Origin of the sequence: Altererythrobacter sp. TH136 (assembly GCF_007065885.1) — a bacterium.
Classification (GTDB): domain Bacteria; phylum Pseudomonadota; class Alphaproteobacteria; order Sphingomonadales; family Sphingomonadaceae; genus Tsuneonella.
Genome location: NZ_CP041409.1, coordinates 1 through 57671, shown reverse-complemented (window position 1 = coordinate 57671; position 57671 = coordinate 1). Strand labels below are relative to the sequence as shown.

The following is a 57671-nucleotide window of genomic DNA, read 5'->3' as shown; positions in this document are numbered from 1 at the left end:
GCGCACGTCAGTCAGCAGGGCGGCGAGCAGCCCTCCGGTACAGCTTTCAGCCGTTGCGAGCATTTTTTCGCGCTCATGCGCCTTGTCGAGCAGCTTGCAGGCATGGCGGTCCAGCGCTTCGGGTAAAGCGCCCTCCAGCGTTTCGGCGGTCTTTGGTCCTGTCATCGTCGCTAAACCGTCTGCGCGAACCGCCCGTTCCAAACTGAATGCAGATCAAGTTGCGGACAGCAGCTTGGCCGCCTTGGGACCACTCTCGAGCAACTTGATCAGACCGCGCTCTTCGCCGCTCAACCACTTGGTGGAGCGCGGCAGCTTGAGCCTGGCACGCCACTTGAGCTGCTTGTCCACCAACGCGATGACAGCGGGGTGGATGTAACTCTTGCGCGCCATGGCCGGAGTATTGCCGAGATGTTCGGCCACCTCGGTGGTCAACTGCTTGATCGTCAACGGGCGCTCCGCTTCTGCCAGCAGCCGGAAGGCCAGCACGCTGGCGTGCCAGGTGCGGAAGTTCTTGGCGGTGAAGTGTTCGCCCATCGCATCGCACAGATACGCGTTCACATCGGTCGACCCGACGTTGTGCGCCTCACCCTCATCATCGACCCACTGGAACAGGTGCTGGCCGGGCAAGTCCTGGACCGCGCGGACGAAGCGGGCGAGGCTTTTGTCCGACACGCTCGTCTCGCGCAGCACCCCGCTCTTGGCCTTGAAGCGAAGCTTCAGGTTCGCGCCCGACAGCTTTGCGTGGCGGCGCAGCAGCGTGGTCGCACCGAAGCTCTTGTTCGCCTTGGCGTAACTGGCGTTCCCGACACGGATAACACCCAAGTCAAGCAGACGGACCACGCTGGCGACCGCGCGGTCGCGGGTCAGCTTTCGCCGGGCGAGATCCTTGTCCACGCGCTTGCGCACCTTGGGCAGGAGACGTCCGAACTGCGCGGTGCCGTCGAACTTCTCGGCTTCCTGCTGCGCGCGGAATTCCGGGTTGTAGCGGTACTGCTTGCGCCCCCTGGCATCGATGCCGGTCGCCAGCAGGTGACCGCAGTCGTCAGGGCAGTACCAGGCATCGGTATATGCCGGTGGCAAAGCAATCTTGTTAAGTCGCTCGATCTCGTCGCGGTCAGTGATGCGGGCGCCATCCGGATCGTAGTACGCCCACCCATGCGCGACTTTCTTCCGGGTAATCCCCGCGCCGGAGTCTTCGACATATTGCAGGGAAGACGCCATTGTCCCGCCCAACGTGCACCGTGGCTGACCGGTTCCGGGTTCTTGCGCTTATGTGAACGAGTACGCATCTTCGGCGCGTTACCAACAGGAGCGCGCGATGGCCGACGATACCTACACCCCGCCTGCAGTGTGGACTTATGACAGTGAAAACGGCGGGGTGTTCGCGGGCATCAACCGACCCACCGCGGGGCCACGCCACGACCGGGAACTGCCGGTCGGCGAGCATCCGTTCCAGCTTTATTCGCTCGGCACGCCCAACGGGCAGAAGGTCACCGTCATGCTGGAGGAGCTGCTCGCCGCCGGCTTCAGCGATGCGGAATACGACGCGTGGATGGTCAACATCCGTGACGGCGACCAATTCGGCAGCGGCTTCACCGCGCTCAATCCCAACAGCAAGATTCCGGCCCTTGAGGATCGGAGCGGGCCGGAGCCGTTCCGCGTGTTCGAAAGCGGCGCGATCCTGGTGCATCTGGCGGAAAAGTTCGACTTCCTGCTTCCCCGCGCGAACCCTGCGCGCGCAGAAGTGCTGAGTTGGCTGATGTGGCAAATGGGCACGGCGCCATTCCTGGGCGGCGGCTTCGGTCATTTCTATGCCTACGCCCCGGCCAAGTTCGAATACGCGATCAACCGCTATGCGATGGAGGCCAAGCGCATTTTCTCGGTCGCCGACAACCGGTTGGGCGAGACAGAGTACCTGGGCGGCAAGGACTATTCGATCGCCGATGTGGCCGCCTGGGGCTGGATGGGCGCCATCATTCGCGGCGATGCCTACAATGACGCCGCGACCTTCCTGTCGATGCACGAATACGCCAACGTCGCGCGCTGGGTGCGCGCCATCGACGCCCGCCCCGCCGCCCGGCGGGGCCGTCTGGTGAACACCGCGGCGATGCCCGAACGGCACGCGGCGAGCGATTTTGATGTCCTCGAACCGTCGCTGCTGGACCGGATTATCTGGAAAACCGACCGCAAAGAGTAACGCCTGCGCGAGGTCGGGCCACGCGGCGCAAAACCCGCGCGTTGCCAGAGCGAGCGATCCGCAGGCGGGTAAGCCGGCGATTAGGTCTGACTGGCTGGGGCGGCAGGATTCGAACCTGCGAATGCCGGTACCAAAAACCGGTGCCTTACCACTTGGCGACGCCCCAGCAGACCGGCGCCCCTATAGCGTGCGAATTCCTTAAGGAAAGGCTCCTGGTGCCCGTCTTGCCCCTCGTGCGGGTGCGTCAGCCAGCGATCCGGTCGATCCGGCTGCGCACCGCTTCGGCCTCGGCCATGATGTTGGCGACCAGTTCCTTGCACGTCGGGACGTCGTGGATCAGCGCCTGGCTTTGTCCAGCGCTCCAGATACCGCCATCCATGTCGCCCTGCCCGTAGACGAGGTCGCGGCCCCGCGCGCCGGCCATCAGGTGCTTGACCTCATCGAAAGTGGTGTTGGGGTTGCGCTGGATAGTGGCCACTTCTTCCGAAACTGCGTTGCGCGCCACTCGCGCCGTGTTGCGGAAAGGTCGTCCGACCAGCACGGTATCAAGTTCCGTGTTCTCCACGATCTTGCGCTTTACGTGTGAATGGATCGCGGCTTCCTGCGTGGCGCAGAATCGGGTGCCCATGTTGACCGCGTCCGCCCCCAGCGCGAGCGCCGCGACCAGTCCCCGCCCGTCGGCCATGCCGCCGCTAGCGACAATGGGCGTTTCGGGAAGCGCATCCACCGTCGCGGGCAGCAGGACCACCAGGCCGACATCGTCTTCACCCGGATGGCCGGCGCATTCGAAACCGTCGATGCTGATCACGTCGACGCCCTTGCGCACCGCGCTTTCCGAATGGCGCACGCTGGTGCATTTGTGGATGACGCGCACGCCGGCCTCCTTGAAGGCAGGAAGGTGGTCGGTGGGCGCCCGGCCCGCGGTTTCGACGATCGTCAGGCCGCTTTCGATGATCGCTTCGCGATACTCATCGTAAGGGATTGGGTTGATCGACGGCAGCAGCGTGAGGTTCACCCCAAACGGCTTGCTGGTAAGCCCGCGGACCTTGTCGATCTCTTCCTTCAGCGCGGTCCCGGAGGGGAACATGTGCGCGGTGATGAAACCCAGCGCACCCGCCTCGGCAACCGCCGCGACCAGCTCTCCGTACCCGACGCCAGTCATGCCACCCATCAGGATCGGGGTTTCGATGCCGAACATTTCGGTGATCCGCGTCTTGAAGGCCATCGCCCGCTCTCCCGTGCAGCTTTACGTTTGCGTCAACCTGCCGTTCGGAGGCGGGCATGGCAAGCGATTTGCGCGGGAGAACGTAACGATCAGGCGGCGGTGGCGATCAACTCGCGCTGTTCGCCCGCTGCGTAGGCGGCTTGCCAGCGACGGAAGGATGCGAGCGCCTGCCCGACGATCTGGTCCATATTGTAATACCGGTACGTCGCCAGCCGTCCCACAAAGGTCACATCGGTTCGCGCGCGGGCCAACGCTTCGTAACGCTTGAACAGTTCCTGGTTCTCCGGGCGAGGGATCGGGTAATACGGATCACCCTCTGCCGCAGGATATTCGCGAGTCACGCTGGTGCAGGGATGATCCTGGCCGGTCAGGTATTTGTATTCCGAAATGCGGGTAAAAGGCACCGCTTCGTCGGGATAGTTGACCGTGCCGGTCTCCTGGTACCACTCCTGCTCCAGCGTCTCGTGTTCGAAGCGCAGCGAACGATACGGCAGTTTCCCGAAGCGGTGGTCGAAGAATTCGTCGATCGGCCCGGTGTAGACGAGGTGCGCGTGCGGATAGATATCGCGAATTTCCCGGTAATCCGTCCCCAGCAGCACATCGATATTGGGATGATCGAGCATCCGTTCAAACATCGCGGTGTAACCGTTCGCGGGCATGAACTGATAGCGATCGGTGAAATAGCGATCATCGGTATTGGTGCGGGTCGGGACCCGCGCGGTCACGCTGCGGTCCAACTCTGACGGATCGAGGCCCCACTGCTTGCGTGTGTACCCGCGAAAAAACGTCTCATACAATTCGCGCCCGACCGCAGCGACCACGACGTCTTCCGAGGTCTCGATGGTCTCGAGCGGCTCCGCGCGGGCAGCGAGGAACTGCTCGACATCGGCATCGCTTTTCAGGTCGAGCCCGTAGAGCATGTTGAGCGTCGTGCGGTTGATCGGCATGGGCACCAGCTGATCATCGACCTGCGCCAGAACGCGATGCTCATACGGCCGCCAGCTGGTGAACTGCGACAGGTAGTCGAAGATTTCAGCGCTGTTGGTGTGGAAGATGTGCGGCCCGTACTGATGGATCAGCACCCCGGCATCATCGAGCTTGTCGTATGCATTGCCCGCGATGTGAGGTCGCCGGTCGACCACCAGCACTCGCTTGCCTTCCTGGCTTGCGAACCGTTCAGCCATCACCGCTCCAGCGAATCCAGCGCCGACGATCAGCACGTCGTAACCGTCCTCGCCCGGGCCGAGTCCCCTGGGCGAAACGATCGAGCTCTGCTTTGCATTCTCGGCGACCCGCTCGTCCACGAGGCGCCACATTGCAGTCACCGTGCGATCCCAGTCCATCGTCGCCAGCGCACGGTCGGCTTTGTCGAGCCAGGTCCCCTGCTTGCCGAGTGCGAGGGCCTTCTCGCAACCATCGATGAAGGCATCTGCCTCGCCGGCGATGAACACGCCTTCCAACTCGCCATAGTGGCGCACGACATCGGTGATCGGGGTGCACACCACCGGACGGCCCGCAGCGAGGTATTCGGGGGTCTTGGTGGGACTGATGAACTTGGTGGCGTCGTTGATGGCAAACGGCATCAATGCGGCATCCCAGCCGCTGAGATACGCAGGCAGATCGGTGTAGTCCTTGCCGCCCAGGTAATGGATGTTGGGGCGGCGCGGCAGGTCGTCTTCGCTAATCTTTACCACCGGCCCGACCATCACCAGCGACCAGTCCGGACGTGCATCGGCCACGGTCGCGAGCAGCTCCAGATCGAGCCGTTCGTCGATGACGCCGTAGAAGCCGAGGCGCGGCCGCGGGAAGCCGGCCTGATCCGCGGGATCGTTCGCGCCCGCACGCGCAGCCGCGAAATGCGGGCCATCGACACTCGAGGGGAACGGATGCACCCGTGCATGGCGGTCCCGCTTGGCCTCGTACAGGCTGTATCCGCCGGTGAAGACCAGATCGGCACGCCCGATCAGTTCGCTTTCCAGCGGCAGCAACTCTGGCGGAGCGAACCGGAAGTTGGCCAGCTCGTCCATGCAATCGTATACGACGCAATCCGCGTTGAGCTGCCGCGAGATCGGCAGCATCATGGGAGTATAATACCACAGGACCATGCGGCCGGTCAGACCGGTGGCGAGATTGTCCAGCAGCTCAGCGAGGATCCGGTTGGCGTCTTCGCCGCTCAACCCTGCCGGCAATTGCGGCGTGATCACGGTAACGCCGCTCGCAGCATCAAGCTGGACCGACAGTTCGGGCGCACCGCCATCGTGGCGTTCGATCGGCTCTTCCCAGAAAAACACCCGGTTGAATTGAGCGAGACGGGTCATGAGGTGCTGCGGGCGTTGGAAAACGAAATTCCAGCGAAGATGGCTGAAGCAGATCAGCGTCCCGCCCATTACGTCCCGCTCACCCGGAACCATGGCCTTGTCCGTCATGTCGAATCCTTGCTGTTGAGTGAAGGGAACCGTTATCTCCCTGCAAGGTTCCGTGGTTATGCCAGTGAAATCAGATACTTGATATTTGTTATTCAGGAACGCGATCGGAGCGAGAACCTGACGGAAATTATCGAAGCCTGGGGCGGCGCCGAGTGCACGGTTAACCGGGTCAACGATGCCTTCGGCGACCAGTTGTGCGCGACCAAGCATGGTTCGCGCGATGGTGACTTCGGTTTAATGGCCACGCTGGGCTTGTCCGCCGTCCGCTTCCCGATCCTGTGGGAGCGAGTGTCTCCTGCGCCGGATCGACCTCCTGACTGGACCTGGACCGACCGGGGTGTAAGCACGCTCCGCGCCTCCGGCATCGGCATTATCGCCGGGCTTATCCATCATGGCAGCGGCCCACGGCATACGTCACTGCTCGACCCCGCCTTTGCGGCCGGCCTTGCGGATCATGCTGCCCGGACGGTGGAGCGATACCCCTGGATCGACGACTGGACGCCGGTGAATGAGCCGCTCACCACCGCGCGCTTTTCAGCCCTATACGGCTTCTGGTACCCCCACCTGACCGACGAACGATCGTTCTGGAAGGCTTTGCTCAATCAAATCGATGCCACCCGCCTGGCTATGCGCGCCATCCGAAGGGTCAATCCGGCGGCCCGTCTGATCCAGACCGAAGATCTTGGCCGAACGTACGCGACCCTCGCTGTGCGAAACCAGGCGGCGTTCGACAACCAGCGGCGCTGGATGAGCTGGGACCTGCTGTGCGGGATGGTCGATGCGCACCACCCGCTGTGGCCGCGCCTGTGCGGGTACGGCCTGCAGGCCCGGCTCGAAGCCATCCACGCCGATCCTTCTCCGCCCGACGTGATCGGCATCAACCACTATTTGACCAGTGACCGCCTGCTTGATCATCGGACCGATAATTATCCTCCGGAAACCGTTGGCGGGAGCGACCGGACCCGGTTCGCCGACGTCGAAGCAGTTCGCGCGCTCGACCCCGGCCCGCAGGGGTTGCGGGGTGCGATCGACGAGGCGTGGAGCCGCTATGGCCGCCCTCTTGCACTTACCGAGGTGCATAACGGTTGCACGCGGGAGGAACAGATCAGGTGGCTGGCCGAAGCATGGGCGGCTGCGCGCGCGGCCCGCGCCCGCGGCGTCGATGTGCGTGCGGTGACCGCCTGGGCGCTGTTCGGCAGCCAGGGCTGGGACACGCTCCTTACGAAGCAAGGCCGGTACGAGCCGGGCGCCTTCGACGTCAGTTCCGGCCATCCGCGCGAGACCGCTTTGGCGAATGTCGTTCGCGCGCGCGGGGCTTTGCCAGCGAATTGCGCCGGTAACGGATGGTGGCGGCGTGACATCCGGCTCGCCTTCCCCCGCGCGGCCGCTCCTGCCCCGATGGCGGTTCACCGTAGGACAAGCGAAGCCGCCAACCGGCCGATCTTGATCGCCGGGGCCACCGGCACGCTCGGTCGGGCATTCACGAGCGAGTGTCATCACCGCGACCTGCCTGCGGTGATTACCGCGCGCGCTGAGCTCGATCTGCTCGACGCCGGCTCCATCGCCTCCGCGATCGAGCGCCATCAGCCGTGGGCGGTCATCAACGCGGCGGGGTGGGTGCGGGTCGATGACGCGGAAGCCGAGAGCGAGGCGTGCCATGCCGCCAACGCCACCGGAGCGATCGCGCTGGCGGAAGCCTGTGCGAAGGAAGGCATCGCAAGCGTCAGCTTCTCCAGCGACCTGGTGTTCGACGGGACTGCAAGTGCCCCCTACTCAGAAGACGCCGCAACGGCGCCGCGCAACGTGTACGGAGCCAGCAAGGCGGCGCTGGAAAGCGCCTTGGCCAAGGTCGATGGCGCCTTGATTGTACGCACGGCGGCGTTCTTCTCGCCGCACGACCGCCACAACTTCGCCGTGCATTGCATCGACACGCTTCGCCGGGGGGAGCGCTTCATGGCGGTCGACGATTGCGTGATATCCCCGACCTACGTTCCCGACTTGTGCCGCGAGACGATCGACCTGCTGATAGATGGTAAAGATGGGATCTGGCACCTCACCAACGACGAACGCATCAGCTGGTATCAGTTCGCGCGGCGCCTGGCTGCGGCGACGGGCTCCGCCGAGGATCTGATCACCGCCATTCCGGCTGCGCAAGCCGCGTGGATTGCAGAACGGCCCGGCTTTTGTCCTCTTACCAGCCACCGCGGACGCACGATGCCGTCGCTCCAGTCGGCCATCGATCGGTTCGCCGGGGTCTATCAAAGCGCGCGGCCCATCGCCGGCTGACTCCCTGAGCCGCTCGAGCGCCAGCCGAAATTCACGGCGATGGTATCTAGAGCGCCCCGTTGAGGCTAGCCGCGTGCCAGCTCACATGCTCGGCCATGAAGGTCGAAATGAAGTAGTACGAGTGATCGTAACCCTCTTGCGAGCGAATGGTCGCGGGTAGCCCGGTCGCATCGCACGCCTTTCCCAGCAGATCGATCCTGAGCTGCTCTGCCAGAAAGGGATCGGCCGTGCCTTGGTCCACGAGCAGCCTGGGCAAGCGCCCTCCGTCCTCGATCAAGGCACAGGCATCGTATTCCCGCCACCTGTCCCTGTCAGGGCTGAGGTAGCCGGACAGCGCCTTTTCGCCCCAAGGACAGTGAAGCGGGCTGGCGATCGGCGAAAACGCACTGACCGAGCGAAATCGTCCCGGATTGCGCAACGCGATTGTCAGCGCTCCGTGCCCGCCCATCGAATGTCCGGTGATTCCCTGGCGCGCCATGTCGGCGGTAGGAAACTCTCGCGCAATCAGGTCTGTCAGCTCGTCTTCGATATAGCTGCGCATCCGGAAATTGGCCGACCACGGCGCCTGTGTCGCGTCGACATAAAATCCCGCCCCCTGCCCGAAGTCGTACTCATCAACATCCGGCACGTCCGCGCCACGCGGCGAAGTGTCGGGCGCGATGAAGATGACTTTGTGTTCCGCACATGCCGCGCGGTATTCGCCTTTCTCCATCACATTGGCATGGGTGCAGGTAAGCCCCGACAGGTACCACAGCACCGGCAGGCGCTCACCCGGCGCGTGATCCGGCACGAATACAGCGAATGTCATGGGTGTGCCGGTAACCCGTGAATGGTGGGTGTAAACGCCCTGGGTGCCGCCGTGGCTGCGAACGGCGCTCACCTGCTCCATCAGTACACCACCACGCTGCGGATGCTTTCCCCGGCATGCATCAGGTCGAAGCCCTTGTTGATCTCATCCAGGGTCAGCACGTGGGTGATCATCGGGTCGATGGCGATCTGGCCGTCCATGTACATGTCGACGATCTTAGGCACGTCGGTGCGGCCCTTGGCACCGCCGAAAGCCGTGCCGCGCCAGTTGCGCCCGGTGACCAACTGGAACGGCCGGGTGGCAATTTCCTTCCCCGCTTCCGCCACGCCGATGATGATGCTGGTGCCCCAGCCGCGGTGGCAGCATTCGAGCGCGGTGCGCATGACCTCGGTGTTGCCGGTGCAGTCGAAGCTGTAGTCTGCCCCGCCGTCGGTCAGTGCGGCAACCTGCGCGATGGTCTCATCCCGGCTCATGCCGGCAGTGTTCAGGAAGTCGGTCATTCCGAACCGGCGGCCCCATTCCTCGCGATCCGGGTTGATGTCGATGCCGACGATCCTGCCTGCCCCGGCCAGCTTCGCGCCCTGGATCACGTTGAGTCCGATGCCGCCCAGCCCAAACACGGCAACGTTGTCACCCGGTTCAACCTTTGCCGTATTGAGCACCGCGCCCACGCCGGTCGTCACTCCGCAGCCGATGTAGCAACTGGACTGAAACGGCGCGTCCTGACGGATTTTAGCGACCGCGATCTCCGGCAGCACGGTGAAGTTCGAAAAGGTCGAACAGCCCATGTAGTGGTAGATCGTCTTGCCCTTGTAGCTGAACCGGCTGGTCCCGTCGGGCATCACCCCCTTGCCCTGGGTGGCGCGGATCGCCGTGCACAGGTTGGTCTTGCCACTGAGGCAGCTTTTGCACTGGCCGCATTCTGGCGTGTAGAGCGGAATCACGTGATCGCCGGGCTTCACGCTGGTCACGCCCGCGCCCACTTCTCGCACGATCCCGGAGCCTTCATGCCCCAGCACGCTCGGGAACAGCCCTTCGCTGTCGAGGCCGTCGAGGGTGTAGGCGTCGGTGTGGCAGATGCCGGTCGCCATAATCTCTACCAGCACCTCACCCGCCTTCGGCCCTTCGAGGTCGAGTTCAACTATCTCGAGCGGCTGCTTGGCCTCGAAAGCGACGGCGGCGCGGGTTTTCATGTAGCGTATCCTTGATCGGGCGGGTCCGCCGATGGCCTTGGCAACAACGCGCCCGCCCCGTCAACGCCGCAGCCCGCGCGGGCAAACTCGCGCGGGCTACTCCGTTCCGCCTTGCGAGGACCCGCGCCCCCGGCTGGAAGCGGTTATGTGGGCGTGTAGCCGATGATCGCCTTGGTCTCGAGGAACTCCGCAAACGCGTGATCACCCCATTCGCGTCCGTTACCGCTCATCTTGTAGCCGCCAAAGGGGTCCATCATGCCTGGTGATGCACCGTTCAGGCTCACCTGACCCGCCCGCAACTTGGACGCCACCCGCCGCACTTCGTCCGGGTCGTTGCCGGACACGTACGCAGCCAGCCCGTACTCGGTATCGTTGCCGACCTGAATGGCTTCCTCCACGGTCTCGTAGCCCACGATCGATACGACTGGCCCGAAGATTTCCTCGCGCGCGATGGTCATATCGTTGGTCACGTTGGCGAATACCGTCGGCTTGACGTAATACCCCTTGTCCAGGCTCTCCGGACGGCCGGGCCCACCAGCAACCAGAGTCGCTCCCTCTTCGATCCCTTTTTGGATCAGGCTCTGGATCTTGTTGAACTGCACCTCGGAGACGACCGGCCCCATCTTCGCATTGCCATTGGGATCGCCGACATCATGCGCCTCGACGGTAGCTTTCGCGATCGCGATCGCCTCGTCCATCCTGCCGTGCGGGACGAGCATACGGGTGGGTGCGTTGCACGACTGGCCGGAGTTGACCATCACCGATGCGATGCCGCCGCCCACCGCCTTCTGATAGTCTGCATTCTCAAGAATGATGTTCGGGCTCTTGCCGCCCAATTCCTGATGAACCCGCTTGACGGTCGCCGCAGCGTTCTTTGCGACTTCGATGCCGGCGCGGGTGGAACCGGTGAACGACACCATGTCGACCCCGGGATGCGAACTGATCGCCGCGCCGACCGTGGGCCCATCGCCGTTGACCATGTTGAACACCCCTGCGGGAACGCCTGCCGCATCGAGGATCTCGGTCCAGATGTAGCCGCTGTAAGGCGCCACTTCGGATGGTTTCAGTACCATCGTGCAGCCCGTCGCCAGCGCCGGCGCGACCTTGGTTGCGATCTGGTTGACCGGCCAGTTCCACGGCGTGATGAAGCCGCACACGCCGATCGGCTCCTTGGCCAGCCGGGTAGCGCCGCGATCTTCTTCGAACTTGTAGGTCTTCAGGATTTCGATAGCGGTCTGCAGATGGCCGACGCCCATCGCCGCCTGCGCGCGCTGGGCCAGCCAGGATGGCGCACCCATTTCTTCGGTGATCGCCTTTGCCATATCGTCGTATCGCTTCTTATATTCGGCGACGATCCGCTCCATCACCTCGATGCGTTCTTCGCGCGAGGTGCACGACCATGTCTCGAACGCCGTGCGGGCGGCCTTTACCGCGCGATCGACATCTTCCGCAGAACCCATCGAGATATGGCCGCATACCTCCTCGGTCGCCGGGTTGATCACGTCGAGTGTCTTGGGGGTGACCGGATCGACCCACTGTCCGCCGATGTAGAACTGCAGATATTCGCGCATGATCAATCCTTGCCGTTGGCGACTGCGGGGCAGCCGAGAGGTCTTGCATACCATCTATGCGCTTGGGGACGCATCGCAAGATGCGATGAGAGCGGTCGCTCCCGACCTGAGGCAAACGCCCTCGCGGGCCCGGATTCTGCGGCTTGGCACAACCGCGGAACCTCCCCGCACATCCGGAATTGCGTTGCAGAGATTTGATCACAGGAGGTCACCATGCCGACAGCAAGCTTTGAAACACCCGATGCCGATGACGTCGATATCGATTCCGACGAAGTCGTCCAGCTGACACCCGGGGAGGAAGAAGGCACCACCGTGATCGAGCTGGAGGACGGCAGCGAAGTGATCGTCGTCGCTACCCAGCTGGAGGTCGCCGCCGAACTCGGCCTCAACCCCCTCGAGTATGTGAGCCCGGAGGACGACGACGAGTCGCTGGAGGACCTGGTGGAAGATGCGGATGAGGATGCGGAGGAATAGCAACAATGCTCAACGTCAATCACGCCAGTTGCGAGGAACTGGACAGTCTCGACGGCTTGAAGGGGCACGGCTTTGAGATCGTCCGCTATCGCGATGAACGCGGGCACTTCGATAGCCTGCGACAGCTGAATGAGGTGCCAGGGCTGTCCGGCAAGATCGACCGCCAGACACTCGCGAAGCTGACGGTGTAGCGGCTTGGCGAGCCACCGACAACGACCCCAGGCGCGGAACAACCATGTCGGGTCTGCGTCTTTCTGAAAAAGGAGATTACTTGATGTTGGGCAAGATCATTGGCGGCGTCCTTGGCGCGAAGGCCGCTAAACACACGCGCGGTGCCAACGAATCCGGCGGGGCGCTGGTCGGGATCGCATCCGTCGCGCTTGCCCGCCGTTTTGGCATCCCGGGAATGATCGCGGCAGCAGCCGGCGGATACGCGCTCAAGAAATATTCGGAGCGCAAGAAGGCGGTTGACGATAGCGGGACGAAGACCGGTCCGGCCAGGGTCTAATTCATCCCTGCCATCGAGGATTGGATCGCGCCAGATCATCCGTCCCTAATCTTCTCCCACGGGCCGGCCTCCAGTGTTTGAGAACAAAACTGATGTTTGTGCATTAGTCATACAAGCTCGCGCGCGTTGAAGACTTTCGCCAGTCGTTCTTCGCTATCAGGCCAATGCGCGCAATCTCAGGCTTACGCGAACATTTAGTCCGGGCCAACAACAGGGGATCTGCCATGACGACGCGATTGAGCCACGGGGTGCCCCGGCGGGGACCTGCGGTCCTGTTTGCGACGAGCCTGCCCCTGTTTCTGGGGACATTGCTGAGCGACTGGGCCTATTCGAACACCTTCAACATCCAATGGAGCAACTTCGCCTCCTGGCTGAATGCAGGCGCGCTGGTGATCGTCGGTCTTGCGATCGCCTGGTCGCTCGTTTCGGCTCTCCTGCCTGCCTCGTCCGGACGCCGGTCGTGGATCTTTGTCGCGGTGGTAGTTGGTGTGTTCGTCCTTGGGTTCATCAACGCACTTGTCCACGCGAAGGATGCCTGGGCTACGATGCCAGCCGGGTTGATCCTGTCCGTTCTGGTATTCCTGCTGGCCTGCGCGGCAGTTTGGCTTGGCTTCAGCGCGCGGAACAGGGAGGTTGCACGATGACCGGTAAGATCCTTCTGGCGGCAGCCGCGCTCGCCCTGATGTCCGGATGCGGACGCGAGGAGGAGGTCGACCAGTACGGCGCGACCCCTACCCTGCCCGAAGCAAACCGTGGCCTGCTCCCCAGCATGACCATCGCCGATCCCGCCGGGTGGGGCGATCGAAGGCCGGTGGTGCCTTCAGGATATCAGATCGCTGCAATCGCCACCGACCTCAAGATCCCGCGCCAGTCGCTGGTCCTTCCGAATGGCGACATCCTGGTGGCCGAAGGGAAAGGCGGCGGCGACGCACCCGTCATGCGGCCGAAGGATATGATCGCCGGCTTCATCAAGAAGAAGGGCACCAGTTCGGTCAAAGGCGGCGACCGGCTCACGTTGTTGCGCGATGCAGACGGCGACGGCGTGTATGAGGGGCGGACTGTCTTTGCCGAAAAGCTCAATGCCCCATATGGCCTCGCGCTGATCGGCAACCGGTTGTTCGTCGCCAACCAAGACGCCCTGGTCTATTTCGATTACCAACCCGGCCAGACACGCGCGGACCGGGCGCCGGTCCTGCTCACCAAGCTGCCGGCCGAAATCAACCACCACTGGACCAAGGCGCTGGCCGCCAGCGCCGATGGCCGCTTCCTGTATGTCGGCATCGGATCGAACAGCAACATCGGCGAGCGAGGCATGGCGGTTGAAGAAGAACGCGCCATGGTGTGGGAAGTGGACGTCGAGACCGGCGCCTCGCGCCGGTTTGCGACCGGCCTCAGGAACCCCACCGCGCTGGCGGTGCAGCCAGGGATCGGCGAATTGTGGGCCGTCGTGAACGAGCGTGACGAGCTGGGCGCAAATCTGGTGCCCGACTATCTTACGTCGGTGCGGCAAGGCGCATTTTACGGCTGGCCTTACGCTTACTGGGGCAACAACCCAGACCGGCGCGTGCAGCCTTTCAAGGAAGAGATGGTCAGCAAGACGGTGCGGCCCGACTACAGTCTGGGGTCACACACCGCGCCCTTGGGCCTTGCATTCTCGACCGCAGCAATGGGCGGGCCATTTGCCGAAGGTGCTTTCGTCGGGATGCACGGTAGCTGGAACCGCGAGGTCCAGGTTGGATACAAGGTCGTATTCGTTCCCTTTCGCGGAGGACGGCCAGCCGGAAAGCCAGTCGACGTAGTGACAGGTTTCCAGGCGGATGGGAAAACCTTCGGGCGTCCGGTCGGGGTGACCGTCGATCCGCGCGGGGCATTGATCGTGGCCGACGACCTGTCCAACACGTTGTGGCGGGTCACCCCTTCCAGTCCATCGGCAGCGCGTCCGGCGCCAGCGAACCTGTGAACGCCTCAGCGGCGCCGGCGTGGGCGCCTTACTGCGGCGCCGCGCCGGTGCCGGCCGAGTTGCTGGCGCGCTGGAATTTCGATCCGATCCTGCTTGCAGGCTTGTCACTTGCGGCATTCGTCACCTGGCGATGGAGCGACCGGCGTGCCCACGCTGGAACCGCTATTGCGCTCTCCGTGATACTGTTTGTCTCGCCGTTCTGCGCGCTGAGTTCCGCGCTATTCTCTGCTCGCGTGACGCACCATGTGGTCCTGACCGCAGTCATTGCGCCTCTACTCGTGTACGCTTTGCCAGTGCGCATCCAGCGCTGGCGCGGCAGCCTGTCGTTCTGGACTGGCGTTCACGCCCTCACCTTCTGGGCGTGGCACGCGCCCCCGATGTATGAAGCGGCGTTGTCGAGTGACGCGACATACTGGGCGATGCAGTTGACCCTGCTGGGTACGGCTGTCGGGTTCTGGAGTGCGGTGCGCCGCGCGGGCGGGCTGTCGGCGGTCGCGGCGTTGCTGGTCAGCACGGTGCAGATGGGCCTGCTCGGCGCGCTCATCACCTTTGCACGCGCACCACTTTTCGCGCCGCACTATTTCACCACCGCGTCTTGGGGGTACACGCCGTTGCAGGATCAGCAATTGGCCGGGCTGATCATGTGGGCCCCCTCGGCCGCTCTGTATCTTGCGGCCGCGCTGTGGGTGGCGGGACGCTGGATGGCGCGCGAAGATCGCGAGATCGCCGCGTGATCGATCGCTTGCGCGCCTGGGGTAACAGCTACACCCGGCGCGGGCGATACTCACCCGTCGGTATCGCGTTTCACTGGATCATGGCTGCACTGGTGCTGTTCCAGATCGGTTGGGGCTTCTGGACAGACTGGATGATGCCCGGCGGCGACAAGATCGCGGCATATCAGGTGCACAGCGCTGCAGGCTTAGCGGTCTTGTTGCTTGCTATCGGCAGGATCGGATGGCGCACACTGATCACTGATCCCTACAACGATGCCGACACGCAAGGCGTACAGACCCGGATCGCGCATGTGACGGCGATGCTGTTCTATCTGACGTTTTTCACCTTGCCGCTGTCTGGCTGGATGATGTGGTCCGCGATCGCCCCGCCCGGTCCGCTGTATCTCGCCGGCGTCGTGCCGTGGCCGCAACTCCCGTTCGCGGCGCTTGAGCCGCGGATCGCATTCGTGATCCTCGACCTTGCGGAAGACGTTCACACCGCCTCGGTCATTCTGCTGCTCTTGCTGATTCCGGCACATGTAGGGGCGGCCCTGAAGCATCACTTCTGGGATCGGCACGATGTGCTGCGCGGGATGCTGCCGGAGATTCCGGATTGGCAGGACGACCGTCAAGGCGCGCGGCATACGCCGTCACCGCCCGGGCCTCGGCCGGAGTCAGAAGCTGGCTGATCCGCAGCATCACCCCGCCGGGATCAGTGCGTCGCCGGCCTGTGCGCCACTGGTCCATCTGCTCGCCCAGGTAAGCCTCGCTTTGGCCGGCAAGTGGCGGGTTGGCAGGACCGATCCCCGCTCCGCCGGATCCATGGCAGCTGGCGCACGATGGCAGCCCGCGCGCTGGATCGCCGCGGTGGTAAAGCGCAGCGCCTTCGGCGCGTTCAGCGCCAGCGGCGCCAGTCGCGGGCACATCGAACGGAAGGTTCGCGTAATGGAAGGAGACCGAGACGCGTTCGCGCTCGCTCAACCGCCCGGCGATCCAGGCCATCTGCGGATGGTACCGCTGCCCTTCCGCGTACGCGCCCAGTTGTCGTTCAAGATATCCGGCATCGAGCCCGGCCAGTCGGGGAGCGCCCGCCCCGTCGCCCTGCCCCTGGAGGCCGTGACAGGTGACGCACGCATTGGCAGCGCCCGCGCCGGCCCCGCTCAACGCCACCAACTCGCCAGTCGCGGCAAATCGATCGAGCGAAGTAGTATCCGCAGCTGTGCAGCCAGTCAGCGACGCGGTCGTCAGGCAAAGGGTCAGCGAGCGTCGCAGCATTTCAACCGCTCAACCAGCCGGCCCAACAGGGGGTTCCGGCTGGCACTGCTGTCGTTAACGATTGTGAGTTGCAAACCCCCGCCAGATGATCGCCAGGCCATGCCAGGCGCCGATGCGCAAGCAGGCTTGCAGGTCATAGAGCGCGTGGGCTGCGGCAGTTGCCACGTGATCCCCGGCGTCGACTGGCCCAAGGGAACGGTCGGACCCGCATTGGGCGGCCTTGCCAACCGGGCGTTGATCGCGGGAAAGCTCCCCAATCGGCCCGATCTCCTGGCAGCATATATCCAGAACGCGCCTGCGCTTGTACCAGGATCAGGCATGCCGGCGATGCCCGTCAGCGCCGACGAAGCGCGCGACGTGGCCGCGTATCTTTACGAAAAGGGGCAACGCTGAATGTTCGAAGGCTGGCCTCCTCCGGTTCTCGACCCTGCCGGTCCGTATGCAGGATCGGTCACGCTGCTCAGCTGGATCCTGTTCGCCATGGGCGCTGTCGTCCTGCTCGTGGTGCTGGCCGCGCTCTACGTGGCGTTGTTCGGTCGCCGCTCCCTCCAGGAAAAGCTGGGAGGCAAGCCGGTCATCTGGGTCGGCGGGATTGCCTTCCCACTGGTCGTCCTGACGGCATTGCTGGTCTATGGGCTGTCGCTGACGAGCCATCTGTCGGACGACATCAGGGGGGATGAGATGCGCGTACGCATCACCGGCGAGATGTGGTGGTGGCGGGTCGCCTATCTCGACGAAGGCGGCAACGCCGTCATTCACGATGCCAACGAGCTTCACATCCCCGCCGGGGAACCGGTGGTGCTGGAACTGGAATCCGGCGACGTGATCCACAGCTTCTGGGTGCCGCGACTGTCGGGCAAGCTCGACATGATCCCCGGCCGGCGCAACCTGATGCGCATTCAAGCGGACGCTCCCGGCACGTTCGGCGGACAATGTGCTGAATTCTGCGGAGGTCCACACGCCCTCATGGGCTTCACCGTGATCGCGCACCCGCCCGAACGGTTCGCGCAGATGATGCAGGCGCGCAGGATGCGCGAGACCGCGCCACAAACCGCGACAATACCGGGGGCCAGGCTGTTTCAGGACGCAGGTTGTGCCGCGTGCCACCGGATCGCCGGAACCGCGGCGAACGGTCTGGCGGGACCGGACCTCACCTACATGGGCGCGCGCGGATCGGTGGGGGCTGGTATCCTGCAAAACCACCGCGGCACCTTGATGGGCTGGATCGGCAACAGCCAGGCGATCAAGCCTAACAATCGCATGCCTCCCTACACGATGCTGTCGAGCGATCAGCTGACCGAGCTGGCCCAGTACCTGGAAGCGCAGAAGTGAAGTCCGAGACCGGCTTCGACCCGGCGCTGTACGATCGCTTCCCAACCACGGAGCCGCGTCCCGCAGGCGAGCTGGAGGAGCTGGAAAAGGTCTGGGCCGCGCCCACCGGTTGGGCACGGCTGACGATCGTCAACAACAACTACGTCGGCGTGTGGTATGTGGCCGCCGCGTTCCTGTTTTTTCTGCTGGCGGGCGTTCTTGCGCTGGTCATGCGCGCACAGCTCGCGCTGCCGATGCTGGGGATCCTGCCACAGGAAACCTACAACCAGTTCTTTACCATGCACGGCACGGTGATGATGTTCCTGTTCGCCGTTCCCATCATGGAAGCGATCGGAGTCATGCTGCTGCCGCAAATGCTGGCCGCACGGGACCTGCCGTTTCCGCGCCTCTCGGCATACGCTTTCTGGGCATACCTGATTGGCGGGCTGTGCTTCTTTGCCTCAATCTTCGTCGGACTGGCGCCGAATGGCGGCTGGTTCATGTACCCCCCGCTCACCAGCATGACGTACTCGCCCGGCATCAATGCCGATTTCTGGTTGCTGGGCATCGGCTTCATCGAAATCTCGGCGATCGCGGGTGCGATCGAGATTCTTGTGGGGGTGCTCAAGACCCGGGCGCCGGGGATGACATTGGCGCGCATGCCGCTGTTCGCCTGGGCGATGCTGGTGTTCGCGGGCATGATCCTGATCGCCTTCCCAGCGGTGATCCTGGCCACCTTGCTGCTGGAAATGGAACGGGCGCTCAACTGGCCCTTCTTCGACGCCGCGCGCGGCGGTGATCCGATGCTGTGGCAGCACCTGTTCTGGTTCTTCGGGCATCCGGAAGTGTACATCATCTTCCTGCCCGCGGCGGGGCTGGTTTCGATGATGGTCGCCAATCTCGCGAAGACCGAACTGGTGGGATACCAGCTCATCGTGCTCGCCTTGCTGGCCACGGGCTTCATCAGCTTTGGCGTCTGGGCGCACCATATGTTCGCGACCGGCATGCCGAGCCTGTCCGTGGGCTTCTTTTCGGCGGCTAGCATGGCCGTCAGCCTGCCGGCCGGTATTCAGGTATTCAGCTGGATCGCGACGCTCGCGATCGGCCGGGCCGTCCACAACACGCCGACCCTGTTCCTGGTGGGCGGGATCGTGACGTTCGTCATGGGCGGGCTGACCGGCGTGATGGTGGCGATGGTGCCCTTCGACTGGCAGGCGCACGACACGCACTTCATCGTCGCGCACCTGCATTACGTGCTGATCGGCGGGGCGGTGTTCCCGGTCTTCGCGGCATTCTATTACTGGTTCGGGATGACCAGCCGGCGCGCGTTGTCGGAGCGGCTGGGCAAGTGGGTGTTCTGGCTGATGTTCGCCGGAATGCAGATCACTTTCCTGCCGATGCACCTGACCGGACTTATGGGGATGCCGCGCCGCGTCTACACCTATCTGCCGGGCATGGAGTGGGAATGGACCAACCTCATCTCCACGGCAGGGGCATTCGTCCTGGGTGCGGGCGTGGCTGTCTTCCTGGTGGATCTGGCGCGCAACTTTCGCTTCACGGTCGAGGATGACGTGGGCAACGTGTACGGCGGGGGCACGTTGGAATGGTTGCCGACGGGTCTTTACTCCAGCCGCAGCATCCCGGTGGTGAAAAGCCGCACGCCGTTGTGGGACGATCCCGACCTCGCCGCCGATGTCGAACAGGGGCGATACTTCCTACCCAATTCCGTTACGGGCTTGCGGGAAACGCTGATCACGAGCCCCGTGCGGGCCGAGCCGCAGTACCTCCAGATCATGATGGGCCCATCGGTCTGGCCGCTCGCCGCGGCCGCGTTCACGGCCGGCTTCTTCCTGCTGCTCACCGTCCAAGCCTACGTGCCGTCGATCATCTGCCTTCCGTTGGCGACGTTCTCGATCCTGCGCTGGCTTTGGGACACCGATCGGCCGGTCGAAACCAAGGAAGTCGATGTCGGTGCCGGTATCATGCTGCCGACGTATCGCACCGGACCCAGCAGCCACGGCTGGTGGGCCATCATCTGCGTATTGGTGGTCGCAGCAATGGTCTTCCTCATGGCGGTGTTCGGCTACCTGTTCGTGTACGGCGTACATCCCAGCTTCTGGGCCCCGCCGACCGAACGCTGGTGGGCAGTCCCGATCGCGGCGTTGTACGCTGCGGGCGGATTGCTGCTGATCCTTGCGCGCTGGTTGCTGCCGCGCGAAAAATCGACCTTGTGGAGCCCCACCGCCGCCGTCCTGTTCGCTGCCGTGTTCCTGACGGGCGCGTTCGCGGTCGACTGGTTCACCTGGCAGGCGCAGGGGTTTGACCCCGAACTCACCTCGCAAGGTGCGTTCTCACATGCGTTCCTGGCCCTCCAGGGGTTCCTGATCGCGGTCGGTCTGCTCATGGCCGGTTACCTCGCGGCACGCACGAGCCGCAACCTGGTGAGCCGGCCCGCAAATACGACTTTCGACGTCGTGTGTCTCTTTCTCGGATACACCGCGGCACAGGGCGCCGCGACTGCCATCCTGATGCGCATCGTCCCGCTTGGTGCGGCGTGAGAGCGTGGGTGAGAATGCTGAGTGGTCCGCTCTTGTGGGCGGCGCAGTTCTTCGGCGCGTATATCATCGCCAGCATTTTTCCCGGGACCGAAATAGCGCGATGGCTGGTCGGTTTGCTGACGATTGCCTGTGGCGGAGCGACTGGGTTCCTCCTGATCAACCTGCTCAGACAACCGCGAACGGGCGCCGACGCGTTCGACACCTGGGTGTCTGGTATCGCCGGGATGGGGCAGGCGGTCGCAATCGTGGCCATCGCTTATCAGGGTTTGCCCGCCCTGCTATCGTGACCAACTGGCCTGGGACCACGCGCGACGTGTTTTGGACATGTCGCCTTGTGTAAGAGACGCCACCTTAGAAGCAGACTTTCGGGCCGCAGGCACATAAGGGACCCGCACTGCTCCGAACTCGGTTCGTGTTGAACCCCCAGAAGAAGACCGGTGAACGACCCATATGGCCCGCAAGCATCCCAAACATGGCCCTTATGAGGACCACGCACAGGAGGATGACCAGGTACCCTCGGTCGCACCGTGCTGGCTGTGCGGGCGCCCGCTGGGCAAGGCGATCGTCTGGCACCATCCCGTGCCCAAGAGCCGGGGCGGTCGCGACGTCGTGCCCATGCATCCCATTTGCCAGCAGACGCTGACCGCCAACTTCACCAATTCGGAGCTGCAGCGCCACGCCCTTGATGTCGACGCGATCCTCGCCGCCCCCAACATGCGCAAATTTGTGGACTGGGTGGCCAAGAAGGATCCGGATTTCAACGCCAGCCCATCCAAGAAGCAGCGTTGAGCGGGCCGACTGCCGTGCATACGAAACAGCCCTTCCCCACGATCCGCGTTGCCGCCCTCTACTGCTTTGCCCGGCTCGACGCGTCCAGCGCGCTGCGGAATGAGCTGGAAACGCTGTGCCGCGCGAAAGGGGTCAAGGGTACGCTGCTCCTGGCTTCCGAGGGAATCAACGGCACGATCGCCGGACCCGTGGAAGGCATCGACCGCGTGCTGGACCGCATCCGCAGCTGGCCCGGCTTCGCGGAAATGGAGGTCAAATTTTCCGCCGCCGCGATCATGCCGTTCCACCGCCTGAAGGTCCGCCTAAAGGCAGAAATCGTCACGATGGGACAGCCCGGAATCGATCCGGTGCGGGGCGCCGGAACCTATGTGGCGCCTGGCGACTGGAACGCCCTGATTGACGATCCCGATACGATCGTCATCGATACGCGCAATGCTTACGAAGTTGCGGTTGGCTCCTTTGCCGGCGCTGTCGATCCTGGCACTTCTTCCTTCCGCGAATTCCCCGAGTGGTTCCGCAATGAACGGGATCGCCTGCTCGGTTCCGGGAAGCAGCCCCGGGTGGCCATGTTCTGCACCGGGGGAATCCGCTGCGAAAAGGCGTCAGCATTCCTCAAGCGAGAGGGGGTCGACGAGGTCTTCCATCTCAAGGGCGGCGTCCTCGCCTACCTGGAGCATGTCCCGGCAACGGAAAGTCGCTGGCACGGCGAATGTTTCGTGTTCGATCAGCGGGTGGCGGTGGGACACGGACTTGCGCCGGGCACGCACAGCTTGTGCTTCGCCTGTCGCCGGCCGGTCGCTCCTGAAGACCTGGCTTCCCCCTTGTACGAGGCGGGGGCGAGTTGCCCGGCGTGCCATGAGGAACGGGACGAGCAGCAGAGGGCGTCCTATCGGGAGCGGCATCGGCAGGAACAGCAGGCGGCCCGTCAGGGTCGGGCTCACGTCGGCGCTGTCTTGCGGAAACCGGAAGAAGGCCGCGATGGCTGAGCCGATCCTCTACAGCTTTCGCCGGTGTCCCTACGCCATCCGGGCACGGCTCGCTCTCGCTATCAGCGAGATGCCCTACACACTGCGCGAAGTGAAGCTTGCTCACAAGCCGGACGCCATGTTGGCTGCATCACCCAAGGGGACAGTTCCGGTGCTCGTGCTCGAAGACGGCACCGTCATCGACGAGAGCCTGTCGATCATGCACTGGGCGCTGGCGCGACATGATCCCGCCGGTTGGCTTGCACGCGACGATGCCGCGCTGATTGCGCGCATCGACGGCCCATTCAAGCATGCGCTGGATCGCTACAAATATCCCGACCGCTACGATTCCGATCCGCTCCCCCATCGTGATTGCGCGATGGATATTCTGTTTGAACTGGACGCTCGGCTCGCCCCCGCAGGGCAGCTGTGCGGACCGGAGCCCGGCCTTGCGGATGCAGCCATCATGCCCTTCGTCCGGCAGTTCGCGGCGGTCGACCGCGAGTGGTTCTTGGGCCAGCCGCTTCACCATCTGCACGCTTGGTTGGAGGAGCACATCGCCTCGCCCCTCTTTCAGACGGTCATGGTCCGCTCAGCGCCCTGGATACCCGAGGAAAGCGGTGTCCCATGAGCGTCGCATTCCGCCGGGATAGCGACGAAGAGCGCCTGGAGCCCAAGTTTGAGCTGCCCGTCCCGGCCGGTCCAAACTGGGTTACGGCGCGCGGCCTTGAGCTGATCGGGGAGACCGTCAGGCGTCTTCAGCAAGAGCTCGCGCTCGCCACCGAGGACGCAAAGATTGCCGCGATCAAGCGCGACCTGCGCTATTGGCAGGCGCGGCAAATCACCGCTGAAGTGCAGCCTCCAGCCAGCGGTGATAAAGTCGAATTCGGCGTCACCGCGCACCTGCTGATCCACGGAAGGTCAAAACACTTCGGGATCGTGGGCGACGATGAAGCCGACCCGGCGTCGGGGACGATTTCGTTCAAGGCACCGTTGGCGCAAGCGATCCTGGGGGCCGAGGTGGGGGACCTTCTGCCACTCGGGGACACCGATGACGCGATCGAGATCATCGCGATCGAAGTTGCACCAATAACGAGCGGCTAGCCACGAACTGAATTAGCCCCGTCACGAGGACCAGCGGACAGCCTCGGCCACGCTCGCCCAACCTCAAGCTCCTGGGCGAGAACTCGCGCCCGAAAGCCGTGCCGCTAGAGGACGTCAGCTCGCGGAATAGGCAACCATGTCGCGCTGCAATGTGCGACCCGCGAGGAGATAATGCAGCGCAGCCCAGCCATAACCGGCACAGAAGATGACGATCGACCACTGCAAACCGCGCGCCTCGGCGCTCGCGCAGGCATTGGCCGCTTGCAACTCCGCCCCGCCGAGCAGTGCCTTGGCGTCAGCCGACATCGAAAGTAGCGGCTTGCACGCCTCCAGGGTCAGGCCAAGGCCCGCGCCATCGAGAAACACCGTCTTCAGGAAAGTGGACAACACGCCGATCAACGGTGGTCCCAGACCATAGCCGAGCAAATTCACCACGAACAACGTGATCGCGACCGAGGTAGCGCGCATTCGGCTGTCAACCACCCCGCCCGATACCGCATACATCGGCCCGAGGTAGAAATAGTGAATCATGGCGGCGATCATCAACGCCGGGACCGCCAGCCACAGGTTCTCCATCAGGAAGCCGAAAGCATAGAGCGGGACCGAGGCAGCCATGCCGACTGCCGGTAGCCACGACAGCGAATTGGGATGCCGTTTGGCCATTTTGTCAGCCAGCCAGCCTGACGCGAACACGCCAATCGCAGCCATGATGCCCAGAACGATGCCGTAGAGCAGAGATGCTTCCTGGATCGACAAGCCGTGCGTGCGGAGCAGGAACGACGTGGTGAACTGCCCGACGCCATACCCCACGAACGATGCGAGCGTCGCGCCGAACACCACATGTCGGTAAGCCGGCTTCTTGCTGAGAACGGCCAGGGCGTCCTTGAAGCTGCTTTTTTCCAGCCCCTGCAGCGCGGCCGGATCAGTATAGCCGCGGGGCGGCTCCTTGATGGTGCGCCACACGATCAGCGATATCAGCAGCCCCGGCAGGCCGACCACCACGAATGCGATGCGCCAGCCTTCCACCTGCGACCAGTCGAGGTCGCCGAACAGAAATCCCAGGCCAACCGAATTGATCCAGGCGCCAAACTGCGCGCCTTCCAGGCCTGCCAACTGACCGCCGAAGATGGATGCCAACATGCCCCCCAGCGGCACACCCAGGGCATAGACCGACACGGCGGTCGCGCGGCTGGACGGCTTGAAGTAATCCGCGATCAGCGATTGAGCGGGCGGCGTGCATCCTGCTTCGCCGATGCTGACCCCGACCCTGAAGAGGAACAGCATCATGAACGAAATGGCAAAGCCGCACAGCGCGGTGAACAGGCTCCAGACGGCGGTCGCGAGCGCGATGATGATCACGCGGTTATACCGCTCCGCGCCGCGCGCGATCGGAATACCGATGAAGGTGTATAACACCGCGAAAGCCGGACCGCCGAGCAACCCCATCTGCCAGTCTTCCAGACCGAAGGTGAGCTTGATCGGTTCAGTCAGGATGTTGACGATCGTGCGATCGATGAAGTTGAAGATATAGACGATCAGCAATGCACTGAGCACGTACGCGCGATAGCTTGCCGAGCCGAAGCCCTCAGACGCGGGAACCGCATTCGCCGGCGCGTTCATGGTCGTTTCGGCCATCTATCTTCCCAAGCAGTTCCGTCGATGCCGATCGTGAATTGGACCCTGTCCCGGCATCGCAGATTTATGTCGTTGGCGGCATCCTCTGAGAATTCGCATCAGAGGTAAAGCCCATCTGTCGCAATACGTGCTTTGCCAACAGAGGACGGGGCTACGCATTCCACTCACTGGTGGCCGGCCTTACCGAACCGGACCCGCCCATCAAGTTTCCATGGTGCCCCAAAAGCAGAGGGCCCCGCCACCGGCAGAGCCCTCCGTATGCTTGGATTTTACCACCTGGCCCCTTTGGCCAATCGGCCGAGCCCAGGCAGACTGGATATGACCTAGAACCCTTGAGACACCGAGATCTTGGCAGTGAAGCCGAGCGGGCTCGCGGTGAACGGATCGTAGTTCTGGTCGAGGCGAGCGAACGGCGGTTCCTCGTCCAGGATGTTCTGCAGGGCCACGGCAATGGTCGTGCGCGTGGGCAGGACGACCCTGTAAGTGGCATCGACCGTCGTGAACGCCCCGATCTCCTTGCCGGTGGTCACCGAAGCTCCTGCCAGTGCGCCGGTGTTCGGTCCGAAAATCGAAGCGCCGCGCTGGTCGGTATAACCGTCGATGTAGTTCACCTGCAGCCGCAGCGAATGATCGCCGAAGTCGCCCTGGAGGTACGCATTGCCCTTCCACTCCGGCAGGGGATAGGCGGTCGTCTGGTAATTCAGCAGGCCCACCGCATCGAAGGCGGGCTGCACCAGGATGCCCTCCACAAACACGTCGTTGGTCTTGTACTCGATGACGTAGGTACCCGCGACGCCAGCGCTGATGGCCCCGTCACCGCCGAACGGAAGATTGTAGGACGCCTGGAAATCAATTCCCGAAGTCCGCAGGCCGGCACTGTTGACGATCTGCGTCCGCAACCGCTGCACGTTGGCAATGGCGCAACCCTGTCCGGTGAAGGTGAAGCGATCGCGCAACGCGGCGTAGGCCGCGTTGTTGCAGTTGTCCGCTCCCGTCGTTCCGAACAGGGCGTTGAGGATACCCTGCACCGGTTCGCCTTCGATCTGGTCATTCACGTCGTAACGGAAGTAATCGACGCTGGCGTTGAACCGATCAGTGTCGATCAGCACGCCCGCGTTGTAGGTCGTCGCCGATTCCGGAGTCAGGTTGGGATTGCCGCCCACGTCGACCGCACGGAAGGAAGAACCGATGATCTGCAGCGAGGTTAGGTTGCCGCCCAGCTGCTGCGCCGGCGGTCCACGAAACGTGGTACCAATGCCGCCGCGAATGGCCAGCCAATCGGTCAGCTCGAACTTGGCGCGCGCCTGCGGATCGAAGGTCGATCCAACATTGCCGCCGTAATCCTCAAACCGGGCGGCCAACTGCACCTGCAGCCGGTCGAAGATCGGCAACTGAAGTTCGGCAAAAGCCGCCTTTACGTCGCCGGTCGAACGGCCGGGCCGGTTGGTGCCAAGGAAGCCCAAGGCACCGGTCTGCTGCGCGCACACCGCGTTAGGATCGAGCGGCGAGCCCGGGCAAGGGAAGAAGTCGAGATTGCTGACCGCGTTGTAGTCGCTGCTGTACCAGTTTTTCCGGTACTGCGCGCCGATAGCGAACCCGATCTCTCCGCCCGGCAGGGAGATGCCGCTCTGCCCCGACAGAACCGCATCGGCCACGAATAGACGAGTCACCGCGCGCGTGCCGGTGCTCTGGAAGAAGTTGTCGAACGTGGCGACGTCATTGATCAGGCCCGCGCCCGGGGTCGTAGACAGCCCGTTGGTCGGGCGAGCGCCGGCGTAGTTGGGATTGACGTCCCCGGTGACCGGGTTCCCCTGCACCGCGGTCGAAAACGGATTGAAGAACGTACACCCGTTTGTGCCGGCGAGCGCCGCCTGCTGCGCCGCGGTCAGACCGACCCGCGACTGAGCGGACGCATAGGCGCAATTGGGCCCGCCGAAGCCTGCCAGCGCGTTCTGCAAGAGGTCGCCGAAGGTGTCGGTACCGCCGAAGAAGCGGTCATATTCACTGTAGGTGGCAGTGGTGGTCAGGTCGAAGCGATCGCTCAGCCGGGTGCGGAATTCCGCGCTGACCATCACCTGATCCGACCTGCGGGGCGAGATCGCGGAGCCGCGATCATTCTGGCCCAGAGGATTTCCGCCGAGCAGCGCAGGGCGGAACAGCACCGGAAACGCGATCGCCGGTGCGAGCGGCGCGCCCGTGGCACTGGTCAAGCAGCCGGCCGCCGCTCCGTAAGTGGCGCAGTAATCGCGCAAGGCGGGGGCATAGGTCGGAATCACGAACACGCCGAGACCAGCGGCCTGGGCAGGCGTCAGGGTGCCAGCCGGCACGGCAGTCAGGCCGTTGGCTGCGTAAGCCGATGGCGGCAGCGTGGGGAGATACGTCGGCGAAGTGGTGATCTGGGTTTCGGAGTGACCCCACAGCGCGTTGAAGCGCAGCGTGCTGCTTTCGCCGACATCGAATTCCAGATCGGCGAAGATCTGGAAACGCTCCTCCGGCTCGACCAGATTGCCGAACAGTCCGTACTGGTTAAAGCAGCGGTCTGTCGGCACGTTGCCAGTGGCCGAGGGCGTGAATGAGCCGGGCAGGCTGCGGAAGCCGCCCAGATCCTCGCAACCCAGGTCGCGGATGAAGTTGGCATTGCCGAAGTTTCGACCGCTGACCGGATCGATGAACGGCACCCCGGTGCTATTGAAGTCAAAGTTGCCGGGATTGCCACCGCCAGTGTAACCGCCTTGCGGATTCACCGGGTACGGCTGGATCACGAAATCGCGGTCGTTGGTCTCCAGCTCCGAACGGCGCTGGTAGCCGGCCGACAGGAACAGGCGCAGGCCATCGACTTCCGTGCCGTAGCTGATGGCGCCGCCATAGTCGCCCTTCGACCCCTTGATATATCGATAATCGCCCGACACCAGGAACCCGTCCTGATTGGTCTTGGTGATGAAGTTGACCACGCCGCCGATCGCATCGGATCCGTAGGTAGCGGCAGCGCCGTCCTTCAGCACCTCGATCCGGCCAATCGCCGCGGCCGGGATCAGGTTGACGTCGACGATGGGGATACCGCTGCCGCCCGACTGGACGATGCGCTTGCCGTTCAACAGGACCAGGGTGCGCTGCGGACCGAGGCCGCGCAGGTTGACCGAAGCCACGCCCTCGTTGCCCTGCGCGCGCGCGTCGAACTGATTGGCGTCGCCGATGATGCCGTTTGATGTGGGCAGGTTCTTGAGCAGATCGATCACGCTCGGCGAACCTTGCTTGGCAAGCTCTTCGCTGCTGATGACATCGATCGGCACCGGCGCCTGTTCACTGGACCCACGGATCAGCGTGCCGGTGACAACGATCTCGCGACCCGTCTGCTCTTCGGTGATCGGATCGTTCGCCGGAGTGGACTGCGAAATCTCGGGAGTGGCAGCCGGGCGGGTTTCACCGCTGTCCTGAGTGCCGACCTGGGCCAGTACCGGCTGCGCCAATGTAGCGATGCAAAGCCCCGCACAGGCGCACGAGTGACGTAGAGTCCATTTGGTCATCGATCTCTCCCATTTACCGGCATTCTCACGTAACCGCGGACACCGTTGTCCCGAATTCATGCTATTGTGAGAACGAAGTCAAGCGGCATCCCTCCTGTCGCACTGGACCGGGGATTGATCGGGACTTTGTGTGTCACGAATGCACGCGTTAGAACGAGCACCGGGACTATCATTAAGGTACCGGCCAGAAGGCCACCGTCTCATGCGGGCGCTGCCAAGGTGGTCGTATTCACCGGAACGAGCCGAGGAGCAGCACATTGACCGACTCCGCTGAGTGGCCTTCCATTCCCTTCGAACCCTGGAAGGACACCTGTGCAGCTTTGCACCTTTATGCGCAGATCGTTGGCAAGTATCGGCTCGCTCACACGCCGTGGGTCAATCATTCCTGGCACGCGACCCTCTACGTCAATGCTGACGGACTGACGACCGGACTGATCCCCGATGGTCCGGGCGTTACCGTCCAGTTCGATCTTCAGCGCCAGCGGCTCATCGCCTCCTGTGCAACCGGAAAAAGCAGCGCATTTGCGTTGGAGCCGATGACGGTCGCCGAGTTCGATGCAAGGTTCAAGACGGCCATCAGCACGGTTGGCGGCTCGCCCAGCTATCACGGCTGCCCGAATGAACTGCCGGAGGTCATTCCGTTCGCCGATGACACCGCCGCGAGGCTGTGGGATGCCGAAGCGGTCTCCAGGTTCCACCGTGCGCTGGTGCGGATAGATGCGGTCTTCAACGAATTCCGCACCGGTTTCCTCGGCAAAGTCAGCCCGGTCCACTTGTTCTGGGGAAGCTTTGATCTGGCCGTGACACGCTTTTCCGGCCGGGCCGCGCCGTTGCACCCGGGCGGCATCCCCAACCTGCCCGATACGGTGACGCAGGAAGCCTACAGCCACGAGGTCAGTTCCGCCGGCTTCTGGCCCGGCGGGGGCGGTATCGACGAACCATGCTTCTATTCCTACGCCTATCCCTCGCCCGCCGACTTTTCGGGCCAGCCGGTGAGACCTGGAGGCGCACGGTTCGACAACGATCTGGGCGAGTTCATTCTGCCGTACGAAGCAGTCCGCTCCGCGCCGGACCCCCGAGCCGCATTGCTGGAGTTCCTGCACGCGACGTATGATGCGGCGGCGATGCTGGCCGGGTGGGACAAGAACCTGACCTGCGCACTTGGCCAGAAAGGCGTCCCTCGTATTGTCAGATGATCGTACGCCCTCGGGCGCTAAACGCGATTCACGACACGTCGCGTCTTCGATCGGGAACGAGTGAGCGGCTACGCGTGGGACGTGAGAGCTCCCGTGTTGGCTATGCCTGATTGAGCTGAGAGAAATCGCTCTCGCCGGCGCTTTCCAGAACCGCGCGTCGCAGAGTGTCGACGCGATCCCTGGAGACGCCCGCGATAGACATGGTCCCCCCGGCTACACCCAGGTGAACGGTGCCATACCCGTGCAGGCGCCCCAGCGGTCCCTGGCGAAATTCAAACGATTGCAGCTTTGCACGTGGTGCGATCGTTAGTCGGGGCGCGAGCCAGCCTCGTCGCGCCATGATCTGGCTCCGGTCCATGGCATAACCGCTGTGCCGCCAGCTTAACCAGCGTTCTCCTAAGAGAGCTGTGCTAAGGGCGACCGCTGCCACACTCAGAAGCGGGATGCCCACCGCGAGCGCCCACGCCATGCCGGCGGGGGCTAGCGCCGCTGCCAGCACCATGCCGTCGCGCCGATAGAGCGGCGACTGACGCTCCCAGCGCGTCGCTTCATCAGGTTCATTAAAGCCGGCAATCCGGGCGATGCGCCAAAGCTCCTCAAGCCGTCCGAATGGGGCCACGACGTGGCTCTCGGAGCCAGCATCTTGCGCCAAGCTGAGGAATGTCAGCGCATGCCACCCGAACCGGCGGCGCAGGACGCCGGTGCTGAGCCGCATGGCCTGCACCCGGTGTGTTGGCATGACCACATCGGTCCGCGTCAGCAGCCCGCGCCGCCGCCGGAGGCCGCGCTCGGTGTGTTCGAGTAGAAAACCCCACTCCCGCAGCGACGTGCGCGTGAGGCCAGTCATGAAACCGACGATGATGAGCGACAGGAGGGCGAGCATCGCGGCGACCACCTGAAGCGTTCGGCCCAATCCCGATAACCAAGCGCCTTCCTCGGCCACCCGCTCTTGCCAACCGCGCCAGTCCCACATGTCGAACGGCAGCAGGAAATCGAACTGTTGCGTGACGCCGAAGAGCACCGCGATGGCCGCCAGCGAGAATTCAAACAGGCCGAAGATCAGTATCCGGCGCGGGCCCATCGTGAAAAGGACCGTGGATTGCTCGGCCGGCGCTGCGGGTGCCGTCCCGCCAACGGGACCAGGCGGCATGCGCGGATCCTTGCGCGCACGGACAACCTTGCGAAGAGCCTCTCCGTCACTGGCCTTGAGGTAGGCAAGCGACACATCCTCATGGCCGCCGGTGCCTGTGTCGAACGTGACCTTCACCAGGCCCAACACCCGCGCCAGTGGTCCTTGTTCGAGATTGATGTCGTGAATGCGGGCGTAAGGAACTGCCCGGGATGCGCGTGACAGCAGCCCGCTATCCACCCGCAGGTCATCGTCCCCGACCGTGAAGGTCAGGCGCCGCCATTTGAGAGCGGCTGTCCCGATGGTCAGAGCCAGCAACGCGAGAATGGCGGCGATGCCGATCCACAGGATCGTCGTCTCGTCCCGCGTGACGAACAGGAGCGCCGCGAGGCCGGCGAGCGAATTCCGCAATCCGGAAATCGCCGACAGTACGATCCCGATCGGAGCGGTTCTTCGGGGCGCCGCGGATGCGGCGGCTGTGCCGGTCACCGCGTCTCGCGCTCGATATGCGAGCGGATCGCCTGGCGCATGGCAGTCGCGTCGTGGTAACCAAGGCCCGGCAGGTGGACCGATGCGTTGTGGGTCCCCGCGGTGTGGACCGTCAGCGTGGCAAGACCAAAGAGGCGCTCCAGCGGGCCTTGCCTGACATCGATGTGCTGCACCCGGCCGAACGGGACGGTGGTGTCGCTCCGCACCCAGAGCCCGCGCACGATCCGCAGGCGATTGCCCTCGACCGAGTAGCCGGTCGCACGGAACCGTCGGAGTGGCACCCGCGCAATCAGCACCGCCGCCACCACGAGCACTCCAATCAGACCTACCCCGCGCGGCAATAAACCCGTTGTCTCCAGCACGATTGCTCCGACGATGGCCGGCGCAACCGCAAGCGCAGTCTGGAGACGCAGGACCTTCAGGTGATGGGCGTGCAGCGCGGTAAGCGAGCTATCGACTTCGACGTCTTGATCGTTTTCGTCGCGAACGTCGGGAAGAACCTGCTCCATGTGTTATATATCGACAACACAGTCGGTCCGATCAAGGCCATTCTGGCACCGGGAGCAAACCGCTTGCGTGAAGCGGCACCCGGAATTTCAGCTCCCAGCCGGAGAAATGCTCGGACTATCCCGACCGCTAACGCAGCCCCTTCGTCCCCGTTGTTTAGAAAACTGTGCCCGACAGCAACATTCCGCCCAGCGCCGCCGCGAGCAGGGTTTAAGGAATACTCCAGTTAAATCTGAAGACGACCACAAGCGCTCCGATGGCGAGCAGGGCGGCGCGCCAGTCGAACGTCGCGAGGTCCGGGACGTTGATCCGAAGCGGCCCCTCGGTAACCCTGAACACACGGGCGAACAGAACGTGCAGGGCGAACCACACTCCGAGATTCGCGATGACGCCCACCACGGCGGCCGTCACCGCGGCAAGCCCCCCTTTCAGCGCCGGCGCCCGCTGCATCCGGTCCATCCATGGCGCCATGGCGAAAATCCACAGGAAGCACGGTGCGAAAGTGACCCACGTTGTCAGACCTGCTGCGAGTGTGCCCGCGACGATCGGGCCGAAGGGTTCGGGTGCGCGAAACGCGGCCAGGAACCCCACGAACTGCGTGACCATGATCAGGGGACCGGGCGTCGTCTCGGCAAGCCCCAGCCCGTCGGCCATCTCGCCCCCGCTCAGCCAGCCGAGACCGGTCACCGCCTCCTGCGCCATGTATGCCAACACCGCGTAAGCGCCGCCGAACGTGACCACCGCCAGTTTGGAGAAGAACACCCCGATGTCCCACATCACGTGATCCGGACCGAGGTATGCCAACACGGCGGCCATGGGCGCCGCCCAGATCGCAAGCCATACCAGCACCGCCTTGATCGTCGCCCCCCAGGGAGCGGCCTCAGGCGTTTCGGAACACGGTGCGGGCTTTATCGCCAGAAGGTCCGGACGGGAGCGGCCAATCAGCGCTCCGATCGCCAGCGCGCCCAGCACCACTGCGGGGAACGGTGCATCGAACAGGAACAGGGCGGTGAACGCAGACACCGCAAGGACACGCTGCGCTCTCGTCTTTAGAGCCCGCCCGGCAATACGCAGAAGGGCCTGGGCGATGATCGCCAGGACCGCCGCCTTGATGCCAAGGAAGATCGCAGCGAACCAATCGAGGTCGGCAGCAAGCGCATAGAGGATCGACAGCGCAAGCATGACCAGCGCGCCTGGGATCACGAACAGGATGCCCGCGATCGCCCCGCCCTTCCACCCGTGGAACTTCCAGCCGATCCAGGTGGCGAGTTGTTGCGCTTCCGGGCCGGGGAGCAGGTGACACAGGTTGAGGGCCTGCAGATATTCTTCCTCGTCGACCCACTGCCGCTCCTCCACGATCTCGCGGTGCATCAGGGCGATTTGTCCCGCTGGTCCGCCAAAGGACAGGCAACCGATGCGCGCGGACACGCGGGTAAGCTCTCTCAGGGTGGGATGGTTCGGCGCTATCGTGTCCATGCTCGTCATACCTTCTGACCCCGCATGTGCAGGGACGTGAAGGCAACGCTTGGGCTCAGGGCCTGTCCGGGAGGTTGCTTGGTCCCGGTACGATGCAGATACGAACTTGCGCCTCCGCCGTCAAAAGACATTCGTGGCCGCCCCATCAGAAAATGGGCCATGCCTTTGCGATGCTGTAGACACTGGTGGCGATAAGTACGATCGACACCGCGAACAGCAGTAACTGCGGCCTGATCCGCTTGGCGAAGATTGCTCCGAAGGGGGCCGCTGCGACCCCGCCCAGGATCAGTCCCACCGCCGCGATGGTGAACGCTTCCAATCCGATCGTCAGCAGGAAGGTGATCGATACCGTCAGCGCGAGCAGGAACTCGGCAGAGTTGACCGTGCCGATGATCCGGCGCGGCTCGCCTCCCTGGATCAGCAGGTTGGATGTCACCACGGGTCCCCAGCCGCCACCTCCGGCCGCGTCAAGGAACCCGCCGACCAGGGCGAGCGGGCGCGTCGTCTTGGGATCCGCGAACACGGGCTCAAGGTTCATCCTGAAAGCGCGATACAGCAGGTAAAACCCGATCGCGGCGAGGTACGCCATCACGAACGGCCGGGCCGCAGACGCGTCGACGTTCGACAACAGATATGCCCCCAAAGTTCCGCCGGCGACGCCAAAAGGCACCAGCCGCTTGAACAGTCCCCAATCCACATTGCGATGCCAGATATGGCTCGCGCCGGACGCGCCGGTGGTGAACACCTCGACCAGATGGACGCTGGCCGAAGCAGCGGCCGGCGGCACTCCGATCGTCACCAGCAAGGTTTGGGAAATGACCCCGAACGCCATGCCGAGAGCGCCGTCGATGAGCTGGGCGACAAAGCCGATCGCGATGAACGGCAAGAGCCCCGCAAGCGTCCAGGTGGATAACTCAAGCAAGTGCGTATCTCCTCTCGAGAGGTCAAAACTGCGTTTGTATCGTAAGGCCGTAGGTGCGCGGATCGCCCAGGTTGCCGACGATCAGCCCGGTGTTCCCGCTCGGTACCTGGAGCTGCTCGAAATAGCGTTCACCAAAAGCGTTGCGGACCCACCCAAACAGATTGAACCCTTCCTCGCTGCGAAAGCCCAAGCGGAAGTTATGCAGCGAATAGCCATCGACCCAGGTGTAGGCGGAGGGCGTCGGGTTGGACGAAAAGTCGCTTCGATAGCTCCCGTCATAGCCGAGGTAAGCCTGGCCCGGCAGACCCAGCACCGTGGCGGGCAGATTGGCCTCGCCTCCAAACGAGAAGGACCATTTCGAAACGCCCGGTAAGCGCTGACCGGAGATATCGCAGTTGGCCGGACTGGTGCCCCCTGGCGTGCCGGGTTGACTGGGTGTCTGTCCGGGTCCTGCGACCGTGCCGCCGGACAGCTCCGGTGGGCAAGGCGCATCGACGAAATTACGATACTTTGCGTCGGTGTAAGCGCCGTTGACGTACAGGTTGAACCGCTCGCTGGGCCGCAGCGACAGGTCGATTTCAGCGCCCTGAGTGCGCACCGCCTCCGCGCTGGCAAGATAGCCGCGCAGCACGCCGAGTTGGCCGTTAGTGACGAGCGCCTGGTAATTGGCGATGTCGGTGCGGAACGCGGCGAGGTTGGCGGTAATCCGCCGGTCCCAGAACTGGCTTTTCAGCCCCGCCTCATAATGACGGACCGCCTCGGGATCGACGGTCCCGGCGGCCAGGATGGGGTTCCCCTGTGCGTCCGCTGGAACGCCGTTCAGGTTAACGCCGCCCGACTTGAAGGTTTTCGCATAGGTCGCATACGCCAGCACATCCGGGTTGAGTTCGTAGGCAACTGACAGATCGTAACCAATGTTCCAGTCACGATAAGCAACCTCGAACCGCTGCGGGGCGAGCACGCCGCGCTGCGCCACGATCCGTGGATCATTGCTGGCAAAAGTGACGAGTTGGCCAGCCCCGTTGGTCACGACCGAATCGTAAAGTCCGTCCTTCTTGTCGTAATTCAGCCGAACGCCGGGCGTGATCGTCAGTGCATCGGTGACATGCCAACTGGCCCGCCCGAACAGAGCCGCACTGACGTTGTCGAGCCGGATGTCGTTTTCCGCCCGCAGGCCATCAAGGACGGTCGGGTCATTGGCCAGCGCTCCCGATAATAGCCACCGGCTGGCCACCGGGCCCTGTTCCTGCAATCCCTGGGTGCGCACCTTCTGCTTGAAGCCAAACGCACCGAGCACGAAGTCGAGATCGCCCACCGTCCCGGCAAAGCGGAATTCCTGCGTCCACTGGTCCTGCTGCGAAGGATTGTTCGATTCGGTGGTCACCGGCAACCCGGTGAAGTCCCGATCATTCTCAGGTTTCCAGTCCCAGAACCGCCAGGCGGTCACCGAGGTGATCGTACCCGGGCCCACGTCCCAGTTTGCGCGGAGCGACACACCGCCAAGCTTGTTGCCCGCATTCAGACTGGCGTCGAGGTCGGTCAGCCGGTCGAACGGATCGGTGCTGACGGGGGCATAGTTCTGCGCCGCGGCCAATGCGGCAAACTGCCGCGCGAGTGGCCGTTGGGTGGCGCCGGTCCGCACGAACACCGTGCCGCAGCATTCGGGATCCTGCTTGCTGTAATCGCCGGCCAGCGTCAGGTCGATCGAGCTCGAAGGCTGCCAGAGGATTTGCCCGCGCAGGCCCAGATTGTCCTGTTCGTTGATCGGTCGCTGCGACGTCACGTTATAGATTGTTCCGTCGCGCCCGGTGCTCGAAATCGCCAGCCGCGCGGCAACCGTGTCGCTCAACGGACCGGAGACCGCTGCCTTCGCCTGTCGGAACCCGCGATTGCCGATCGACACCTCGGCGCGTCCTTCGAATTCAAAGGTGGGCTGGCGCGTGGTGATGTTGATAGCGCCCGCGGTGGTGTTCTTCCCGTAGAGCGTACCCTGCGGGCCGCGCAGCACCTCGATCTGCGCGACATCGAGAAAGTCGAACGTCGCCGAGGCGACCCGCGAGTTGTAAACGTCGTCGATATAGATGCCGACGCCCTGCTCGATCCCGTCGTTGGTCAGGCCGAAGGGCACGCCAATGCCGCGGATGTTGACAGCCGTGTTGCGCGGATTGGAACTGTAGAACTGCAAGGTCGGCGTAAGTTGTTGCAAACGGCCGACGTTGAAGCTGCCGGTGCTGTCGATGTGCTCCCCGCCCACGACGGAAACGGCAATCGGCACGTCCTGCGCCTGCTGCGAACGGCGGGTCGCGGTCACTACGATCGCGTCTTCGTCACGCGCGCCGGTGCCAGCCGACGATGGCGACTCTCCGACGTCGCTTGAGGGGGCAGCAAGGTCGTCCTGCGGATCGGTCGCTGCATCGGCATCTGTTTGTTGCCCCAATGCCGGAGTGGAAAGCATGCTCACGGCAACGCCGGCGAGCAACAGGCTGCGAATGGTCAAGATCGTGTTCCTCGTGATGGCCCGAACGATGCCTCACCGACAGCGGCGAGGTGTTCTTGTCTGGGGCACATCCGGAGGTCCGGTCTGGCCTGTGCGATTGTCTATCGCCGCCCGTCGGCGGCACAGGACTTAGGAGAAGCGGCGACGCTCGGTGACGTCCACTTGCATGAGCTTGCCGTCGTGCACGGTGAGTTGAACCACGCCATAGCTGAGCCGCTCGAGCGCCTCGGCCACGACGCGCAGATGCTCTGGAAGAAGGGCGGGATCGAAGCGCTCGGGAACTGCAGCCATGCTGTCTCTCCGTGGATTGCGGCACGCCGCGTGAGCAGCTCCCGTATTCTCAACTGAATTAGTTGACAATGATCTTGCGACGATGCGTGCAGAAATTCGGCATGAGCCGGAGCAAGCTAATCTTCGTCCACCAAGGTCGCGGGTACCGGATCGATCCTGTCGGACAGCCTGATGGCATCGAGAATTTCAGCGGTCTGGTCGCGGACCTTGAGCATCAGTGCCCGGGTGCGGCAGTCGCCCTCCTCGACGCAGTTGCGGCACTTCTCGTGCGCAAACCGGCTGGCGCAAGGGACCAGCGCGAGCGAACCGCGCATGACCCGGATCAAGTCGCCGTACGTAATGTCGATTGGCGACACGGCGAGCCAATAGCCCCCGTCTTTGCCGCGCTGCGAAGCGACGATGCCCAGACGGGAGAGTTCTGACAGGATCGTGGTCAGGAAGTTAGCGGGGATATTCTGCACTTCCGCAATCTCGCTCAACCGGATTGGACCCTGGCCGTGCCGATCGGTCAGATGCTGCATCGCCCGGATGGCGTAACGGGTTTTCTGGGAAAGCACCGCGGATAACTGCTCCTGCCAGAGGGCAACTTCAAGCCACACCAAGGTCCGCACGACCGCGCGATTGAGACAGGCAGCCGGAGGGATTGTAGAACTACGTCTTGGGGAAGCGCGCGAGTTCCGCAAATGCGTGGCGGTTGGCACACCCCACGACCGGCTGATCCCCCGAAAGCACCCAGACATGGGCAACGACCTTTTCGTCCATTCTGGCCACACCATAATGCAGCGTGGCTGAGTACCCCCCACGCCGCAGCAGCCACACCGCGACAAGCCCCTGCTCAAAGCATTTGGCGCGCAGCGGGGAGCGCGCGGCACAGCTTTCGATCACCCGCGCGATCCCGTTGGCCTGGTCCGGTTCAGCCGCGATGCAACCCGCCCCCGGCCGTGCCGCGAACCACGCGAGCCAGCGAAACGGCAACAGGGCCACGCCGATCGCGGCGATCAATAGAGCCAGCATTGTCTCGACAATCAGCAGCTGCTCGCCGGGCGACCGCCGGACGATCAACCAGTTCCCGCTGCGCCCGCTGACGAGCAGGATCCGGAGGCCGCATCGTGTAGATCATGATCGGCATGGTGAAGCCGCGTGCTCTCGCGTCCCGGGCAAGCTTGATCCCGGCCAGCCGATCCTCTCCTCGCCCGAGATCGGAAATGACCAGGTCATAGTGGTTGATCGCCAGGAGATGATCCGCCTCGGCTGAGGATGGCGCAAGGTGGACCGCCACCCGACGCGACCGGAGATACTGCACGTCCAGCGCATTGTTCTGCGGGTTGTCATCCACCCACAAGACCGTCCCGATCGCGTTGCGCGGGTCGTTGGTCAGCGGGGGAGCGCTGCGCACGGGAACGTGGAATAGCCCGCCACGGCTCCACTCGAGCGCCGCCCAGCCGAACAAACCGACCACCACGGCCAAAGCGGCCGCGAGCAGCATGTTGCGCCGGGATGTTCGCCGGGAAGATGGCGCTGTGTCATCCGCAAGCGCGTCGGAAGCCGCAGGCGTGGGCGCCGGGGTCGGCTCATGCGCGGGTGCCGGCTGCATCTCCGCGCATTCCAGGCGGTAGCCGATGCCATGCACCGTCACGATCACGAGACCGGACCCTGCAAGCAGAACGCGCAGCTTGCTGATGGCCTTGGCGATCGAGTTCTCGTGCACCACCCGCCCCGACCAGGCGCGGGCCATCAGCTCGTCCTTGCTGACGACGCGGCCACCTGCCTCGACCAACCCCCGCAACAGCGCGGCGGAGCGGTGATCGAGCACTGTCTGCTGATCCCCGATGGAAAGCCACTCTCCGTCCGGCGAGAACGCGACGTGGCCGCACTCCCACACGCCCGTCTGTTCGTCGCGGCGCAGGCGGGTGCAGGATCCGTGGCTCGCTATCGGCATCACCGATTGGGCCGAAGAGCGCGCGAAACGCGGGAAACGTTATGATGGGCCGTCATTTTGTGGGGAAGGAGGTACGCCCCTGCCGTCGCAGTATTACACCGCCGGCGGCGAGAAGTAGGAACTGCGCGGCGAGACCAGTTTTGCGATTCCAGTCCGCACCGCGTCTGCAACTTGTCGCTCCCTACAACAGCAGTTGATCCCCGCTCCCCAGCGGGCTTCTCGAGAACAATGCAAAAGCGGCGCTGATTTGTATAGTAATTTTCCGTCAGGCACGGCTGCATCGTTCCCGCCGATGACTTGCACTTCTGCCTTCTCCGCTCGCCCGTGTGTCTTACGCTATGATCCCCTGCGCTTAAAGGATCGAGCCTTGCTACGACTAAGCTCGCCTGATCTCTGATCTCGAATGCTCAGGAAAAATTCTTCCCGACAGCGTCAAGCATGAACAAAGCCGCTGCACCGGCTGGCTTCCATTCTCATTTTGTGGTCAGTTCCACTTCTGAGCGCGTTCGATCATGCGTTGTAGGGGGAATACTGGTGGGGGAAACTGGTAGGCAGCCGCTCGGTCATATCTTCGGCACCGACGGTCGCGTAGCGACCTGCAGGTTCGGGTTGGGAGCCTGGGGCGATCAAGGCGATGGTGACGACCAGACCGCGAAGAACCGGTCGGTAGGCGCGATTGTCCGCATCGACGTGCGCGGAACGCCGGTCTTCGGAACCATAGTGAGCCTGCACACCGATCCCGCCGATGGCACCAAGCTGATCGCCGAATGCGAATACATCGGCGAAGGCACCCTCGGCACGATCGACTCCCTGACCGGCTTCCGCCGCGGCGTCGTCAATTTTCCGCAACCGGGCGACCCGGTCCGCATGGCCACCGAAAGCGAGTTGGCGACCATTTTCGCCCCTCCCGCTGCGGCGCATATCAGCATTGGCACGGTGTTCCCGACAAAGGGCGTGCGCGCGCCGGTGCTGTTCGACCAGTTGCTCGGCCGGCACTTCGCGATCGTGGGATCGAGTGGCTCGGGGAAGTCTACCTCGGTGGCGCTCATGCTCCACCGGATCGTCGATGAAATCGGCGGGGGGCATGTCGTGGTCCTGGACCCGCACGGCGAGTATGCGCGAGCCTTCGGCGACCGCGCGCAGGTGTGGGACGTCGACAACCTCGTGGTGCCATACTGGGCGCTCAATCTGGAGGAGCACTGCGACGTGTTCGTCGCGGCCGAGGGCGACGAGCGGACGATCGATACCAACATCATGGCCAAGGCGCTGCAGCGGGCGCGGATGCGCAACATCCAGGCGCTCGATCCGGGACGGATCACCGCCGATACCCCGATATCCTACCAGTACGAAGACCTGATCGAGGCGCTGGAGAGCGAAGCCGGCCGGCTTGAGCGCATCGCCGAGGCGAGCCGATATACCCACCTGCGCTTGACCATCGAGCAGTTCTTCAACGATCGCCGCTTTCGCTTCATGTTCGCGGCCGAGCACGCTTCGTCCTCGATCGAGCAACTGCTGGGCGATCTGCTGCGCATCCCCAATGCCGGCAAGCCGATCTCCATCGTCAACCTGGCCGGCGTGCCGACCGAGGTGGTCAACGTCGTCGTCGCCACTCTGGCACGGCTGACGCTCGACTACGCGATCTGGGCGCCGCGCCAGGAGCAGGCGCCCGTGCTGCTGGTGTGCGAGGAGGCGCACCGTTATTTGCCGCACGCCCCGTCCGAGGCGACACGGTCGGTCCGTCGGCAGCTCGAGCGGATCGCGCGCGAAGGGCGCAAGTACGGCGTATGCCTGGGCCTTGTCAGCCAGCGCCCGTCGGAACTCTCCAGCACCGCGCTGTCGCAGTGCGGCACCATCATGTCGCTGCGGCTCAACAACCAGGCGGACCAGGGGCATCTCATCGCCGCGCTGACCGAAGGCGCGCGCAGCATCGCCGGGGCGGTCGGCGCGCTGCGCAACCGTGAATGCATCATCAGCGGCGAAGGGGTGCCGTTGCCGATGCGGGTGATGATCGACACGCTGGAGCCGGCGAAGCGCCCGGCGTCGGATGATCCCTCGTTCAGCGAGAAATGGGGCGACGACCGGGCTGACCGCGATACGCTGGGCGCGGTCATGCGCCGCTGGCGAGCGGAGCGCTAGCCGGAAGCACGCCCCGGCAGGGGGACGGTGGCCGGCAGGCGGTGGCGGTAGGTCACGTTCACCCGGTCCGACAGCAGCAGATAGGGCAGCCACACGAAGGCGCTGATCAGCACCTTGTGGATGTTGCCCTGGAGAAGGGTGCCGAGCGGCGCGGCGACCTCTCCCGGCAAGCCGGGGATCGCGCCCAGGCTGCGCGAGATGAACAGCTGAAAGGCGATGTCGAGCAGCCAGATGAAGCCCATCATGCGCGGAAACAGCGGAACGCTGCGCAGGGCCATCGCGAAACACGCCATGTAGAGGAAGCTCATCACCGCGACATTGGCCGCCATCAGCACGAACATGGTCTCCGCCCATCGCGGGGCGCTGGCGCTCAGCGCGGGAACGGCGAGGAGGAATTCCCCGCTCCGCATAACGACATTCAGCAACAGGCCGATCAGCAGCGATGCCATGAAGCCGGCCGGCCCGAACAGCGGGTGGCGGCGTGCGTCCTCCGCGCTCAGGAACCGCCAGCGGCCCGGGATCGGCAGGTGGAGACGCGAGGCTCGCACCATTCGTGCGCTCGGATAAGCCGCGGCGGCGAGTGAATATCCCGCCAGCGGGGCCAGCGCGATGACGGTATAGCACGCGAGGATCTGCGCCAGCTCACCGAGCGTCCCCGGCGCGGGGGAAGCGATCACGCGCAGGCACGCGAACATCATGAAAACGCCGGTCCAGGCGAGGCACAACGCCGGTGCCAAACGGGCGAGCGCGGGCGGGATTCGCTCGCTGCGGCGGCGCACTGATGCGGTGTAGCGGCGCCAGAAACCGGTCATCTCACCTCATTAGTTTTTGAGCACTTTGAAGGTAACGATCGCACCCCCCGACTCGGGCAACCGCGTTAACTCTTTTATCCCCAAAAAGCGCGCACGAATCGCCGGATTCCCCCCTTTCGGAGCGTGATGGATTCGCACCACCCGGATTACATTAACCCATCTGATTAATATTAGAAAGCCTTAGCGCACTGATTTTCAACGTTAATTTTGTGCTAACGCTTTTAGTTTGACCCGGTTCCCTCAAAATACGAAAATAGTGTCGGTTTCGAAGGATGGTGTGGTGATCGGGCAAAGCCTGGCCTCGCCGTAGAAAACAACGATACCGGGTCCGAACATTAAACCAGCCTTTGGACTGGCCAGCCGGAAATAGATGCCGGGGCCATGACAGGAAACGTGCGCCTTATCATGACCCCGGCGCCAATTTGATGGGAATGTGACCATGAAGACTTTTCTCAAGAGCTTTATCGCTGACGAATCCGGCGCCTCGGCTGCCGAATACGCCCTGATCATCGCCATCGTCGGCGTCGGCATCGGTGCCGCTGCTCTCGTGCTCGGCAACAACGTGACCAACGCGATCGGCACCGCAGCCAACGACGTCCACAACTGCAACAATAGCACGGGCAAGACCGGCGCCACGTCCGAAACCTGGTCCACTGCCGATACCTGCGCCTAATCACATAACCGGCTGCGACGTAGTCGCAGCCGGTTATCATCTTGTTTGGGGGGCAAAATGCAGGGACGCAATCTGCTATTGGTCGGTGCAGCCTTGGTGCTCGGCCTTGTGGCTGTCATCTTGGCAAATGCGTACTTCTCAGGTGTCGAACAGAAATCGGAAGCGGAAGCCGAGCAGAACAGGCTCGCCCGCATCGTGGTTGCCACTCAGCCGCTCGAATTCGGGCAGCCGCTGACCGCGCAAAACCTCAAGCTTCAGAATTGGCCCGCCTCTTCCGTGCCACAGGGAGCGTTCACCTCCATTCCCGCCGCTCTCAAGGACAATCGCGTGGCACTTCGCCCGATCGTCCCCGGAGAGCCAGTGCTGGCCAGCAAGGTCAGCGGCACCGATGGCCGCGCTACGCTCGCCGCTCTCCTGCCCGATGGCTTTCGGGCGATTTCGATTCCGGTTGACAATGTGAACGGCGTGGCCGGATTCGTGCTGCCGGGAATGCTGGTCGATGTGCTGCTGCTGCGCCAGATCGAAGGCGACGGTGCCAGCCCACAGGATCAGCGCGCCGATGTCGTGCTCGAAAGCGCGCAAGTCCTGGCGGTCGATCAGATGGCCAACGACAAGGAGGGCAACCCCCTTCCTAGCAAGACGGTAACCCTAGCCGTAAACCCCACCGATGCCTCGCGTCTGGCAGTAGCCAACCGGATGGGTACCCTCCAGCTTACCCTGCGCAAGATAGAGCCCGATTTCGTAGTCGACGGTGAAGGCCCACATCAGCGCGTCGCCAAGACGATGACCAGTCGCAATCTCGGCATGCCGCGCCTTGCGATCGGCGGCCGTGGCGGCGGGGGCGGCGGCGGTTCGGGTGGTGGCAACACCGCCAGCGCGCCGCGCGCGCCCGTCTTCGCCTCGATCAGCCCGCCCGCCACCGGCTCCGTGCCCGCGGCGGCCGTGCCTGTCTATTCCGGCCCCGCGATGACTGTCGTGCGCGGCACCGAGCCGACCAATTACGAAGTCGGCACCCTGGGAGGCCGTCGATGAACTCGTTCCGCACCATGTGCGCCGCACTGGCGCTCTCCGCCGCCGGCCTGACCGCCGCGCCGGCGCTGGCCCAGTCGAGCGGCATCCACGCCGGATCGATTGAGGTTCCGGTCAACAAGAGCCAGGTCGTCTCCGCCGACCGGGCTATCGCCCGCGCGATGGTCGGCAATGCCGAAGTGGCCGATGTGCTGCCGATCTCCGAACAGTCGGTCTATGTGCTGGGTAAGAAGTTCGGCACCACCAGCCTCACCCTCTACGACCGCGCCAACCGCGTGATCGCGGTGATGGATGTCGAGGTGGGGCCCGATGTCGAAGGTCTTCGCACGCAGATTGCCGAGCTCGTCCCCGGGCAGCCGGTGGAAGCGCGCATCTCGGCCGGCAAGCTGGTGTTGACCGGGCTCGTCAACGATGCCGGCGCCGCTAACCGCGCCTACCAGATCGCCAAGGCTTACGGCGGCGAAGACGTGATCAACATGATCCAGGTCGGCGGCAGCCAGCAGGTCATGCTCGAGGTCAAGTTCGCCGAGATCAACCGCCAGATGGGTGAGCGACTGGGGGTCGGTGGCTTCGGCCTGTCGAACGACGGCACCTTCCGGGGTGCGATCGGAGAAGGCGCTGGGCTCGACGCCGAAAACGGCCTGACGCTTGGCGCGATCGTCGATTCCTTCGGCATCCTCAGCAAGGCGTTCAGCATCGGATCGCTCAACATCGATGCGACGCTCGACGTGCTGGAGCGCAAGGGCCTGTCGAAGACCCTCGCCGAACCGACCCTGGTGGCGCTGTCCGGTGAACGCGCCTCGTTCCTGGCAGGCGGCGAGTTCCCGATCCCCGTCGCACAATCGAGCGGCGGCAGCGGCGGCGGTGGCAATACCATCACCGTCGAATTCAAGCCGTTCGGCGTGAGCCTGGGGTTCACGCCCACGGTGCTGAGCGACAAGGTGATCAGCCTGGTGGTCGAACCCGAAGTCAGCTCGATCGATTCGAGCGCCTCGGTCACCGTCAACGGCCTGACCGTGCCCGGCCTGCAGACTCGCCGCGCCAGCACCACGGTGGAGCTGCGCGACGGCGAAAGTTTTGCCATCGCCGGTCTGCTGCGTAACGATTACCAGACGACGGTGCGCCAGCTTCCGCTGCTGGGCAACATCCCGATCCTGGGCGCATTGTTCCGCTCTTCCAGCTTCCAGAAGGGCGAGACCGAGCTGCTGATCGTCGTCACTCCGCGGCTTGTCGCGCCGATCCGTCCCGAACAGGTGCGCCTGCCGACCGACCGGATCGCCGATCCAAAGCCGACCGACGTCCTCACCACCGGTGACAGCTATCGCCCGGTCGCCCTGCCCCCGCAGCCCGGCGCTGTGCCGATCGCAGCCGCCGGAGCGGCCTCGCAGCCTGCCGCGGCGGCGACCGCCGCCGCCACCACCGAGGGAGACGGATATGCGTATTAACGCCCGAAGCGCCGGGATCCTCGCCCTGCTGCCGGCGGTGGCGGCGTGCACGCATAACTATCCCGGACCGCCCGCATCCGAGTTCGGCGAGGCCAACCGCCAGACGATGGCGGCCCAGGTCGTCGACCCGGACCCGCAGTATGACACGCTCAACCCGCCCACCAGCGGCGAGCACGCCGGACAGGCGGCGGAGCGCTATCGCACCGACAAGGTCAAGCAGCCGGTGCGGCAGACGACGTCCTCAGGGTCCGGCGGGCCGCAGTAGGCTGGTGTGCGGTGATCACGCGAACCCGACAGTTCTGGCGTGACCAAGGCGGCGCGGTCGCCGCGACGTATGCCATTGCGCTGACTGGCCTCGTGATCGTGGCCGGCGTCGGTTACGATTACACCCGCATGGTCGCGATCGACAGCGAGCTGCAGAACGCCGCCGACCAGGCCGCCCTCGCCGCTGCCACACAGCTCGACGGCCGGGGGCCCGTGGGCACGACCCCGGGGGCATGCGCCCGGGCGAGCGCGGCCGCCGTTGGCCTCTTGAGCAATCTCAGCATGCTGTCCAACGACGGCGGCGGCAACCAGATCACGGTCACCGGCACCAACGCGTGCGGCGCGGGCGATCTGACGAAGCGCCCGGGCGAGGCCGGCTTCCAGTGGGTCAGGTTCTTCAAGGACCGAAACAAGACGCAGGTGGCCAATACCGATGCGGAGGCCAAGTTCGTCGAGGTTTTCGTGAACCCGCGCGAGGCGCTCTACGCGCTCACGCCGATCATGGCGACGGCGCGCGGATCGGGCGATCTTCACGCAGCCGCGCTCGCCGGGGTCGGCAGCGCGGTGTGCAAGGTGCCGCCGATCATGATCTGCAGCCCCGATCCTACCAAGCCGTTCAATGCCGACGGACGTACCGGCCAAGGCATCGTCGCAACCGGGCATTCAACCAAGAGCGCGGGCCAGGGCGGCGCACCTGGCGACGACATCAACAACAAATGGTCACCCGGCAATTTCGGCTTCTTGCAGGTTCAGGATGGCACAGCGAACAGCCGCAACGCCCGCCTCCTCCAGGCACTCGCCTTCGCGAACCCGCCGATCGACTGCGTCTCGGTCGACGGCAACCGCGTGAACACCGGCAACCCGCAAGGCCTCTACGACGCGATCAACACACGCTTCGGCATCTACGATTTCCCCTCCAACGGAGGAAACGCGCTGTCGAGCTGTGAGGGCGGCGACTGCCCGCCGGCGCCGAACGTGATCATGGATCACGTCAACACGGGCAACGGCAACGGCGGTGGCGGCGGAAACAGCAACGGTAATAACGGTAATGGGGGCGGCGGCAGCGGTGGCAGCGGCGGCGGCGGCGGAAACACCTGCCGCATGGGCAACAACGGGTTCCAGATGCCCAGCGGAGGCAATGAATTCAATCCGGTAGCGGTCTCGCCCGCGAATTCGAGTACCCGGTACGATAGCAATATCTCCCGCATGGGCCTGCCGCGCGATCTTTGCCACTATGACACCTTCAACGGCACGGGCCTGTGCGGCAGCGTCGCGGGCGGCCGCTTCGGCGACGGAGTGTGGGCGCGCGAGGACTACTTCGCCACCAACCACGCCGGCGTGACCCGTCCAACCGGGTGGGAAACCATCACGCGCTACAAAACCTACTTATGGGAGATCGGTGCCGGACGGGGACGTGCGCCCGTGTGTGGTCTTCCCGCCGGCGATGCCAATCGCCGCGTCATGACCCTGGCGGTGGTATCGAATTGCGCCCAGCTATCCGGCACCTCCACCGAGGTGATCATCGACGAATGGATCGACGCGTTTCTGGTGGAGCCCTCGACCGACAATGCCGACCGGCACAATCCTTTCCGTGATGCGGTCTATTTCGAGATCATCGGGAAGTCGCGCCTCGCGGGCAATGGCACGTATTCTTCGCAGGAGGTACGGCGCGACGTGCCGTATCTCATTCAATGAGGCGATCGCTGACCCTCTGGCGCTGCGAAAGCGGTGCTGCGGCCGCTGAGCTGGCCCTGTGCCTGCCGATGGTCATGGTGCTGATGTTCGGCGGGTTCGAAGCCGGCAATTACATGCTGGCTGAGCACAAGGTCATTAAGGGCGTGCGGGACGGCGCCCGCTACGCCGCGCGCCTGCCGTACGAGTACTATACCGGATGCGGCCCTGATCTTACGGTGCCTGCCTCGGGCACCGGACTCCCGTCGATCGCCGATGTCAAAGAAGACATCGCCAACGTCACCCTCAGCGGCAAGCCTGGCGGGGGCGTGGCACGCATCTACGGCTGGGATGCCGCCGATGTCAGCGTAAGCGTCTCGTGCCACGCGGCCACTACCACGGGCATCTACGAGGACCTCGGAACCGCGCCGCGGGTGCTTGTCTCGAGCAAGGTCGCCTATCCCTCGCTGTTCGGCGCGCTTGGCTTCGACACCGAGGGCGCCATCGTCCGTGCGCAAGCGCAGGCCGCGGTCATGGGGCTATAGCATGTTGCGCGTGCTCCGCTCCTTCATGCAAGACCGCAGCGGCGCCTCTGCTGCGGAATTCGCGTTGGTGCTGCCGACGTTCTTGCTGTTCCTGCTCGGGATCATCGATGTCGGCCGGTTCATCTGGTTCGTTAACGAAAACGAAAAAGCCGCGCAGATCGGAGCGCGCTGGGCAGTGGCGACCGACATCATACCAGGCGGCGACATCGGTTGTGCTACCTCTGGAGCGGCTACTGCGGGCCTGAAATGCTACAGTTATGCGATCAATGGCATCGTTGATCAGGGCCTGCCCGTGCCACAGGCAAATTTCCCGACGGTCACCTGCAGCTCACCAAGCGGGACCCTTGCCTGCGCATGCGCTGCGACCTGCCCGTTCAGCACGACTATCGACGCGACTGCGCAAACCGCCTTTGATGCGCTGGTGGGCCGCATGCAGGACATCCAGCCGCGGCTGAATTCTGCGGATGTCGACGTCGAATATGCCTGGTCCGGCTTGGGCTATTCGGGCGATCCCAACGGACCCGATGTAGCGCCCGTCGTCACCGTGCGGATCGATAGTCTTGAATTTCGTCCTCTCTTCCTCGGCAGCCTGATCGCGATAGGTATTCCCGGCGCATCGTATTCGCTGACGATGGAAGACGGTGCCGGAACGTACTCCAACTAGGTGCGACAATGACCAGCCAGGCTCACCCCTTCCCCATGCGAGACGCCATGAACGCCAGCTTGACCGGCCAGACGCTGATTGTTGCCGAGGATCGCTTCCTTTCAAGTCTTCACGCGCTCGAGCCGGCAGGCGTAATGGGCGCCGCTGCGTTGCATCCGCTCCCGGCCTACGCCGCCATCCCCGACGACCTTGTTCGGAACGTGCGCGTGATGGTGCTTGAGGTGGATGCTGGTGATGACGCTTCACTGCGTAGGCTTGCCGCCATTCGCGCCGGTCATCCTACCGTCGCGATCATAGCAGCCCTGCGGCAGACGGATCTTTCCCTGGTGCGCGCCCTGATCCGGCAGGGCGTGATCGACGTTACCGAACTGCCATTTTCACTCCCGCAGCTGCAGGAGCAGTTGCTTGACGCATGGTCATCGCAGGCGGAACTGCAGTCGCCGGCCGACCTTGGCCAGTCGATCTCCCTGATCGGCGCGACCGGGGGCGCCGGCGCGACCAGCGTGCTGACGCATCTCGCTTCCGCTCTCAGCAAGAAGAACGAAGGCAGTCGCGGGGTCTGCCTGGTCGATCTCGATTTGCAGAAAGGCACGGTCGCCTCGTATCTTGGTCTCGAACCGCAAGTGAGCATCCAGTCGCTGCTCGATGCCGGCACCCGGCTCGACCGCGAACTGATGCAAAGCGCGGTGACCGACACGGCCCTTGGCTTCAGCGTCATTGCCGCCCCATCGGTGATCGCACCGGTGGACCGGATCGACGTCGACCATCTCATCGCGACAATCAAGCTGATCCAGGCCAGCTTTGACTACGTGGTGTTCGATCTCCCGCCGATGTGGACCGACTGGTCCCTGTCGCTGGTGAGCTGGTCAAACCAGATTCTGCTTCTCACCGACACGTCGATCTCCGGTCTCAACCAGGCGAAGCGGACACTCAACCTCCTGTCCAGCGTCGAGGTGCCCGCCAATCGCACGGGTGTGGTCGTCAATCGTGTGGAGCGCGGCGTATTTCGCAGCCTCCGGACCCCCGATATCGAGCGGACTTTGGGTGCGCCGCTGCTGGCAACGATTGCCGACGCCGGTCCGCCGCTGCGCGCGGCGCAGGACCAGGGGCTGCTGATCTCGGCGACCCATGGCAAGAATCGCTTTTCAACCGATATCGCCGCGCTTGCCGGAATGATCGTTGACGGTGCAGGATCCGACCGATGAACGCGTGGTCGATCAAGCTACCGACCGCGTCTCAGCCAACGCGGTCCACGGTCACCGATTCCAACATCGTTGCGAAGGCGACGGCCGACACGCCGGCGCCTGACCGTAATCTCGGCCTGAAAGTCTCCATCCATCGCGCCCTGCTCGACAAGATCAACCTGGCCGCGCTCGACCAACTTCCCCGCGCGCAGATCGAGCAGGAGATACGTGACATCGTCCGCGAGCTTCTCGCGGAGCGCCGCGAGGCTTTGAACGCGGCCGAACGCGACGCCTTGGTAATCGAGGTCCTCGATGAACTGTTGGGGCTCGGCCCGCTCGAGCCGCTGCTCAAGGATGAGTCGATCACCGATATCCTCGTCAACGGCCATCTCACCGTGTTTGTCGAGCGGCTCGGTCTACTTGAGCGGGTGCAGACGCGCTTTCAGGATGAGAAGCATCTGCTGCGGATCATCCAGAAGATCGTCAGTGCCGTGGGGCGGCGGATCGACGAATCCTCGCCATTTGTCGATGCTCGCCTCGCCGATGGCTCGCGCGTCAACGCGATCATCGCGCCGCTGGCGATCGATGGTTCGCTGCTCTCGGTGCGCAAATTCGCGAAGAAGCGGATCGGGATCGATCGCCTGATTGAACTCGGCAGCGTCCCTGAGCCGATGGCGCAAGTCATGCGGGCGATGGTGGCATCGCGGAAGAACGTGCTGATTTCCGGCGGCACCGGCTCGGGCAAGACGACGCTGCTCAACGCGATGTCCTCGTTCATCGATTCGCGCGAGCGGATCGTCACGATCGAAGATTCGGCTGAATTGCAGTTGCAGCAGGAGCACGTGGCGCGTCTCGAAACCCGCCCGGCCAACATCGAAGGTCGCGGCGAGGTGAATCAGCGTGACCTCGTCAAGAACGCGCTCCGCATGCGGCCGGACCGCATCATCATCGGTGAAGTACGCGCCGGGGAAGCCTTCGACATGCTCCAGGCGATGAACACCGGCCACGACGGCTCGATGACCACGGTGCACGCGAACACGCCGCGCGACGCGCTGTCCCGCATCGAGCAGATGATCGGCATGAGCGGGATCGAAATATCACCCGCCTCCGCGCGTGCCCAGATCGCCTCGGCAATCGACATCGTGGTTCAGGTCGCTCGTCTGGCCGACGGACGCCGCAAGGTGACCAGCCTAACCGAGGTGACCGGCATGGAAAGCTCGACCATCACCATGCAGGAGATCTTCCGCTACAAGATCACCGGCCGGTCCGATCAGAATGAAGTGCTGGGCCACTTCGAGGCAACCGGTATTCGGCCCAAGCTGCTCGCGGATGCAAGCGCCAGCGGCATCGACTTGCCCGCGGACCTGTTCCGTCCCGAGTTGCAGTTCTCCTGATGCTCGACCTTATTGTCCGCGTCGTGATCCTGCTGGCGATCTTCGCCTCGGTCTTCCTGCTCAGCCAGGTCTTGCTCGGCACGGTTTGGCGCAACCGGGCTCGCGTCGCCGCGGTCAACAAGCGGCTTCAACTGATCCGGCAAGGCAACGATCGATTGGAGATCGCCGCACAGCTTCGCAAGAACGCACCAAGCGACTTCAAGGAATTACCCGGTCCGGTCGCCGCCTTCATGCGCAGCCTGCAGCGCTCGCTCTTCGCGTCCGCCATCCCGCTTACCCTGCAGCAGCTGCTCCTGGGCATGGGCGCGGGGATGCTGCTGGTCGCGACAGTTTTGCTTCTGAGCGCCTCGTTCTCGGGCTTTCCGCTGACACCTGGCGTCTTCCTGTTGTGCTTCGCGTTCGCCTTTGCCGTGGCGGTCGGCCTGCCGGTGATGATTATCAACGGCATTGGCCAGCGGCGGCGGAAAAAGATGGAGCAGCAATTCCCGATTGCGCTCGACATCTTCGTGCGGGCACTCCGCTCGGGCCATCCGGTCGCCGGTGCGATCAATCTGCTGACCAATGAAATGGAAGACCCTCTGGGCAGCGAATTCGGCCTCATCGGCGACGAGGTGGCTTATGGCGCCGACCTGACCGACGCTCTCGACGCCATGGCCGACCGCTGGGACCTTGAGGACATTCGTATGTTCGTCGTCAGCCTGGCGGTCCAGAGTGAAACCGGCGGCAACCTCGCCGAGATTCTCGAGAACCTGTCGACCATCATCCGTGCCCGCGCGAGCCTGTACCTGAAGGTCCGCGCGCTCAGTTCCGAAGGCAGGATGACCGGATGGATTCTCACCGTCCTTCCGGTACTGACCTTTGTCGGCATGTTCCTCGTCAATCCGGCCTTCTACCTCGACGTTGCTCAGGACATCATCTTCATCATCGGGCTGCCGTTGATGATCCTGTGGTATTTCATCGGCGTCTTCTGGATCCGCGCCCTCGTGGACATCAAGGTCTGACATGATCGAGCTCGCCGCACAGAACGCAACGTTCCGCATCTTGCTGCTCCTCGCCGTGTTCGGCGTAGTGGCCGGTTTGTCGCTCCTTGGCCTGAGTTACGCAAATCGCAGGCTAACCGTGCGCGACCAGCTCGGACGTCTGACTTCGGGCCCTGCGCTCGTGCCCGGACAATCGGAAAGTCTGCGCGCACGCGAGAGCAAAACCGCTTGGAGCCAGCTCGCCGCTGCGGTCGAGAGGGCGGGCCTCAATCTTGCCGATACCAAGAACGAACGCCTCACCGCGCTGCTGAAGCAAGCCGGGTTCACCTCGCCATCCGCGACACGCATCTACACGCTCGTTCGGCTGATGCTGATTTTCGTGCTGCCGCTCGGTTATATCGTGCTCGCTTACTCGAGCGACGAGCCAGTGTCGTTCCTCAAGGTCTATTTCATCGGCTCGGTGCTGGCATTGGTCGGCCTGTACTTGCCGAACCTCTACGTCCGGGCGCGAGCGGACCGGCGCAAGGAAGCGATCATCAATGGCTTCCCCGACTGCCTCGATCTGCTGCTGGTGTGTGTCGAATCCGGCTTGGGGCTCGAGGCCGCGATGGACCGGGTCGGACGCGAAATGGTCAACTCGCACCCGAAGGTCGCGGAGCTGCTCATGATCACTGTCCTGCAATTGCGGGCCGGCTCCTCGCGTGACGAAGCCTTCCGCAAGCTTGCCGAGGAATCGGCGGTCGACGAAATCCGAGCCTTCACCACCTTGATCATCCAGTCGGACAAGCTGGGCACGAGCGTAGCCACCACCTTGCGCGTTTACGCAGCGGAAATGCGCGAGCGTCGCCAGATGCGTGCCGAGGAAAAAGCGCACCGCCTTCCGGTGCTCATTTCCATACCACTCGTCGCGTGCATGCTCCCGACGATGATCGGCACGCTCATGCTCCCCGCGGCGGTCCTCATGGTCCGCAACATCTTCCCGCTCATGTCAGGAGGCTGAATATGTCCCCAAACCATTCCAGGACGAGAACCGCAGCTCTGGCTGTCGCCATCGCATTGTCGCTTGGCGGATGCCAGATGCTCGGAATGGGCGGCCAGTCGCGCAGCGCGCTACATACGCAGGCATTGCCGGAAAACTTCGGTGCAGAGCAACTCGAGGAAGGCCGCACTGCTTTGGTCGAGAACCGCACATCGGATGCGATCGCCGCATTCATGATCGCGAAGTCCTACCCGGAGCATGCGGCCGCGGCTTTCAACGGCTTGGCAGTGGCGTACAGCCGCCTCGGTCGCGGCGACCTCACTGAACGGTTTTTCCAGACCGCGATCGCTCTTGCACCCGAAGAGGAAAAGCACCGCTCCAATTTGGCGCTGTTCTACACCCGCAACGGGATGCCGCGCGCCGCGGAACCCGTGCTGGCAGTGCCCTTGCCCGAGCCTCAACCAAGCGCCACGGCCGCCCCAACCATGCAAGTCGCCGCCGCGCCCCAGCGCGTCGATGCCGTCAAAAGCCTGCGCGGCGGGATAACCGTGCAATCCTCAAGCACCGCAGCGCACCGTGTATCCGTGAACGAGGTCCGGATCGGGTCCGAACCTGTGGCACGCGACAGCCGTCAGGCCGTCATCCAAGTCGGGCGCGCAGCAACGCCGTCCTATCCGATCCGCTTCGCGCTGTCGGAGATCAGGACCGAGGACGGCCGGGCCGAGCCCAAGGACTGACAACCCGGTGGGCGACAAGCTGGCCTTGCCTGAGATCGCCTTCCTGGCGTTGCTTATCGGACTGGTCGCTACGGCCTGCTGGACAGACATATTCCAGCGAAAAATCCCCAATTGGGTCTGCGCAGTGACGGCGCTCGCGGGTCTTGCTTACGTGGGCGTCGAGCAAGGCTGGCAAGGCGCGGCCCTAGCTCTGGCTCATCTAGCTGCGGCACTGATCGTGACCATGGCGCTGTTCGCGATGAAGGTCATCGGCGCGGGCGACGCCAAGTTCTATGCAGCCATTGCGGCATGGTTGCCGATCGATCGTGGTCTCCTGCTGCTGGCCGCAGTGGGAGCCAGCGGGCTCATCCTGCTGGTCGTTTTCCTCGTCACCCGACTAAATGGCCGGACTCGTAGGACACCTGGAGAGTCTACTGATTTCGACAAGTTGCCTTACGGGGTCGCCATTGGCTTCGGGGGCCTTGTCGCGGTGTTGCTCGCATGACCCGGGGATCTGCCTGGAGGAATGTCGCCGTTCTCCAAGCGGTGGCGGCGAGCGCTGGTTGGTGCGCTGTACGGGCGGAGGAGGTGTCAACCGCGCCCACCCCTACGGCGTATTCCGCTGCAAAGCCGGTGATTACCGTCAGCAAGGCTGGCGACGGCCTCGGAGCACCGATTGCGCTGCACGGCGCGGTCCGTGCGGACCAACGAATGGCGTTCGCCTCATCGGCGGCGCAGCGAGTGGACGGGCGTCCGCTTGCATCGTCGTCCTTGACCAGCCGCTTCGGAATGCGCGGACATCCCGTATCCGGCGGGGTTCGCATGCATAGCGGCGTCGATCTGGCCGCGCCTGCAGGTTCGCCGGTCTACGCGACGGCGAGCGGAGTGGTATCGTTTGCCAACTGGAACGGCGGCTACGGGCAACTGGTGGTGGTCGACCACGGCAACCAGATCCAGACGCGCTTTGCACACCTTTCCCGTTTGCTGGTCGCTCCGGGACAGAGGGTAAGCAAAGGCCAGGTAGTCGGCCTGGTCGGCTCCACCGGCCGCTCGACCGGGCCGCATCTGCACTACGAAATCCGGCAGGCTGGACGGGCAGTCAATCCGCTGACGCGATGACCGAAGCAGCGCCCATTTAACGGGATATAAACTCTGTTCGCCCAGTTAGTGTCGCATGCTTGGTTCGTTATCATCCCTCGCTGCGGCTATGCTGAAAGTGGGTGTCGTCGCGCTGGTCCTCAACGAAATCCGTGGGCTGGTGCTTGCGGTGCCCGTGCTGTGGGGCATGTACGAGGCGGGGGGGACGCTGATGGCCATATGGCTGGGGCTTTGTTCACTTGGCGGGATCGCATTGTCGGTGATCATCCCCGCCGTCGCCGCCAGCCAATTGCGCAAGCGCATCGCGCGGAACAGCGATCGAGCGCCAGCCTCGCGAAGCGCAGTTCCGGCGCAGTAGGCTCTCTGTAGCGTCTAATTTCGCAAGATGACCCGATTATTGATCGGATCGTAATTGACCGATAGGCCTCGCGCTCTCAGCGACGAAAAGCTTGTGCGATCCTGCCCCGATTGGGCCACCGCGTCTGCCAACGGCGGATTGGCCGTCGCTACAGCACTCGACAAGGCAGCACTATCGATCGTGATGGCACCTGCGGGATCGATCCACATGGGCGCCACCCCCACCTCGATGCCATCATAAAAGAGCGGCATCGCAACCGGAATCACGCCATTGTCCGACGGGGCTTCCAGCTTTGCCCCAGGCAGGCGGAATGAGACCGGGACTAGGCCTGGTAATACTCCTGGCGAAACGCTTTTAGTACGGGGCTCGACCTGCAGGGTTGCCGGACCTTCGAGGCCTTTCGACTGCGATGGCGCCAAAATCTCTTGGCCCGGTGACGCCAGCTCGGGTCTGCGAAACGGCGTCGCCACCTGACGGTCCGGTATTTCGAACCGGAGCGGGTATATGGGAGCGGCAAGCCGTCCTGCCCCTCCCGCCTGGATCAGTGAAACGCCGCCGAGCAGCGCCAGCGCCGCCGCGGCAACGGCCGATACAGCGACTTTGTCCCTCAATACAGATGCCATCTTGGCTCTCCCCCGGGATGTCGGCTGTCCTCAGCGACTCGGAACCCTCGCCCGCCTTCAACAGAAGATCGCTTCAGAACACCGCAGGCAATTTCAAGAGTCAACTTGTGTCAGCCTGGATCAACTAACGATCCGAGAGCGCACGATTGAACTCAGGACCGCTCTCGCTGGTGCTATAATGGTAAATAAGCTTGTAACCTTTTCGGAATCCTGTTCGACTTGAACTAACGAACGACTCGCATGGGCTACCCGGCTGGTGAGTGCGTTCAGGGCCGCGCGATTGGGGGTTGAGTTTCCAGCTTGTCTGGAACTTCTCGCGGCACGCCTTCCGATCTCGTTGATGTGCCGCGCGATGCGAACGCAGTCTCAGATTGGACAGGACTATGGACTTCAATGAAAACACGCTGGCGGGTGCGGACCGCTCAGTCGGTGACGAGTCCTCCAATCTGATGCAGGCCAATGTCTCTGCGGCGGCCCCACGCGGCAGGGCTGCGGCGCAGGTTCTCGCTCCCGATGCCGCAGGCGTCGTAATCCTCCCGCCCGGTACCGAACTCGACAACATCCGTGTCGAGGGGCGCGATCTGGTCATCACCGGTGCCGATGGAACGCGTTACGTCATTCCCGACGGCGCCATTGTCATGCCGCAACTGGTTATCGGCGATGTCGCGATACCGCCGCTCAACCTCGCGGCACTCCTCATCGGCAACGAGCCGCAGCCTGCCGCAGGCAACCCGCAGAGTTCCGGCGGCGACTTCGCCGGTCCGGTCGATCCGCTCCAGGCAGCGTTCGGCCTGGGTGATCTGCTCCCCTACACCGAGCTCAGCTTCCCCCAACCGGAAGAACAGGAAATCATCCCGCAGCTCATCGATCGCGAGCCGGATGTATTCGTCGTCACCCCCGACCAGCCCGCGGGTGCCACGCTCGCTACCGCGCAAGTTGCAGAAGCAGGGCTGCCGGCGCGCGGCAACGGCGAACCGGCGGGCAGCGACGCCGGTGCCGCTTCGGAAACCACGATTGGGACTATCCAGATCGCAGCGGCGGACGGCCTGGCCTCCGTCACGATCAACGGCACTCCGATCACCGCCATCGGTCAGACGATTGCGGGCAAGAACGGCATCCTGACGATCACCAGTATTGCGCCCGGCGCGATCGGCTACAGCTACACGTTGAGCGACAATGTCGTCGGCAGCACGCCCGGCGATACCTTTGCGGTCACCGTGACCGACACCGATGGTGACACAGCGGACGCTTCGCTCACCGTGTCCGTACTCGACGATGCGCCGGTCGCGAACAACGACACTGACCGGATCGCGGCTGGCACCTACGGACCCGAAACTGGCAACGTGATAACCGGCGCCGCCACCACCAGCGGCGCTGCTGGCGCCGACGTCCAGGGTGCCGACGGCGCGAGCGTGACCGCAGTGAGCGGGTTTGGCGGGAGCGATTCCACGTACGACGCGACCGGAAACCTCGTGGTTGCCGGACAATATGGCACGCTGACCCTGAAAGCGGATGGCTCCTATACCTTTGTTCGTACGCCTGGCACTGCGGGCGGCGTCACCGATACCTTTACGTACACGTTGACTGATGGTGACGGCAGCAGCGACACCGCCACACTCACGATCACCATCGACGACAGCCCCGCAGCGGTCGTCTCCTTGCCGCCCGCAGGATCGGCCGGCACGATCGTCGACGAAGCGGGCCTGCCGGCACGTTCCAACGAGGCGCCAGGTACCGACTCGCCCAGCGATGTCGAGAGCACGAGCGGCACGATCACGGTGTCGGCGCCTGATGGCATCGCCAGCGTCGAGGTAGGCGGGGTCGTCGTCACGGGCCCGGGGCAAGTCATCAGCCTGCCGCAGGGTGCGCTGACGATCACCGCATACGATCCAACCACCGGCACCGTCGACTATACGTTCACGCTCACTGACAACACCGGGGGCGACGACACCACGGTGACGATCCCCGTCACCGTGACCGACGTGGACGGCGATAGCGACAGCGACACGTTCACGATCACGATTATCGATGATGAGCCCACGGCGGTCGCCGACGCAGCCAGTCAGGCGGCGGAGAACGCGCCGGTGACGGTAAACGTCCTGGTCAATGATATCCCAGGTGCAGACAGCGTC

54 protein-coding genes, 1 tRNA gene and 1 pseudogene (1 of these 56 running past the window's edge) are annotated in these 57671 nt (G+C 63.8%); 35 read left to right on the top strand and 21 right to left on the bottom strand.

Features of this window, described 5'->3' with window-relative positions; all coding sequences use genetic code 11:
* Positions 1-165 carry the 5' portion of a CinA family protein gene (locus tag C0V74_RS00280; RefSeq protein WP_143250161.1) on the bottom strand. 360 nt of this gene lie to the left of the window's left edge, so only the first 165 of its 525 coding nucleotides appear in the window; its start codon is at positions 163-165; its stop codon lies beyond the left edge, outside the window.
* 48 nt (positions 166-213) lie between these two features.
* Positions 214-1221 carry a DNA topoisomerase IB gene (locus C0V74_RS00275; protein ID WP_143250160.1) on the bottom strand — a complete coding sequence of 336 codons (1008 nt, stop codon included), beginning with the start codon at positions 1219-1221 and terminating at the stop codon, positions 214-216.
* Between the two features lie 97 nt (positions 1222-1318).
* Here C0V74_RS00275 and yghU point away from each other — a divergent pair, with 97 nt between their 5' ends.
* The gene (yghU, locus tag C0V74_RS00270) at positions 1319-2197 is read left to right on the top strand and encodes a glutathione-dependent disulfide-bond oxidoreductase (RefSeq protein ID WP_143250159.1); all 879 of its coding nucleotides are present in this window, start codon (positions 1319-1321) and stop codon (positions 2195-2197) included.
* A 91-nt stretch (positions 2198-2288) separates the two neighbouring features.
* On the opposite strand, the gene C0V74_RS00265 is transcribed toward yghU, so the two are convergent.
* From C0V74_RS00265 to glf, 3 genes are all read right to left on the bottom strand, one after another.
* Positions 2289-2363: transfer RNA gene (locus C0V74_RS00265), tRNA-Gln, on the bottom strand.
* A gap of 78 nt (positions 2364-2441) precedes the next feature.
* Positions 2442-3422, bottom strand: a complete 981-nt coding sequence (locus C0V74_RS00260) for a nitronate monooxygenase family protein (RefSeq protein ID WP_143250158.1) — start codon at positions 3420-3422, stop codon at positions 2442-2444.
* An 89-nt stretch (positions 3423-3511) separates the two neighbouring features.
* Positions 3512-5848, bottom strand: coding sequence for a UDP-galactopyranose mutase (gene glf / locus C0V74_RS00255; protein ID WP_246844900.1), 2337 nt, complete (start codon positions 5846-5848; stop codon positions 3512-3514).
* 78 nt (positions 5849-5926) lie between these two features.
* Here glf and C0V74_RS00250 point away from each other — a divergent pair, with 78 nt between their 5' ends.
* Positions 5927-8134 carry a family 1 glycosylhydrolase gene (locus C0V74_RS00250; RefSeq protein WP_246844899.1) on the top strand — a complete coding sequence of 736 codons (2208 nt, stop codon included), beginning with the start codon at positions 5927-5929 and terminating at the stop codon, positions 8132-8134.
* A gap of 46 nt (positions 8135-8180) precedes the next feature.
* On the opposite strand, the gene fghA is transcribed toward C0V74_RS00250, so the two are convergent.
* The 3 genes from fghA to C0V74_RS00235 form a co-directional block, all read right to left on the bottom strand.
* Positions 8181-9023: an S-formylglutathione hydrolase gene (fghA, locus tag C0V74_RS00245; RefSeq protein WP_143250157.1), complete on the bottom strand. Its 843-nt coding sequence runs from the start codon at positions 9021-9023 to the stop codon at positions 8181-8183.
* Positions 9023-10135 (bottom strand): S-(hydroxymethyl)glutathione dehydrogenase/class III alcohol dehydrogenase, encoded by a 1113-nt coding sequence (locus C0V74_RS00240; RefSeq protein WP_143250156.1) that lies wholly within the window; start codon positions 10133-10135, stop codon positions 9023-9025. The genes fghA and C0V74_RS00240 overlap by 1 nt, the downstream gene beginning before the upstream one ends.
* Before the next feature lie 143 nt (positions 10136-10278).
* Entirely contained in the window at positions 10279-11706 is a 1428-nt protein-coding gene (locus tag C0V74_RS00235) for an aldehyde dehydrogenase family protein (protein WP_143250155.1), read from the bottom strand.
* Positions 11707-11919: 213 nt separating this feature from the next.
* Between C0V74_RS00235 and C0V74_RS00230 the strand changes: the two genes are divergently transcribed.
* The 15 genes from C0V74_RS00230 (at position 11920) to C0V74_RS00155 (ending at position 23363) form a co-directional block, all read left to right on the top strand.
* Positions 11920-12180 (top strand): hypothetical protein, encoded by a 261-nt coding sequence (locus C0V74_RS00230; protein ID WP_131623748.1) that lies wholly within the window; start codon positions 11920-11922, stop codon positions 12178-12180.
* Positions 12181-12185: 5 nt separating this feature from the next.
* On the top strand, positions 12186-12371 hold the full coding sequence (locus C0V74_RS00225; RefSeq protein WP_131623749.1) for a helix-hairpin-helix domain-containing protein: 186 nt from the start codon (positions 12186-12188) through the stop codon (positions 12369-12371).
* A gap of 44 nt (positions 12372-12415) precedes the next feature.
* On the top strand, positions 12416-12688 hold the full coding sequence (locus C0V74_RS00220) for a hypothetical protein (protein WP_246844898.1): 273 nt from the start codon (positions 12416-12418) through the stop codon (positions 12686-12688).
* 224 nt (positions 12689-12912) lie between these two features.
* Positions 12913-13332, top strand: a complete 420-nt coding sequence (locus C0V74_RS00215) for a DUF2231 domain-containing protein (protein WP_143250154.1) — start codon at positions 12913-12915, stop codon at positions 13330-13332.
* On the top strand, positions 13329-14648 hold the full coding sequence (locus tag C0V74_RS00210; protein ID WP_143250153.1) for a sorbosone dehydrogenase family protein: 1320 nt from the start codon (positions 13329-13331) through the stop codon (positions 14646-14648). Before C0V74_RS00215 ends, C0V74_RS00210 begins: the two co-directional genes overlap by 4 nt.
* Positions 14591-15382: a cytochrome c oxidase assembly protein gene (locus C0V74_RS00205; RefSeq protein WP_246844897.1), complete on the top strand. Its 792-nt coding sequence runs from the start codon at positions 14591-14593 to the stop codon at positions 15380-15382. Before C0V74_RS00210 ends, C0V74_RS00205 begins: the two co-directional genes overlap by 58 nt.
* Positions 15331-16050, top strand: a complete 720-nt coding sequence (locus tag C0V74_RS13065) for a cytochrome b/b6 domain-containing protein (RefSeq protein ID WP_282595923.1) — start codon at positions 15331-15333, stop codon at positions 16048-16050. Before C0V74_RS00205 ends, C0V74_RS13065 begins: the two co-directional genes overlap by 52 nt.
* Before the next feature lie 133 nt (positions 16051-16183).
* Entirely contained in the window at positions 16184-17029 is an 846-nt protein-coding gene (locus C0V74_RS13060) for a hypothetical protein (protein WP_246844895.1), read from the top strand.
* Positions 17030-17968: a cytochrome c oxidase subunit II gene (gene coxB, locus C0V74_RS00185; RefSeq protein WP_143250151.1), complete on the top strand. Its 939-nt coding sequence runs from the start codon at positions 17030-17032 to the stop codon at positions 17966-17968.
* Positions 17965-20505: a cbb3-type cytochrome c oxidase subunit I gene (locus tag C0V74_RS00180; protein WP_143250150.1), complete on the top strand. Its 2541-nt coding sequence runs from the start codon at positions 17965-17967 to the stop codon at positions 20503-20505. The genes coxB and C0V74_RS00180 overlap by 4 nt, the downstream gene beginning before the upstream one ends.
* 14 nt (positions 20506-20519) lie before the next feature.
* Positions 20520-20792, top strand: a complete 273-nt coding sequence (locus C0V74_RS00175) for a hypothetical protein (RefSeq protein WP_143250149.1) — start codon at positions 20520-20522, stop codon at positions 20790-20792.
* A gap of 163 nt (positions 20793-20955) precedes the next feature.
* Positions 20956-21294 (top strand): hypothetical protein, encoded by a 339-nt coding sequence (locus C0V74_RS00170; RefSeq protein ID WP_143250148.1) that lies wholly within the window; start codon positions 20956-20958, stop codon positions 21292-21294.
* 14 nt (positions 21295-21308) lie between these two features.
* Positions 21309-22280, top strand: coding sequence for a rhodanese-related sulfurtransferase (locus C0V74_RS00165; protein ID WP_210413420.1), 972 nt, complete (start codon positions 21309-21311; stop codon positions 22278-22280).
* Complete coding sequence (locus C0V74_RS00160) at positions 22273-22890, top strand: glutathione S-transferase (protein ID WP_143250146.1); 618 nt, start codon at positions 22273-22275, stop codon at positions 22888-22890. Before C0V74_RS00165 ends, C0V74_RS00160 begins: the two co-directional genes overlap by 8 nt.
* The gene (locus tag C0V74_RS00155) at positions 22887-23363 is read left to right on the top strand and encodes a GreA/GreB family elongation factor (protein ID WP_143250145.1); all 477 of its coding nucleotides are present in this window, start codon (positions 22887-22889) and stop codon (positions 23361-23363) included. Before C0V74_RS00160 ends, C0V74_RS00155 begins: the two co-directional genes overlap by 4 nt.
* A gap of 114 nt (positions 23364-23477) precedes the next feature.
* Here C0V74_RS00155 and C0V74_RS00150 read toward each other — a convergent pair whose 3' ends face one another.
* Together C0V74_RS00150 and C0V74_RS00145 are read right to left on the bottom strand one after the other, a co-directional pair.
* The gene (locus C0V74_RS00150; protein WP_143250144.1) at positions 23478-24998 is read right to left on the bottom strand and encodes an MFS transporter; all 1521 of its coding nucleotides are present in this window, start codon (positions 24996-24998) and stop codon (positions 23478-23480) included.
* A 323-nt stretch (positions 24999-25321) separates the two neighbouring features.
* Positions 25322-28522 (bottom strand): TonB-dependent receptor, encoded by a 3201-nt coding sequence (locus tag C0V74_RS00145; protein ID WP_168194114.1) that lies wholly within the window; start codon positions 28520-28522, stop codon positions 25322-25324.
* A gap of 257 nt (positions 28523-28779) precedes the next feature.
* Between C0V74_RS00145 and C0V74_RS00140 the strand changes: the two genes are divergently transcribed.
* Positions 28780-29718, top strand: coding sequence for a DUF5996 family protein (locus C0V74_RS00140; protein WP_143250142.1), 939 nt, complete (start codon positions 28780-28782; stop codon positions 29716-29718).
* Positions 29719-29818: 100 nt separating this feature from the next.
* On the opposite strand, the gene C0V74_RS00135 is transcribed toward C0V74_RS00140, so the two are convergent.
* The 9 genes from C0V74_RS00135 to C0V74_RS00095 all read right to left on the bottom strand — a co-directional run bounded on the left by C0V74_RS00135 (position 29819) and on the right by C0V74_RS00095 (position 38968).
* Positions 29819-31336, bottom strand: coding sequence for a PH domain-containing protein (locus C0V74_RS00135; RefSeq protein ID WP_143250141.1), 1518 nt, complete (start codon positions 31334-31336; stop codon positions 29819-29821).
* A complete protein-coding gene (locus C0V74_RS00130) occupies positions 31333-31845 on the bottom strand; it encodes a PH domain-containing protein (RefSeq protein ID WP_143250140.1) in 513 nt (170 codons plus the stop codon). Before C0V74_RS00130 ends, C0V74_RS00135 begins: the two co-directional genes overlap by 4 nt.
* 208 nt (positions 31846-32053) lie before the next feature.
* Positions 32054-33319 (bottom strand): chromate efflux transporter, encoded by a 1266-nt coding sequence (gene chrA / locus C0V74_RS00125; RefSeq protein ID WP_143250139.1) that lies wholly within the window; start codon positions 33317-33319, stop codon positions 32054-32056.
* 145 nt (positions 33320-33464) lie between these two features.
* A complete protein-coding gene (locus C0V74_RS00120; RefSeq protein WP_143250138.1) occupies positions 33465-34241 on the bottom strand; it encodes a sulfite exporter TauE/SafE family protein in 777 nt (258 codons plus the stop codon).
* Between the two features lie 22 nt (positions 34242-34263).
* Positions 34264-36738, bottom strand: a complete 2475-nt coding sequence (locus tag C0V74_RS00115) for a TonB-dependent receptor (protein WP_246844894.1) — start codon at positions 36736-36738, stop codon at positions 34264-34266.
* Positions 36739-36867: 129 nt separating this feature from the next.
* Positions 36868-37029 (bottom strand): DUF2292 domain-containing protein, encoded by a 162-nt coding sequence (locus C0V74_RS00110; protein ID WP_143250137.1) that lies wholly within the window; start codon positions 37027-37029, stop codon positions 36868-36870.
* A gap of 116 nt (positions 37030-37145) precedes the next feature.
* Positions 37146-37586: an Rrf2 family transcriptional regulator gene (locus C0V74_RS00105; RefSeq protein ID WP_143250136.1), complete on the bottom strand. Its 441-nt coding sequence runs from the start codon at positions 37584-37586 to the stop codon at positions 37146-37148.
* Positions 37587-37680: 94 nt separating this feature from the next.
* Entirely contained in the window at positions 37681-38043 is a 363-nt protein-coding gene (locus tag C0V74_RS00100; RefSeq protein ID WP_143250135.1) for a lasso peptide biosynthesis B2 protein, read from the bottom strand.
* A complete protein-coding gene (locus C0V74_RS00095) occupies positions 37943-38968 on the bottom strand; it encodes a winged helix-turn-helix domain-containing protein (protein ID WP_143250134.1) in 1026 nt (341 codons plus the stop codon). Before C0V74_RS00095 ends, C0V74_RS00100 begins: the two co-directional genes overlap by 101 nt.
* Before the next feature lie 720 nt (positions 38969-39688).
* Here C0V74_RS00095 and C0V74_RS00090 point away from each other — a divergent pair.
* Positions 39689-41104 (top strand): ATP-binding protein, encoded by a 1416-nt coding sequence (locus tag C0V74_RS00090; RefSeq protein WP_210413419.1) that lies wholly within the window; start codon positions 39689-39691, stop codon positions 41102-41104.
* Here the strand turns inward: C0V74_RS00090 and C0V74_RS00085 are convergent.
* Positions 41101-41916 carry a DUF2569 domain-containing protein gene (locus tag C0V74_RS00085; protein WP_143250132.1) on the bottom strand — a complete coding sequence of 272 codons (816 nt, stop codon included), beginning with the start codon at positions 41914-41916 and terminating at the stop codon, positions 41101-41103. The genes C0V74_RS00090 and C0V74_RS00085 overlap by 4 nt on opposite strands.
* A 439-nt stretch (positions 41917-42355) precedes the next feature.
* Between C0V74_RS00085 and C0V74_RS13055 the strand changes: the two genes are divergently transcribed.
* The 15 genes from C0V74_RS13055 (at position 42356) to C0V74_RS00015 (ending at position 54916) form a co-directional block, all read left to right on the top strand.
* A complete protein-coding gene (locus tag C0V74_RS13055; protein WP_246844893.1) occupies positions 42356-42589 on the top strand; it encodes a Flp family type IVb pilin in 234 nt (77 codons plus the stop codon).
* A 57-nt stretch (positions 42590-42646) separates the two neighbouring features.
* Complete coding sequence (gene cpaB / locus C0V74_RS00075; RefSeq protein ID WP_143250131.1) at positions 42647-43621, top strand: Flp pilus assembly protein CpaB; 975 nt, start codon at positions 42647-42649, stop codon at positions 43619-43621.
* Positions 43618-45063 (top strand): type II and III secretion system protein family protein, encoded by a 1446-nt coding sequence (locus tag C0V74_RS00070; protein ID WP_143250130.1) that lies wholly within the window; start codon positions 43618-43620, stop codon positions 45061-45063. The genes cpaB and C0V74_RS00070 overlap by 4 nt, the downstream gene beginning before the upstream one ends.
* Positions 45053-45328 carry a hypothetical protein gene (locus C0V74_RS00065; protein ID WP_246844892.1) on the top strand — a complete coding sequence of 92 codons (276 nt, stop codon included), beginning with the start codon at positions 45053-45055 and terminating at the stop codon, positions 45326-45328. The genes C0V74_RS00070 and C0V74_RS00065 overlap by 11 nt, the downstream gene beginning before the upstream one ends.
* A gap of 11 nt (positions 45329-45339) precedes the next feature.
* The gene (locus C0V74_RS00060) at positions 45340-47022 is read left to right on the top strand and encodes a pilus assembly protein TadG-related protein (protein WP_143250129.1); all 1683 of its coding nucleotides are present in this window, start codon (positions 45340-45342) and stop codon (positions 47020-47022) included.
* Positions 47019-47543, top strand: coding sequence for a TadE/TadG family type IV pilus assembly protein (locus C0V74_RS00055; protein ID WP_143250128.1), 525 nt, complete (start codon positions 47019-47021; stop codon positions 47541-47543). The genes C0V74_RS00060 and C0V74_RS00055 overlap by 4 nt, the downstream gene beginning before the upstream one ends.
* A gap of 1 nt (position 47544) precedes the next feature.
* Positions 47545-48207 carry a TadE/TadG family type IV pilus assembly protein gene (locus C0V74_RS00050; RefSeq protein WP_143250127.1) on the top strand — a complete coding sequence of 221 codons (663 nt, stop codon included), beginning with the start codon at positions 47545-47547 and terminating at the stop codon, positions 48205-48207.
* 8 nt (positions 48208-48215) lie between these two features.
* Positions 48216-49412 (top strand): AAA family ATPase, encoded by a 1197-nt coding sequence (locus tag C0V74_RS00045; protein WP_143250126.1) that lies wholly within the window; start codon positions 48216-48218, stop codon positions 49410-49412.
* Positions 49409-50785: a CpaF family protein gene (locus C0V74_RS00040; protein WP_143250125.1), complete on the top strand. Its 1377-nt coding sequence runs from the start codon at positions 49409-49411 to the stop codon at positions 50783-50785. The genes C0V74_RS00045 and C0V74_RS00040 overlap by 4 nt, the downstream gene beginning before the upstream one ends.
* Before the next feature lie 23 nt (positions 50786-50808).
* Complete coding sequence (locus tag C0V74_RS00035) at positions 50809-51786, top strand: type II secretion system F family protein (protein ID WP_246844891.1); 978 nt, start codon at positions 50809-50811, stop codon at positions 51784-51786.
* 1 nt (position 51787) lies between these two features.
* A complete protein-coding gene (locus tag C0V74_RS00030; protein WP_143250123.1) occupies positions 51788-52765 on the top strand; it encodes a type II secretion system F family protein in 978 nt (325 codons plus the stop codon).
* A 77-nt stretch (positions 52766-52842) separates the two neighbouring features.
* Entirely contained in the window at positions 52843-53481 is a 639-nt protein-coding gene (locus tag C0V74_RS12785; protein WP_168194110.1) for a hypothetical protein, read from the top strand.
* 7 nt (positions 53482-53488) lie between these two features.
* Positions 53489-53965 carry a prepilin peptidase gene (locus C0V74_RS00025; RefSeq protein WP_168194109.1) on the top strand — a complete coding sequence of 159 codons (477 nt, stop codon included), beginning with the start codon at positions 53489-53491 and terminating at the stop codon, positions 53963-53965.
* A 206-nt stretch (positions 53966-54171) separates the two neighbouring features.
* Positions 54172-54579, top strand: a complete 408-nt coding sequence (locus tag C0V74_RS13050) for a M23 family metallopeptidase (RefSeq protein ID WP_349236015.1) — start codon at positions 54172-54174, stop codon at positions 54577-54579.
* An 88-nt stretch (positions 54580-54667) separates the two neighbouring features.
* The gene (locus tag C0V74_RS00015; RefSeq protein WP_143250120.1) at positions 54668-54916 is read left to right on the top strand and encodes a hypothetical protein; all 249 of its coding nucleotides are present in this window, start codon (positions 54668-54670) and stop codon (positions 54914-54916) included.
* Positions 54917-54930: 14 nt separating this feature from the next.
* Here C0V74_RS00015 and C0V74_RS00010 read toward each other — a convergent pair whose 3' ends face one another.
* Positions 54931-55539 carry a hypothetical protein gene (locus tag C0V74_RS00010; RefSeq protein ID WP_143250119.1) on the bottom strand — a complete coding sequence of 203 codons (609 nt, stop codon included), beginning with the start codon at positions 55537-55539 and terminating at the stop codon, positions 54931-54933.
* Positions 55540-55922: 383 nt separating this feature from the next.
* Between C0V74_RS00010 and C0V74_RS13045 the strand changes: the two are divergent.
* Positions 55923-57125 (top strand): annotated as a pseudogene (locus tag C0V74_RS13045) (lysis protein); the annotation flags it as partial.
* Between the last annotated feature and the right edge of the window lie 546 nt (positions 57126-57671).

Bases quoted from the DNA above. Each gene is read 5' to 3' on its own strand.
- C0V74_RS00275 (WP_143250160.1), bottom strand. From the start codon at position 1,221: ATGGCGTCTTCCCTGCAATATGTCGAAGACTCCGGCGCGGGGATTACC.
- yghU (WP_143250159.1), top strand. From the start codon at position 1,319: ATGGCCGACGATACCTACACCCCGCCTGCAGTGTGGACTTATGACAGT.
- C0V74_RS00260 (WP_143250158.1), bottom strand. From the start codon at position 3,422: ATGGCCTTCAAGACGCGGATCACCGAAATGTTCGGCATCGAAACCCCG.
- glf (WP_246844900.1), bottom strand. From the start codon at position 5,848: ATGACGGACAAGGCCATGGTTCCGGGTGAGCGGGACGTAATGGGCGGG.
- fghA (WP_143250157.1), bottom strand. From the start codon at position 9,023: ATGGAGCAGGTGAGCGCCGTTCGCAGCCACGGCGGCACCCAGGGCGTT.
- C0V74_RS00240 (WP_143250156.1), bottom strand. From the start codon at position 10,135: ATGAAAACCCGCGCCGCCGTCGCTTTCGAGGCCAAGCAGCCGCTCGAG.
- C0V74_RS00235 (WP_143250155.1), bottom strand. From the start codon at position 11,706: ATGCGCGAATATCTGCAGTTCTACATCGGCGGACAGTGGGTCGATCCG.
- C0V74_RS00230 (WP_131623748.1), top strand. From the start codon at position 11,920: ATGCCGACAGCAAGCTTTGAAACACCCGATGCCGATGACGTCGATATC.
- C0V74_RS00225 (WP_131623749.1), top strand. From the start codon at position 12,186: ATGCTCAACGTCAATCACGCCAGTTGCGAGGAACTGGACAGTCTCGAC.
- C0V74_RS00220 (WP_246844898.1), top strand. From the start codon at position 12,416: ATGTCGGGTCTGCGTCTTTCTGAAAAAGGAGATTACTTGATGTTGGGC.
- C0V74_RS00215 (WP_143250154.1), top strand. From the start codon at position 12,913: ATGACGACGCGATTGAGCCACGGGGTGCCCCGGCGGGGACCTGCGGTC.
- C0V74_RS00210 (WP_143250153.1), top strand. From the start codon at position 13,329: ATGACCGGTAAGATCCTTCTGGCGGCAGCCGCGCTCGCCCTGATGTCC.
- C0V74_RS13060 (WP_246844895.1), top strand. From the start codon at position 16,184: ATGGCAGCTGGCGCACGATGGCAGCCCGCGCGCTGGATCGCCGCGGTG.
- coxB (WP_143250151.1), top strand. From the start codon at position 17,030: ATGTTCGAAGGCTGGCCTCCTCCGGTTCTCGACCCTGCCGGTCCGTAT.
- C0V74_RS00175 (WP_143250149.1), top strand. From the start codon at position 20,520: ATGCTGAGTGGTCCGCTCTTGTGGGCGGCGCAGTTCTTCGGCGCGTAT.
- C0V74_RS00170 (WP_143250148.1), top strand. From the start codon at position 20,956: ATGGCCCGCAAGCATCCCAAACATGGCCCTTATGAGGACCACGCACAG.
- C0V74_RS00160 (WP_143250146.1), top strand. From the start codon at position 22,273: ATGGCTGAGCCGATCCTCTACAGCTTTCGCCGGTGTCCCTACGCCATC.
- C0V74_RS00155 (WP_143250145.1), top strand. From the start codon at position 22,887: ATGAGCGTCGCATTCCGCCGGGATAGCGACGAAGAGCGCCTGGAGCCC.
- C0V74_RS00150 (WP_143250144.1), bottom strand. From the start codon at position 24,998: ATGGCCGAAACGACCATGAACGCGCCGGCGAATGCGGTTCCCGCGTCT.
- C0V74_RS00145 (WP_168194114.1), bottom strand. From the start codon at position 28,522: ATGACCAAATGGACTCTACGTCACTCGTGCGCCTGTGCGGGGCTTTGC.
- C0V74_RS00130 (WP_143250140.1), bottom strand. From the start codon at position 31,845: ATGGAGCAGGTTCTTCCCGACGTTCGCGACGAAAACGATCAAGACGTC.
- chrA (WP_143250139.1), bottom strand. From the start codon at position 33,319: ATGGACACGATAGCGCCGAACCATCCCACCCTGAGAGAGCTTACCCGC.
- C0V74_RS00110 (WP_143250137.1), bottom strand. From the start codon at position 37,029: ATGGCTGCAGTTCCCGAGCGCTTCGATCCCGCCCTTCTTCCAGAGCAT.
- C0V74_RS00100 (WP_143250135.1), bottom strand. From the start codon at position 38,043: ATGCTGGCTCTATTGATCGCCGCGATCGGCGTGGCCCTGTTGCCGTTT.
- C0V74_RS00095 (WP_143250134.1), bottom strand. From the start codon at position 38,968: ATGCCGATAGCGAGCCACGGATCCTGCACCCGCCTGCGCCGCGACGAA.
- C0V74_RS00085 (WP_143250132.1), bottom strand. From the start codon at position 41,916: ATGACCGGTTTCTGGCGCCGCTACACCGCATCAGTGCGCCGCCGCAGC.
- C0V74_RS13055 (WP_246844893.1), top strand. From the start codon at position 42,356: ATGAAGACTTTTCTCAAGAGCTTTATCGCTGACGAATCCGGCGCCTCG.
- cpaB (WP_143250131.1), top strand. From the start codon at position 42,647: ATGCAGGGACGCAATCTGCTATTGGTCGGTGCAGCCTTGGTGCTCGGC.
- C0V74_RS00070 (WP_143250130.1), top strand. From the start codon at position 43,618: ATGAACTCGTTCCGCACCATGTGCGCCGCACTGGCGCTCTCCGCCGCC.
- C0V74_RS00065 (WP_246844892.1), top strand. From the start codon at position 45,053: ATGCGTATTAACGCCCGAAGCGCCGGGATCCTCGCCCTGCTGCCGGCG.
- C0V74_RS00055 (WP_143250128.1), top strand. From the start codon at position 47,019: ATGAGGCGATCGCTGACCCTCTGGCGCTGCGAAAGCGGTGCTGCGGCC.
- C0V74_RS00050 (WP_143250127.1), top strand. From the start codon at position 47,545: ATGTTGCGCGTGCTCCGCTCCTTCATGCAAGACCGCAGCGGCGCCTCT.
- C0V74_RS00045 (WP_143250126.1), top strand. From the start codon at position 48,216: ATGACCAGCCAGGCTCACCCCTTCCCCATGCGAGACGCCATGAACGCC.
- C0V74_RS00040 (WP_143250125.1), top strand. From the start codon at position 49,409: ATGAACGCGTGGTCGATCAAGCTACCGACCGCGTCTCAGCCAACGCGG.
- C0V74_RS00030 (WP_143250123.1), top strand. From the start codon at position 51,788: ATGATCGAGCTCGCCGCACAGAACGCAACGTTCCGCATCTTGCTGCTC.
- C0V74_RS12785 (WP_168194110.1), top strand. From the start codon at position 52,843: ATGCTCGGAATGGGCGGCCAGTCGCGCAGCGCGCTACATACGCAGGCA.
- C0V74_RS13050 (WP_349236015.1), top strand. From the start codon at position 54,172: ATGGCGTTCGCCTCATCGGCGGCGCAGCGAGTGGACGGGCGTCCGCTT.
- C0V74_RS00015 (WP_143250120.1), top strand. From the start codon at position 54,668: ATGCTGAAAGTGGGTGTCGTCGCGCTGGTCCTCAACGAAATCCGTGGG.
- C0V74_RS00010 (WP_143250119.1), bottom strand. From the start codon at position 55,539: ATGGCATCTGTATTGAGGGACAAAGTCGCTGTATCGGCCGTTGCCGCG.